Consider the following 44773-nt stretch of genomic DNA (forward strand, 5'->3'; position numbering starts at 1 on the left):
ATCCTCATACCCCCGCCGCTTAAAAAAGCAGCAGGGTAGGCTGAACACCCGGGTCAAATTTGAACCGGCACAACCCTCACAGGTGGGTCAATTTTCGGCCGGCGCCAACACACAGGTCTCACGCTGCGGCGTGGAGAACTCTGCAGCGCTGCCTGATAACTCCCGACCTGAATGACTCGAAGGGCGTGCAGGACGTCCTCCGATCTGCCGAGAGAGAGGAGCACGCGCGGCGTGAGATCGCCAAACGGAGCGAGCTTCGCATGGCAGAACCAGTCAATCGCCTTGTGGCGACCGCCCAAGGTGGCCATGGCAGCGGCCAAGATCGCCTGACCTTCTGCCAGATACAGCCGTGTCCACGGATCTTCTGAAGGTCTGGTCTGACTGTAGGTTTGCACTTGCGACGCAAGCGCTTTCTCGCCCGTGAACCGGCACCAGCCTTCGGACGTCTTCAATTCTTCGGGGGTCATGGCGTGATCGCGACAAAGGCAGCGGTAACAGGGCCCTGAAGCGCGCTTCCGTGGCGTTTGTCGGTGCAATCGAAGGCAGCCACGGCGGTCTTCGGAGATTGAGAAGCCCTGTTCACTCTCTCGTGCGCTCCCCATCGCATTGCATTGGCTTTCCATTTCTCCTCCAACTCGCCCCTTCTCTGCCACTTCGCCTTCAGCAGGTGGGCTGCTCGGAGCGGTCGCTCGATTGGGGTTTTGAGAATCCACGTCACTTTTTGTCTTTTCGCCAAAAAATAGCCTCGTCTTGATCGGCCTCCCAACGCCGATCGAGATCGCTCGCTCCGATGAAAGGGGATCAGCTCGTGTCACCCATATGTTAACGATAGGACGTCGTCTTGACAAGCACCGCCCTGTTTGGAGTGGCCTTGACTAGCACAGGAACGGAGCATCCCGCCCCTATGGAAACGACCTCGCGAACGACGCAACACGATTACCTACAAGTGCTGGGCGAACTGGTACGCGTCGCGCGCGGACAAGCGAATATCTCGCAAGAGCGGTTCGCGAAGCAGGTGGGGCTGGGCCGCGCCTATGTCGGGCATCTCGAACGCGGGAAGAAGAACGTGACGCTTGGCAGTCTGATGGCCATCCTGGAAGGCCTAGAGATAGCACCCGAGGCGTTTTTTCGGAACCTTCATCTTCGACCATCCGTGCAAGGCACCGACGAAATGGTGAAAGCGATCATGCGGCGCCGATTTCCGAAACTCGCTGTAGAAGAACGCGCGAGCTACAGCGAAATGTTTGGGGCTGCCGTTCGGCATGAGCGTCAGCGACGGGGATACTCCCAAGAGGGTTTTGCCAACTTGGTTGGACTGACCAGAACCTACGTTCTGACCTTAGAGCAGGGCAGGCAGAACCCCTCTTTCGTCGTTGTGATGCGCATTCTGGAGGGTCTTGGATTGGAGCCCTCCAAGTTTTTCCGGTATGTTCGATTGCATCCTCGCGCTGCGGCGGATCGAGTGGCCTTTCCGAAGCAGTCGCAGCGGAAATCTGCCTTACGAGCCCGCGCAACATCTCGGCTGCAGATCGAGCATGCCGCCGAACGCACGGGCTTTGGGGGGAGCATCCACGAAAATCAAGCCAAGCGGATCGTACGGACTGCGGGCAGCGCGTGATCTAGGCTGTGGGTGGCGCGTCTCGCAAAGTCGACTGAGCGAGCAACTCGTGAGTAAGCTCATGCCGCGCCCGGGGAACTCGATTCTTCCGCTCCGGTAAACCAAGATCGTCAACCTAAGCCATCCCTTGGGCGCGTGTTGCTTGGCCGTGGCCTAGTGCCTTGGGCACGAAGCCACCCGCCCACCCCTACTTCGCACGCCAGTCGCGCGCGGTCCGCGCGTTCGAACTAACCGACTTGGTTGGTCTGTGCTTGCGGATAGCTGGTGTCGATGTCGCTGGCAGCCAGTGAGTCCTAGAGCCGTTCCGGCAAAACAGCGCAAGATCTGGTAGCCCACTGGGCCGATAAAAGTCAGCCGTGGCCTGGCTCCGTCCAGATGTGCCGATTTTCTCGGTAAATCACAGGCAGCGGGCGCCCTAGATCTGCCAAAACCATCCGATCATTGTCCGACGACGCCATCCCGCTTCGACCGAGAAGGAAGCTTAGAACTTACTACAAGAAAGCCCGCCAACTGCTTGATACCAAGCCATTTTCATCTTGAAAACCATAATCTGGCCAAATCTGAAAAAAACCATAACAGCGTTTTTCGGCCACCAATTGCCTTGTTTCCCACAATAGCAGGCTTTTCAATAACCACGCGGTGTTGGTGGTAGGACGTACTGGATTCGAACCAGTGACCAACGGATTAAAAGTCCGCTGCTCTACCAACTGAGCTAACGTCCCACACTTGTCTGTTCTACTGCGCCCCAAGCGCAGCAAAGCCAAAGATTATAGCGTGCCGTCCTGCGCAATCTGATCGAGCGCCCACCCTGCCGCGCATTGACCGAAGGTCGCAGTCACGCTCACCACCGAGCCGTAGCCGTGGCAGTTGAGGCTGCCATCGCCCTCGTCGATGGCGCATGAGGCATCGGGAGGCGCCACGGCCTCGCGGCTGAAGACGCAGGTCACGCCGATCTTCTTGCCTTCGCGCGGCGCGCCGTGCAACCTGCGCAGGCGGTTGCGCATCTGCGCCAGCAAGGGGTCATGCGTGACCAGAGCAATGTCGTCGATCTCGACCTTGTGCGCCAGCCGCTTGCCGCCCGCCGCGCCCACCGAGATGAAGCGATGCTTGCCGCCACGGGCCCACACCGCCATCGCCAGCTTGGCTCGCACTTCGTCGCAGGCATCGATGACGGCATGCAAGGGACCCTGCGTCTCGACAGCGCGAGACAGCATCGACTCCCAGTTGTCCGGCTCGACGAAGTCGTCGATCGCCAGCACGCGGCAATCGGGATTGATGTGCGCAATGCGGCTGGCCATGGCCTCCACCTTGGCCTGCCCCACGGTGTCATCGAGCGCGTGGATCTGGCGGTTGATGTTCGATTCGGAGATGTGGTCCAGGTCGACCAGCGTCAGCCGGCCCACGCCGCTGCGCGCCAGCGCCTCCACCGCCCACGAGCCGACGCCGCCGATGCCGATGACCATCACATGCGCCTGCCGGATTCGCGCCGCGCCCGGCACGCCATACAGACGCTCCAGCCCGCCAAAGCGCCGGGCCAGATCGGCGGCGGCTTCGGGGGAATCCACAGCAGGCAATGTCGCGTTGTCCAGAACCACGCCTGCTACTTCAAGCGTGCCAGCCGCTCTTTGGCAGCGGACGCTGCTTCCGATTGCGGATAAGCCTTGATCAGGTCTTCCAGCGTCCGGCGCGCGGCCCGGGTGTCCTTCAGTTCGATCTGGCAGTTGGCAATCGACAGCACCGCCTCCGGCGCCTTCGCATGGTCCGGCGCGAGCGAGAGCATCGAGCGGAAATTGGCAATCGCCTCGTTGTAGTTGCGCGTGGCGTACTGCGCGTTGCCGAGCCAGAACAGCGCCGAGGGATTGTAGCCGCTCTGCGGATAGCGCTTGATGAAATCCGCGAAGGCGGCTTGCGCCTGCGGGAACTGGCCCGCACGGAAGATGCCGAGCGCCGCATCGAAATCAGACTTCTCACGCGGATCGGCGTTGAACTCGCGGCCGTCCACGTTCACCGGCGCGGGCTCGCTGCGCTTGATCTTGTCGTCGACCGCCTGCTGGCGTAGTTGCAAGTCGGAGACTGTCTTGGCCAATTGCTCGTTCTGCCCCGTCAGGCGGGCCACGTCATTGCGCAACCCGTCGATCTGGTTCTGCAGTTCGAGCACGGTGCGCGCGTTCTGTTGGCTCGCGGCATCGTATTGCGTGCGCAGCGTCTCGACGCGCTGGCGCAGGTCGAGGATGGCGCGGCGCGCCTCGTCGTCTTCGAACAGCGCCGCATGCGACCCCACCGACGCGCACATGACAAAGGCGGCGCATGCCACGCGCCGCAAACTCAATGCGGGGTTCATCAACGGTACGAGATCTCGGCGCGGCGGTTCTGCGCCCAGACTTGCTCACCCGAGCCCTGGGCCGCCGGCTTCTCCTTGCCGAAGCTGATGGCCTCCATCTGCGAGTCGGCAACGCCCAACAGGCCGAGCGCACGACGCACCGCCTCGGAACGCTTCTGGCCCAGCGCCAGGTTGTACTCGCGGCCGCCGCGCTCGTCGGTGTGGCCTTCGATGAAGATGTGGCGCGACGGATTGGCCTTGAGGAAGCGCGCGTGCCCGTCGATCAGCGACTGGAATTCGGGCTTCACGGTGTAGCTGTCGAAGTCGAAGTACACGATGCGGGCGACGCCCACCGGGCCTTGCGCGTTCAGCGAACCCGTGTCGGCGCTGACCGGCGCCACGGCGCTCTGGCTGCCTTGGCCCGTGCCTCCGCGCGTGTCCGTCACCGGCACATCATTCAGCTTGGTGCTGGACGAGCAACCGGCGATCAGGGCCACCACGGCCAGCGAGTAAATCGTGCGTTTCAACATTTGGAACTCCTCAGTGTTAATCATTGCTTTTGAAACGGACCCCAGTCCGGTTCGCGTATGTCGCCTGCCTGTCCTGCCAATCGAGCCTTGATCTTGCCGTCGAGTGTCGTGGTCATCAGCGCTTCCTTGCCGCCGAGTTGTGTTGCATAGACGATGAGCTTGCTGTTGGGTGCAAAACTGGGCTTCTCGTCGGCCGACGTGTCAGTGATCGCTGACACATTGCCGGACGACAACTCCATCACGTGGAGTTTGAAGGCACCACCCACCCTGGAGATGTAGGCCAACCACCGTCCATCGGCGCTGACAGACGGAGAAATGTTGTAGGTGCCGGAGAAGGTCACTCGCGTCGGGTTGCCGCCGCCTGCGCCCATCTTGTAGATCTGCGGCGCGCCACCGCGGTCGCTCACGAAGTAGATCGTGCCACCGTCGGACGAGTAGACCGGCTCGGTGTCGATGCTGTTGCTTTGCGTCAGGCGCTTGGCTTCGCCGCCGTTGGAGGAGATGGTGTAGAGCTGCGAGCCGCCATCGCGGCTCAGCGTCACGGCCAGCGTGCCGCCATCGGGCGACCAGGCCGGCGCGCTGTTGTTGCCGCGGAAGTTGGCGACCAGGCGGCGCTGGCCGCTCGCCACGTTGTGCACGTAGACCACAGGCTTGCGCGACTCGAAGGACACATACGCCAGTTGCCCGCCGTTGGAAGACCAGCGCGGGGAGATGATCGGCTCGGGGCTGGTGAGCGCGGCCTGCGCGTTCTCGCCGTCCGCATCCGCGACCCACAACGTGTAGCGACCGCCCTTGGTGACGTAGGCGATGCGCGTCGAGAAGATGCCTTTCTCGCCGGTGAGCTTTTCATAGACGAAGTCCGCGATGCGGTGCGCGGCGAGGCGCAGGTCGCCTTGCGGCACCGTGTAGCTCTGGCCGCCGAGATCCTGCCCGCGCACCACGTCCCACAAGCGGAACAACACTGAATAGCGGCCATCGGCCAGGCGCGTGACGCTGCCGGCGACCACCGAGTCCGCGGTGCGCGAGCGCCACAGGTTGAGGTCGGGCCGCGAGGCTTCGTCCATCGCTTGGCCCGAGGCATCGACGCCGCGGAACTGGCCGCTGCGTTCGAGGTCGGCCTGCACGATGGCGGAGATCTTTTGTGGAGACGCGTCCTGCCCCTTGAAGGGCACGATCGCGATCGGCAACTGCGTCAAGCCCACGCCCGTCACTTCGACCCGGAACTGGGCGAGTGCAGGAAGCGCAGGGGAGGCAGCAAGTGCCGCGATGAGGCTGCGGCGGGCGAGGAACGATGAAGAAGGAGTTGGGGAGAAGTCGTGCAACGGCTTGATCATGCGGTTCGGAGATGTTTCCGGTCAGAAAGTTTCTGGGCCGGGCGTAACGAAACGACATGGTACACACTGCGCCGACACCCGCGTCACAAACTGTGTACAGCCTGACCATCGCCAGCAGGCTCGCGCAAGGACACCAAAGCTCCGGTGCAGGATGCACATTTCAACAGCGTGACAGGCCCCCCCGTAGAATGCGCCGCCATGCAGCCTTCTACTGACGACGCGACCGCGCGCCCTCCCCTGACGCGCCGGTTGGCAAGGCTCATGACGTGGTTCGGCCAGTCGCGCCAATGGTGGGCGCTCGGCGTCGTGTCCGCGATGATCGCCGCGCTCACCGAGCCCCTGATACCGGCGCTGCTCAAGCCGCTGCTCGACCGCGGCTTCACCGGCAAGCTTCAGATGTGGCTGGTGCCGACCTTCGTCATCGGCCTGTTCGCGGTGCGCGGGTTGGCCCAGTTCGTCTCGCAATATGCGCTGGCGCGCATTGCCAACGAAGGCATGCAGCGGCTGCGGCGCGTGCTGTTCGACAGCCTGCTGGGCGCGGAGCTGGCGCTGTTCTCGCGCCAGTCCGCGAGCGCCTTGTCCAACACCGTCGTCTATGAAGTGCAGACCGGTGCGATGCTCCTGGTGCAGGCGCTGCTGGGCCTGTCGCGCGACGGCTTCACGGCCGTGGCGCTGCTGTTCTACCTGCTCTACCTGAACTGGAAGCTCACGCTCATCATCGGCGTGCTTCTGCCAGGCGTGGCCTGGATCATGAAGTTCTTTTCCAAGCGGCTCTACCACTTCACCCGGCTCGGCCAGCAGGCCACGGATGAACTGGCCTATGTCGTGGAAGAGAACGTGCTCGCCTATCGCATGGTGAGATTGCACGGTGCCGAAGCCGGCCAGTCGAGCCGTTTCGAAAAGCTCAGCGCCAGCCTCAACCGGTTGGCCGTGAAGTCGACCATCGCCTCCGCCGCGATGACGCCGCTTACGCAGTTGCTCGCCGCCGTGGCCATGTCGATCGTGGTGGTGATCGCGCTGTGGCAGAGCGGAGAACAGGGCCTGACCGTCGGCGGCTTCGTCGCCTACATCACAGCCATGCTGATGCTCATCGCGCCGATCCGTCGCCTGGCCGACATGGCCAACCCGATCACGCGCGGCCTCGCCGCCCTGGAGCGCGGCATGACGCTGATCGACGATGTCGCGCCGGAACAGCAAGGCACCTATGAATCAACACGTGCCACAGGTCACATCGAGTTGCGCGACATCCGCGTCAACTACCGCGGAGAAGACGAAGCGCGCGCGCTCGACGGCGTGAGCCTGACCATCGAGTCCGGCGAGACCATCGCCCTGGTCGGCCCCTCCGGCTCCGGCAAGACCACGCTGGTGAACCTGCTGCCGCGCTTCGTGCTGCCGAGTGCCGGCACCGCGCTGCTCGACGGCCACGAAATCGGCGAATGGAAGGTGCAAAGCCTGCGCGCCCAGTTCGCAATGGTGAGCCAGGACGTGGTCATGCTCAACGACACGCTGGCCGCCAACGTCGCGCTGGGCGCCGAGGTGAATCGCGAACGTGTGCTCGCTTGCGTGGAAGCCGCCAACCTCACCAAGCATGTCGCCAGCCTGCCCGAGGGCATCGACACCGTGCTCGGCCACAACGCCACGCAACTGTCCGGCGGCCAGCGCCAGCGCCTGGCGATTGCGCGCGCGCTCTACAAGGACGCGCCGATCCTGCTGCTCGACGAGGCCACCTCCGCGCTCGACACCGAATCAGAGCGATTGGTGCAGGAAGCCCTGGCCCGCCTGATGCAAGGCCGCACCACGCTGATCGTGGCGCACCGCCTCAGCACCATCCAGCACGCCGATCGCATCGTGGTGATGGACCACGGCCGCATCGCTGAGATTGGCAGCCATGCGCAGTTGATGCAGCTTGACGGGCTGTATGCGCGCCTGCAGACGCATGCGATGCGGACTGCGCCGGCGGGGCAGCCCGCGACGCTCTGACGACACGCGCCCCGTGCGAGCGGGCTACAACAGCACTATGTCGTACTGCCCCTGCCCCATCGCCGGCTCGGACTGCAATGAAATCGGCTTCCCGATGAAATCGCTCAGCCCCGCCAGGTGCTGGCTCTCCTCATCTAGGAACAACTCGATCACCTGCGGCGACGAGACGATCCGGAATTCGCGCGGCGTGAACTGCCGCGCCTCGCGCAGGATCTCGCGCAGCACGTCGTAGGCCACGCTGCGCGCCGTCTTCACGATGCCCTGCCCGCTGCAGGCGACGCAAGGCTCGCACAGCATGTGGGCCAGCGATTCGCGCGTGCGCTTGCGCGTCATCTCCACCAGACCGAGCTGCGAGAAGCCACCGGCCGTCGTCTTGACCCGGTCCCGCGCCAGCTGCTTGCGGAACTCGGCCAGCACCTGCTCGCGGTGGTCGTCGCGAACCATGTCGATGAAGTCGACGATGATGATGCCGCCCAGGTTGCGCAGTCGCAGTTGCCGCGCGATGGCTTGCGCGGCCTCCAGGTTGGTCTTGAAGATGGTGTCGTCAAAGTTGCGCGCACCGACGAAGCCGCCCGTATTCACGTCGATCGTCGTCAGCGCCTCGGTCTGGTCGACCACGAGGTAACCGCCGGACTTGAGATCCACGCGCCGGCCCAGCGCACGCGCGATCTCCTCGTCCACCGAGCACAAATCGAAGATCGGCCGTTCGCCCTTGTAGAGCTGCAACTTCTCCGCCGCCTTGGGCATGAACTCCCGGCCGAACTTCTGCAGCGCCTCGAACTGCTCGCGCGAGTCGATGCGGATGGCCTGCGTTTCCTCGTTGGTCAGGTCGCGCAGCACGCGCTGCAACAGGCTCAGGTCCTGGTGCAGCAGCGACATGGGCGGCAGGCGGGTCGACAGTTCGCGCACGCGTGTCCAGGTCTTGCGCAGGTAGGCGATGTCGTCGGCCAGTTCGGCATCGCTCGCATCCTCGCCGTTGGTGCGCAGGATGAAGCCGCCGGTGTTGGCCGGCACGGTGCCGTTGCCGTCCGCGATGGCCGCCGCCTCGATCAGCGCCTGCATCCGCGTGCGCAGCGCATCGCGCAGGTCCGACGGGATCTTCTGCGACACGCCGATGTGGTTGTCCTGCGGCAGGAAAACCAGCAGCCGGCCGGCGATGCTGATCTGCGTCGAGAGCCGCGCGCCCTTGCTGCCGATCGGGTCCTTGATGACCTGCACCAGCAGCGACTGTCCTTCGAACACCTGCTTCTCGATCGGCACCATCCCGCTGGCATTGCCGCGATGGTCGCGCTCGGGCGGTGTGCTCATCGGGCGCGAACCCGGCGTAAAGGGCGCGACGATATCCGCCACATGCAGGAAGGCGGTGCGCTCCAGGCCGACGTCGATGAAGGCCGATTGCATGCCGGGCAGCACACGCGAAACCTTGCCGAGGTAGACGTTGCCAACCAGTCCGCGCTCCAGCGTTCGCTCGACGTGAAGCTCCTGGACCGAGCCATATTCGACCAGCGCTACGCGGGTCTCCTGCGGAGACCAATTGATCAGGATGTCTTGCATGGGTTGTGGGGTCAGGCCTTGAATCCGGCCTGTTGAAGCAATGCGTTTGTCTCGTACATGGGGAGGCCCATGATGCCCGAATACGACCCCGTCATGTGCTCGATGAATGCAGCCGCGCGCCCCTGGACCGCGTAGGCGCCAGCCTTGCCGAGCGGCTCGCCGCTGGCCACGTAGTCGGCGATGTCCTTGCGGCTGACCTTGCCGAAGGTGACGCGGGACACGCTCAGCGCAGCCACCCTGCGTCGGCCGTTCTGTACGGCCACCGCGGTCAGCACGCGGTGTGTGTGGCCGGAGAGCATTCCGAGCATGCGATGCGCGTCGCTTGCGTCTTCCGGCTTGCCGAGGATGACGCGGCCCAGCGCGACGGTGGTATCGGCGCAGAGGATCGGTGCGGGTGGCAGGCCCAACCGCGCATGGCGTGCGACAGCGGCATCGAGCTTGAGGCCCGTGACCCGCTGCACATAAGCGCTCGGCGACTCTCCGCCACGCACCGCTTCCAGCGCCTCGGCGTCTTCATCGGGCGCCGCCAGCAGCAACTCATGACGAACGCCGAGTTGGCCCAGCAACTGCGCACGGCGCGGGCTCTGGGAAGCGAGGTAGATGAAGGACGGCTTCATTCGCGGTGGTAAGGATGGCCTGCATTGACGGACCACGCGCGATACAACTGCTCGACCAGCAGCACGCGCGCCATGGCATGCGGCAGGGTCAGGTCCGACAGGCGGATGCGTTCATGTGCCGCAGCCTTGAAAGCCGGATCGAGCCCATCCGGGCCACCAATGACCAGCGCCACGTCATCGCCCTCGCCTTGCCAGGCTTGCAAGCGCGCGGCCAGGGCCTTGGTGGTGAGCGAGGTGCCGCGCTCGTCGAGCGCCACGATGCGCATACCCCGCGCGATCGCGCCTTCGATGCGCTCGCGTTCGGCGGCGTAGAGGGTCTCGAGGGTCTTGGAGCCGCGCGGCTCGGTCTTGACGGCGCGCAGTTCCAGCTTAAGTTCGGGCGGGAAGCGCTTGGCGTAGTCGTCCCAGGCGGTCTGCGCCCAGTCGGGCATGCGCTGCCCGACCGCGACCACCAGCAGCTTCATTTGCCGCGAGAGGCAGTGGTCTTGCGTGCTGCCTTCTTGGCTGCGGGTTTCTTGGCGGCGGGCTTGCCGGCGACCACCGTCTTGATCGGGGTCTTGCTGGCGGCGGTCTTCTTGGCCGGCGCCTTCTTCACGGCTGTCGTCTTCTTCGCGGCCGGCTTGCGGCTCGAAGGCTTGTCCGCCTTCGCGGCCTGCTCCGCTTCACGGATCGCGGTCTTGGCGGCACTGGCGCGGCGCAGCGAGGTCGTCGCCTTCTTGGCGGCAGGCGCAGGCGCGGCGCTGCTGGACGCCGTCGAGGGCTTGGCCGCGCCGAACTTCAGGCGCACAGGCTTCTCGCCCCAGATCTCTTCCAGGTGGTAGTACTGGCGGATCGCCGGTTGCATGATGTGCGCCACCGCCGCGCCGCAGTCCACGATGATCCACTCGCCGTTGTCCTCACCCTCGATGCGCGGCTTGCCGAAGCCGGCTTCGCGCACCGCATCGCGCACGCTCGCGGCCAGCGCCTTGGTCTGCCGGTTCGACGTGCCGGAGGCGACGATCACGCGCTCGAACAGCGGTGAAAGATGCTCCGTGTCGAATACCTGGATGTCCTGCGCCTTGACGTCTTCGAGCCCATCGACGATGGCTCTCTGGAGTTTCTGGGTGTCTTTCTTGGCGGCGGCTTCAGTGGTCATCAGGCGGGTGCGTAAAGGTGGTGGCGGTCAATATAGCGCGCAACGGCAGGTGGAACCAGACCGGAGATGTCGGCGCCGCGGGTGACGCGGGCGCGAATATCGGTGGCGCTGATGTCCATCGGGGCCAGATCGATCGGCTCGAATCGAGCGCCGCGGGGAAGCGGCGCCAGACTGCTTCCCGGATCGAATCGGGCTGTGGCGCGTGTGGGGTCTGCCCTGTGCGCTATCGAAACAATAGCGATGGAAAGGATCTCCTCAAAGCCATGCCAACTGCGCAAGGCAGCCGCTTGGTCGGTGCCGATCAGCAACACAGGTTGCATGTCCGGACACTCCTTTTTGAGTTCGAGCAGGGTGTCTAGTGTATAGGTTGGCCCGGACCGCCGGATTTCGCGCGCATCGACGACCACATTTGGCAAGCTTCCGAATGCCAGTTCAGCCATCGCGAGGCGATGTTCCGCACTGCTCAATCCACGCGCCTTGTGCCATGCCTGGCCGGTCGGAAAGATGCGCAATTGCGTGAGATTCAGTTGCGCCAGCGCCGCCTGCGCCAGCGCCACATGCGCGTTGTGCGGTGGATCGAAGGCACCGCCGAACACGCCGATGCGCGGCAGGGCCTGTGTCACACCCACTCGCGACGAACGAGGAAATCGCGCGTCAATGCGGCCTCGGGCGAGCCCGGTTCGTCCTCGCGCCGATAGGCCCAGCTGGCCAGCGGCGGCATCGACATCAGGATCGATTCGGTGCGTCCGCCCGATTGCAGGCCGAAGTGCGTGCCGCGGTCCCACACCAGGTTGAACTCCACATAGCGACCACGCCGGTACAACTGGAACTCGCGCTCGCGCTCGCCGTAGGGCGTGTTGCGGCGACGCTCGACGATGGGCATGTAGGCGGGCAACAAGCCATCGCCGACCGCCTGCAACATTGCGAAGCTCTGCTCGAAGCCAAGCTCCGAGAAGTCATCGAAGAAGATGCCGCCAACGCCACGCGCCTCGTTGCGATGCTTGAGAAAAAAGTAGTCGTCGCACCAGGCCTTGAAGCGCGGGTACTTGTCGTCGCCGAAGGGCGCCAGCGCATCGCGGCAGGTCTGGTGAAAGTGCCGCGCGTCCTCCTCGAAGGCGTAGTACGGCGTGAGGTCCATGCCGCCGCCAAACCAGCAGACGGGCTCGCCGTTGGCCGGCATCGCGACCAGCATGCGGACGTTCATGTGCACAGTCGGCACGTAGGGATTGCGCGGGTGGAACACGAGCGAAACGCCCATCGCCTCGAACGGCGCGCCCGAGAGTTCAGGCCGGTGCTGCGTGGCCGAGGGCGGCAGCTTCGGCCCGCGCACCTGCGAGAAGCCGCAGCCCGCGCGTTCGAACAATTCGCCGCCTTCGAGGATGCAGGTCAGCCCGCTGCCTTGCAATGGCTCGCCGGGCGCCTTCTGCCAGGCATCGCGCACAGCGGTGCGACCATCCGCCTGCTCGACCGCCCCGACGATGCGCTGTTGCAAGCCCCGCAGCCATTCACCGACCGCTTCAGGCGAAACCGCGGTGCTCATCCGCGGTGCGGCAAGGCCCGGAAGCCGATGTCGTGTCGGTATTGCACGCCGTCGAAATGAATGCGCGCCGCGACTTCATAGGCCCGGTGTTGCGCCTGCTTGACGCTGTCGGCCAGCACGGTCACGCAGAGCACGCGGCCGCCGCTGGTGCGGACCTCGCCATTCGACAGCGAAGTGCCGGCATGGAACACCATCGCATCGGGCGCCTCGGCCGGCAGGCCGGTGATCAGGTCGCCCTTGCGCGGGTCCAGCGGATAGCCATGCGCGGCCATCACCACGCCGAGCGCGGTGCGGCGATCCCATTGCAGCTCGACCTGGTCCAGCGTGCCATCGGTGGCATGCCACAGCACTTCGAACAGATCGGACTTGAGCCGCATCATGATCGGCTGCGTTTCCGGATCGCCCATGCGGCAGTTGAATTCGAGCGTCTTGACGTGCCCTTGCGCATCGATCATCAGGCCGGCGTAGAGGAAGCCGGTGAACAGGATGCCATCGCGTTCCATGCCGCGGATGGTCGGCAGGATGACTTCACGCATCGCACGCGCATGCACCGTGGCCGTGACCACCGGCGCGGGCGAGTAGGCGCCCATGCCGCCGGTGTTCGGGCCCTGGTCGTCGTCGAGCAGGCGCTTGTGGTCCTGGCTGGTGGCCAGCGCGGTCACGTTGCGGCCATCGGACATGACGATGAAACTGGCTTCCTCGCCTTGCAGGAATTCCTCGATGACGACGCGTGCGCCGCCCTCGTTGTGCGTCACGCCGAACTTGTTGCCTTCCAGCATGAAGTCGACGGCTTCGTGCGCCTCGGCCAGCGTCATCGCGACGACGACGCCCTTGCCTGCTGCCAAGCCGTCGGCCTTGACAACGATCGGCGCGCCCTTGGCGTCGATGTAGGCATGCGCCTGCGCCGGGTCGGTGAAGGTCTCGAACTCCGCCGTCGGGATCTTGTGGCGCTTCATGAAGGACTTGGAGAAGGCCTTCGAGCTTTCCAACTGCGCCGCGGCCTTGGTCGGGCCGAAGATGCGCAGGCCATGCGCCCGGAACTCGTCGACCACGCCGGCCGCCAGCGGCGTCTCGGGGCCGACCACGGTCAGTGCGATCTTTTCCTTGGCGGCCCACTCGCGCAGCGCGACCGGGTCGGTGATGGGCACGCATTCGAAGCGATGGTCGAGCGCGGTGCCGCCGTTGCCGGGCGCCACATAGAGCTTCGACACGCGCTCCGACTGGCCCAGGCGCCAGGCCAGTGCATGCTCGCGTCCGCCGCTGCCGATGACGAGTACTTTCATTCGGACAACTCTGCGTTGTGATAGACCTCTTGCACATCGTCCAGGTCTTCGAGCACGTCGAGCAGCTTCTGCATCTTCGCGGCATCCTCGCCTGTGACTTCGATGGGGTTCTCGGCCCGCATCGTGACTTCGGCCACCTCAGGCTTGAGACCCGCGGCCTCCAATGCGTTCTTCACCGCTTCGAAATCAGAAACGGCGGTCAGCACCTCGATGGCGCCGTCGTCATCGGTGATGACGTCTTCCGCACCGGCTTCCAGGGCCACTTCCATGATCTTGTCCTCATCGGCGCCGGGCGCGAAGACGAACTGGCCGCAATGCTTGAACTGGAAGGCCACCGAGCCTTCGGTGCCCATGTTGCCGCCGTGCTTGCTGAAGGCATGCCGCACTTCGGCGACGGTGCGCACGCGGTTGTCGGTCATGGTGTCGACGATGATGGCCGCGCCGCCGATGCCGTAGCCTTCATAGCGAATTTCCTCGTAGTTGACGCCTTCGAGGTTGCCGGTGGCCTTGTCGATGTTGCGCTTGACCGTGTCGATCGGCAGGTTGACGGCCTTGGCCTTTTCCACCGCGAGCCGCAGCCGCGGGTTGATGGACAGGTCGCCGCCGCCGAGCCGCGCGGCGACCATGATTTCGCGAATCACCCGGGTCCAGGCCTTGCCGCGCTTTTCGTCTTGCCGGCCTTTCCTGTGCTGGATGTTCGCCCATTTGCTGTGTCCGGCCATAGCTCTATATCTCGCGTTCTCGTGTTTGCAAAGCAGTCCGCGAGTTTACTGTCCGGCGAACGCAACGCCGCCGTTCCGGCGAATGGTGCGCTCAAGCTTTTTGGGATAATCCGCCGATGACGCCGAAGCCACCCGCCCGGCTGCCGTCCTTGGCGCACCAACCTGCATCCGCCGCCCTTTCGTGCCAGGGACCGGTCCAACCTATTGCATCCGAGCCCCGAGCGGCATGAAAAATCAGAACAACAACACGACGTCGGCCGCTTTTCCCGCGACGCGGCACTTGCGCATGAAGGAGGCATCGATGGCTGAAGCCATTCACCAGAAGTCACTGACCCGGCCCGCGCCGAGCCTGCCCGCGCCCGTGAACCTTGCAACTGCCACATGACGACCACCGTTGCGGCGGAAGCGCCGCCCCTTCGCGTCGAGCGGCTGACCCTGGCCCAGGGCCTGGCCCGCGCCGCCGATGGCGACCGTCCCTTCGCCGCGCTGAGCTACGGCGCCGGCAGCGACAGTTCCTGGGTCAGCGGCGTGGCGGCCCGCGTGCTGCTCGACAAGGAACCCGTGGTCGACCTGTGGCATGCCGGCACGCCGGTGCAGTCCGGCACCACCGGCGTGGTGCGCTGGCGAACCGATGGGCACTGGCTGCTCGGCGTGGTCGACCTGGACGAAGATGCGTTCGGCGAAGACCTCACCGCCCTCTCCCGCCGCGCCTACCGCAACCTGTTCGAGGCCATGAAGCTCGCGGGTTGCCCGCATCTGCTGCGCATCTGGAACTACCTGCCGCGCATCAATGCGGACGGCGGCGGCATGGAGCGCTATCGCCAGTTCAATGCCGGCCGCCAGCAAGCCTTCCTGGAAGCCGGCCAGGCGGCCTTCGAGGGTGCGCCCGCCGCATGTGCGCTGGGCGTGCATGAAGGCGCGTTGTGCGTGCGCTTCCTGGCCGGCCGCATCCCGCCGGTGCCCGTGGAAAACCCGCGCCAGGTTTCGGCCTACCACTACCCCGCCGACTACGGTCCGCGCTCGCCGACCTTCTCGCGCGCCGCGCTGGCGGCGCTGGGCGGCGGCCAAGTGGCTTTGTTCATCTCCGGCACGGCCAGCATCGTCGGCCACAAGTCCGTGCATGCCGGCGACGTGCAGGCGCAACTGGCGGAAACGCTGGTCAACCTGCGCAGCGTGATCGAGGCCGCCAACCAGCGCACCAGCGCCCGCTTCTCGCTGGAACGCAGCGATCCGGTCGTGTACGTGCGCCATCCCGCCGACGCACCCGGCATCCGCGCGCAATTGGTGCAGGCGCTCGGTGCACGCTCGCGCTTCATCCGACACGCGGTGTTCCTCGAGGCCGACATCTGCCGTAGCGACCTGCTGGTCGAGATCGAGGCGCACGCGACCGAAGCTGGCGAACTCACCGACTGATGGACCCATTCGAGATGCAGCTTCTTCGCACGCTCAAGAAGGTCTTGCTGGCCGTGCCGCTCTACGCCTTGCTGACGCTGCTCGGCTTCATTTCGCTCGTGTGGAACTTCGTCGCGATGCTGCTGCATCCGGTGCTCCCTTCCAGGGTCGCGCGCCCCCTGGGCCGCGCCACCATTGCGCTGGCCTACCGCTGGTTCTGGGCGATCGCATCGATCACCGGGATGATGCGCATCGACGCGCGCTGCCTGGACGCCCTGCGCAACGAGCGCGGGCTGATCTTCGTCGCCAACCATCCCACCATGTTGGACGCGCTGCTGCTGGTGGCCCACCTGCCGCGCAGCGCCTGCATCATGAAGGCCGACCTGATGAAGAACATCTTCCTCGGGGCCGGCGCGCGCCTCGCGCACTACATCCGCAACGACTCGGCCCGCTCGATGGTGCGTCTCGCGGTCGAGGACCTGCGCGCCGGCGGCCAACTCGTGCTGTTCCCCGAAGGCACGCGCACGGTCGAGCAGCCCGTCAACCACTTCCGCCCCGGCGTCACGCTGATCGCCAAGCTGGCGCAGGCGCCGATCCAGACCGTCTTCATCGACACCGACTCGCCCTACCTGGGCAAGGGCTGGCCGATCTGGAAGGTACCGCCGCTGCCGATCGTCTTCAACCTGCGCCTCGGCCAGCGCTTTGCGCCGCAACAGGACAGCACGGCGCTGCTGATGCAGCTTGAACAGTACTTCCGCCATAACCTCGAACAACGCGCCCTCGACGCCCAGCCCGCATGCCCCAAGACGCCGACTCGCGCACACACCTCGTACTGATCCCGAGCTACAACACCGGCGAGCGCCTCTTTTCGACCGTCAGCGAGGCACGTGCGCAATGGACGCCGGTCTGGGTGGTCATCGACGGGAGCACCGACGGCACGGGTGAGCGACTCGCCCGGCTCGCTGCGAACGATCCCGGCCTCAAGGTCCTGCAACTGCCGGTAAACCAGGGCAAGGGCGCCGCCGTGCTGCATGGCCTGCGCAAGGCCCGCGAGGCCGGCTTCACGCATGCGCTGACGATGGACTCCGACGGGCAGCATCCGGCCGACCTGATCCCGGCCTTCATGCAGGCCTCCATCGCGCGACCCGAGACCATGGTGCTCGGCCGCCCTGTGTTCGACGCCAGCGCACCGCTGCTGCGCGTGCGCGGACGGCGCGTGTCCAACAGCTGGACGCAGTTGGAGACGCTGTTCGCCGGCATCGGCGATTCGCTCTATGGCTTTCGTGTCTACCCCGTTGATTCGCTGATCCACGTGATGGCGCGCCAGCCCTGGATGCGCCGCTTCGACTTCGACACCGAGGCCGTGGTGCGGCTGGCCTGGCGCGGCGTGAAGCCGGTCAACATCGATGCGCCGGTCAAGTACCTCACCGCGGCTGAAGGTGGCGTCTCGCACTTCCGCTATGGGCGCGACAACGTGCTGCTGACCTGGATGCACACGCGGCTGATGGTGGAATTCGTGCTGCGGCTGCCGTGGCTGCTGGTCAAGCGCGTGCTCGGTTTGCCGCCGTTCCAGCGGTAAAGCCGCCGTCTCACGCCTGCGACACTGCGCGCGCAAGCATCCCCAATAAGTTGGATTGCGTCCGCCGATCCCGGCGATCACGATGACAAGGCCGTTTTGGCCTGCTTCGGACCGCGCCATGGACAAGAGACCCACCGTCTTCATCGGCTCTTCGAGCGAAGGCTTGCCCGTCGCCAACGCGCTCGCCAAGCGATTCAGCGACAAGGCCATCGTGGATGTGTGGAATGCGGGCAAGGTCTTCCGAAGCATGGAGAGCTACCTGGATTCGCTGCTCGTCGCCTCCAGCCTCTATGAATTCGCCATCCTGGTGTTCACCTCGGACGACCAGACGACGAGCCGCGACAAGACGCATGCCACGGCCCGGGACAACATCCTGTTCGAGTTCGGCCTGTTCCTCGGCCGCGTGGGCCGACGGCGCACCTACGGCCTGGTGCTGGACAAGCTGCACGTGCCGTCCGACCTGACGGGCATCCACTTCGACAAGTTCAAGCGACGCGCGGACGGCAAGCCCGACGCGGCCTTCACGAAGCTGGCCGACCGCATCGTCGGCGAGATCCTCGACCGGCACACGACGCAAGCCGAGTTCACGCAGTTGCCTTCGACCGCGCTGGCCATCGGCTACTACGAGAACTTCGTCTCCCGGATCTGCGACCAGCTCGACAACTACCAGCCGCTGGTCATCAAGGAGGCGAGCGGGTCGCGCGAGATCGACTATAAGAGCTTTACCCTGAACATCGTGATCCCGGATGACCTGAAGCTGGTGGAACATGCCGCGCTGCGCAGCCTGATCAAGGGACTGACCCAGGTCGTCATCAGCAACAGCGACACGAAGAAGCCCGGCGCGTTGCGCGACTTTCCGTTCTACATTCAGGCGCTGCCCGAGGCCGGCTCGACGCACCTTGAGCTGTTCGACGTGCCAACGACGATGAAGTCCGCGCGGCGCGCGGTGCAGAAGATCTTTCCGACCTCCAATCTCGGCAAGGACAACAGTCAGGCGGTGGCCGAGTTGCGCGAGATCAACAACTTCGAGCGCACCTTGAGGATGCTGGTGAGCGACAACCCGGTGTGGGAGCAGAGCATCAAGTACCGGTATTTGACCGAGTTCGTACCGAAGAACGGCGAATGAAGTGGTTTAAGCCATCCCGCCGTTGATCGAGATCACCTGTCCAGTGATGTAGGCCGCCTCGTGGCTCGCCAGGAAGCCTGCCAGCGCCGCCACTTCCTCCGGCGTACCGGCCCGCTTCACCGGCACCATCTGCTGGATCAACGCCGCATCGAAGGCCGCATCGGCCATCGGCGAGGCGATGACGCCGGGCGCGATCGCATTGACCGTGACGCCGCGCGCCGCGACTTCCAGCGACAGCGCCTTGGTCGCGCTGTTGAGCCCGCCCTTGGCGGCGGCATAGTTGACCTGGCCGCGATTGCCCATCAGCGACGCCACCGAGGACACGTTCAGGATGCGGCCCCAGCGCGTGCGCAGCATCGGCAGCAACAGCGGCTGCGTGACACGGAAGAAGCCGTTGAGCGACACGTCGATGACCTTGTGCCATTGCTCCGCGCGCATGCCTGGCAGCACGGCATCGTCATGCACGCCGGCGTTGTTGACGATGATCTGCACCGGCCCGCCCTGCAACATCAGGGCGCACCCGGCCGCGGTGCCTTCGTCGCTGCGCAGGTCGAACACGTGGCATTCGGCGCTGCCGCCTGCGGCCTTGATCGAGTCGGCCAGCTGCTCGACAGCCTCGGGGCGCGAGCTGGCATGCAGCAGCACGGTGGCGCCGTCGCGCGCGAGGCGCTGGGCGATCGCCGTGCCCAAGGCGCCGCTGGCGCCGGTGATCAGGGCACGTTTTCCGGAGAGGTTGGTCGCAGTCATGTGGGCATGGGGGTGTTGAGAACTACCACCGCGCGGCCGTCCGCGAGCGCGGCGCCGTTCGCGTCGGTGACGCTGAATTCGTAGAGCACCTGGCGGGTATCGCCGGAGAGCCGCCTGGCGCGCACGTGGAGGGCGCCCGGCACATCATCGAGGCGGGCGACGGCAAGGCGCACGTTGCGCACGCTGGCGATGAATCCGGCCGATGGCGTTTCGCCCTCGGGCATCAGCAGGCCGCCATGCAGGGCCATCGCCTGCGCGGCGTACTCGATCGCATTCGGCGCCATCAGGCCACTGGCCGTGCGCAGCGGGTTGTCTGGCAATTGATGCGTGGAGGTCGTGCAGTGGATCGCCTCCGCATCCCAGCTTTCCAGTCGTTCCAGCAGGCACATCGAGCCGCGGTGGGGAATCAGGGCCTCGATGGCTTCACGCTTCATGGTTTGGGGATGGGTCATGCGTCGATACGGTCGGCAACGAGCAGCACGTTGGCGAACGGCGTGCCCTCGCTCATGGGAATGCTTTGCACGCGGAAGCCGAGGCGTTGCAGCACGGCAGTCCAGTCCTGCAAGGTTCGGCCCCAGGTCGGCGAGACCTTGTGGCCGCGGATGCGCGTCACGGTGCGGTCCACCCACTGGCTGATCGCAAAGCCGCGCCGGCTCGCCGCATCGCCTACGCGCAGCAGCAGCCTGCCGCCTGCGGGCAGGGCATCGCGCACGCGGCGCAGCACGCCTTCCTGTGCCTCGTGGTCGACGTAGTGCAGCACATCGAGGATCACGACCAGGTCGCTGGCGGGGAAAGCGGCCGTGCACATGTTGCCGCAGACGAAGCGCGGCGTGGGCTGCAGGTGCCCGATGGACGATTCGGCGCGGGCCACATCGCGCGGCATCAGCTCGATGCCGATGTAGTCCGAGCGCGCCGGCGTGGGCGCCCATCTCGACGGCCACTGGCCCTTGGCCTGCATCGCAGCCATCGAGGACAGCAGGCTGGCGAACAGGCCTTGACCACACCCAATGTCGAGCACCCTGCCCCGGCCGGCGTCGATCAGGCCGCGCTCGATCAGCCCCCGGAAGACCGGATCTCGGCCCAGCTTGCCGCGCGCGAACTCATAAGCGAACTTGCCGGCCTTTCGATAGGGTTCGGTGGCGGCATCATGCAATTGCCGCCAGGCGGCATCGGTGGAGATCACGGTACTCATTCAATGGTCTTTGCGCTGCGCTGGTGCGAGCGCCTTGGAGCGGCCTGGCGCCGCACTCATGCAGCAAGGCCTTCGGGCAAGGTGACGGCGCGCAGCTTTGCCTGCGCGATCTTCTGCAGCAACGGAGGCAGGACTTCCAGCACCACGGGTCTACCGGTTGAAGTGCGCGCGGCATTGCCATCGTGCATCAGCAGGATGTCGCCCGCTGCCAGGTTGCGCGAGAGGCGCACCAGCACCTTGGCCGGGTCGCGCTCGCGTGTGTCGAAGCCGCGCCGTGTCCAGCTCACGAGCGAGAGCCCGAGGCGGCGCAACACCGGCGCCAGGAAGGGATTGCGGAAACCCGCGGGCGCGCGAAAGCAAATGGGTCGTTGACCGGTCACGGCGGCGAGCATGTCCTGCGCGCGTGAAATCTCATGGCTATAGCCGCGCGGCCCGAGCAGCGAGAAATCGTGGCGATGAATGGCCGTGTGATTCTGGATGCTGTGCCCGCGCGCAACGATCTCGCGCGCGAGCGCCGGGTGGGCGGCCACGCGTTCGGCAATGCAGAAGAAGGTTGCGCGTGCGCCCGCAGCGTCCAGCAGGTCCAGCACCTGCGGCGTGACCTCCGGGTCCGGCCCGTCGTCGATGGTCAGCGCCAGTTCGCGGCGCTCGACGGCTGCTCGCGGCAGCTGCGTCACGTTGGGGCCGACCAGGCTGCTGCGCGGCATCAGCACGGCACCGGTGATCAACACATGGTTCAGCATCACCGCACCCAGCGCCCACGGCCAAGCTCCCGGCACCAGGACCGCGGCGCCCAGCGCCAGCAGGTGCACGCCCGCACTGGCCACGAAGATGGGCGGCATGCGCGATGCGTCGGGCATCGCCGAAGCGGAAGAAACGGTGGTCGACATCAGAGCGGTATTTTGCTTGGAACGCCCGCGACGGTCTTCTTCTTGTGCATGAACGCAGCCGACAGCAACAGCGCCAGCAAGGCACCCGGCGCCACCACGCGGCCGATCGCCGACAGCGCCGGAATGTCCGAGATCGCGATCAGGCCGAAGGACACCACCGTCGTCAGGTTGGCCAGCATCAGCGAGGCCAGCGTGTCTTCGTCGGCGCTGCCCGTCTCCTGCAACTGGTCGAAGAACAGTGCGTAGTTGGAGCCCACCGCCACGATCAGCAGCAGCCCCACCAGGTGCAGGATGCCCAGCGCCACATGCAGCGCCGCCATGCCGCCGAGCGTGAGCAGCACGGCAAGCGCCAGCGGCTCGCACACCGCCAGCAGCCTGCGGCCAGAGCGCAGGTAGATGCCGAGCAGCACCACCACCGCCAGCGCGCCGAGCATCACCTGCACGAAGGCTTCATGCAGGTAGTGCGCATAGAGGCTGTTGAGTTCATTGCCGACGTCCACCACCTGCACTTCCGGCAAGGTCGACAGCGCCGCGGCCAGCCGAACCGCATCGAACTTGGGACCGGGATGCAACGCAATCAGCGCGGCCCAGCCACCGCCCGGCCGCTCATACAGCATCGCATTGACGACGGCGCCGAGCGGCCCGTCGATCAGGTCGGCGCGCGTGATCGGCTTCAACGTGCGCGCCTTCTCGACCTCGGCGATGAAGGGCTCCAGCCGCAGGGCCGGCAGCGGCCCGCCTGCGGTGGCTTCGGCCAGGCGGCTGCGCAGCGTTGCCGCGTCCGGCACGCTCGCGATCCGGTCCTGCTGCGCCTGGATGCTCGGCAGCATGCGCGTGACGGTCTCGAAGCCGAGCAGTTCACCGCCCTCGATCAGGGCATCGAGCCGCGCGCTGGCGGCTTCGGTCGCGCGCAACACCGCTTGCTGGTCCGCCGCCTGTACCACGACCAGGGTGCTGGCATCGCTGGCGCCGATGTCGTCGCGCAACTTGGCATCCAGGTCGCTCATCTCCTGCTTGATCGGGCTCATGGACGAGAGCCTGGCGCGCCACAAGTCGGAACCCTGCCATGCCACCAGTCCAGCCGCGACGATGCCCAACGCGAGCAGGACCCCACGCAGCTTCGGCAGCGTGCGCGCGATGGCGCCCGCGGTGCGTGCCATGAGGTGGCGCATGCCCATTCCCGAGGCGCCGTCGGGCGCGAGCATCGGCAGGCCGTGTCGCGTCGCCAGCGCCGCCGCGACCAGACCGGCAATGGAGAACACACCCAACTGCGCCAGCCCCGGGAACCCGGAGAACACCAACGCCGCGAAGCCGCACACCGAGGTCAGCAGCCCGAGCCGCACCGTCGGCCAGTTGAGGTCGCGCCAGCGCTGCCAACCGGTGCCGGGCACGCTCGCGCCGCGCGCCTGGATGAGGTAGTAGATGGCGTAGTCGACGGTCTCGCCGATCAGCGTGCTGCCGAAGCCCATGGTCATGCCGTGCACATGGCCGAACACCAGCGACACCGCGGCCGTGCCGCACACCACGCCGGTCGCCACGGGCAACAAGGCAATGACCAATGCGCGTGGCGAGGCAAAGGCCAGCATCAGCAAGCCGCTCATCACGATGCCGCCGATGATCGCGAGGTGCAGGGCCTCGCGCTTGATCTGGTCGCGGCTGGTCACGGAGTAGACAGGCGCGCCGCTCATCAGCAGCTTGGGCGCACCAGCGCCCAGACCTTGCGTGGCCTTGGCGAACTCCTCCTGTACGCGCGCGATGACTGCCGCCTGCGCATCCAGGTCCCCACCGGAAGCCTTGGTGCCGGCCAGCAGCATGGCGCGCGGCGCATCGCGCGAGGCCCACACGCCATGGTCCGTGCGCGGCGAGGTGGCGGGCAGCAGGCCTTCGGCAATGCGCCGGGTCTCACCGGTCGGATCGCGCTCGAGCAGGGGCTTGACGAGGTTGCCTGCGGGCGTGCCCAGCAGCGACAACGTGTCCTCAATGGCATTGCGCAAGCCTTCGACGGTGAAGCGGTCGGGCGTGACCTCCGGCGAGAGCTGGTAGCGATGGTCGAACACGAAAGTGCCCGATTCCTCCCAATCGCTGTTGTCGCCGTTCTGTACCTGGTCGAACAGGCCGCTCGCGCGCATGGCCTTGCCCAGGGCACGCGACACGTCGGCACGCTGCGCCGCATCCTTGCCGCCCTCGATGCCAATCAGCAGCGTGCGCGAGGCGACGCCGGCCTGGAGCTGCTCGATCAGCACGCGCTGGTGCGGGTCCGGGCTGGCCGGCAGGAAGGCCGACAGATCCGCACTGAAATGCGTGCGCGATATGACCGCGACACCGGCCAGCACCGACGCCAGCCAGATCAACAGCACCAGTACCCTGCGCGAGCGACTGGGTCCGTCCGAGGCCACTGTCACGGCGTGCTGCGCCCGGCCGGCGCCTGCGTGGATCCGGCTGCGCCGCCGCGCTGCGGCACGATGGTCATGACCGACCGGTCGCCGCCACGGAACTCCATCTCGACGCCGAGCACTTCACCGCCCTTGCCGCTGAGGCGCATCGAGGCCACCTGCGCGGACAGGCGCTCGTCGATGGGTTCCAGGTCCAGCGTCCAGTCGGAGCTGCTGCCCTTGAGCGTGCTGCGGAAGTAGCGTTGCAGCACCGCGCCGTTGCCGCTCAGGGTGCCGCGCATGGCTTCGACCATTCCGAGCAATTCCGGCATGCTGTCGAGCGCCATGCTGCGCGTGCGGTTGCCGCGCGTGAGCGTGAGGTTGTTGCCGTCGACCACCATCGACTCGGGCCTTGGCGTGAGCGTGCGCCGCGTCATCTGGTCGGGCGCGACAAAGCTCAGCGTACCGCTGGCGGACAGCGGGCCTTCGAGACCATGCACATAGCGCTGCTCGGTGAAGGTGCCCTCGCCCTGCTTCTTCTTGCCCAGCAGGCCCATGAGTTCGTTCAGGTCGAAGGCCCATGCCGGCGCGGCCGCGCACAGCAGCAGCAACACCAGCGCACGCCAGCGGTTCGACATGCGATCAGCGCCCATCTTCCAGCCAGAAATCATGGAAATTGAACCAGTTGTAGGGGTACTTTCGGCACAGGTCCTCGAGGCGCGTGACATAGCTTTGGACGGCCTCGCGGATGCGGTGTTCCCGCTCGGCCGGGTCGGTGATGCGCACGCTGAAATCGGCCAGCGGTTCGAACTGCACATCGTAGCGGGCGCCGCCGAGGTAGAGCCCGGACATGAAGTACACCTTCCGGCGCAACAGCACGGCCAGTCGGAACGGGCCGTCGTTGAAGATGGCCGGTTCACCGAGGAAAGGGATCGACAGGTTGTTGCCGCGCTGCACGCCCGGGTCGCTCTCCTGCCCCGGCAGCGTGCGGTCGGCCAGCAGGCCGGCCATCCCGCCCGCATCGAGCCAGTCGCGCAGTTCCAGCATCGAATGCGCCCGGCCGAGCGCGATGACGTGCGGTCGCATCTCGGGCAGGCTGACCGCGTTCAGGATGGCGTTGATCTGGCGCGCGTTGTCCGGGAACATCAGCATCGCCGCGCGCAGCCGGGGCGCATCGGGGCTGCGGTGCTTGCAGGCGCCCAGCGCCTCGAAGCTGCCCACATGCGCGCCCAACAGGAAGGCGCCGCGCCCGGCCAGCGCCTCGGCCTCGACCGGGACGTTGCCGGTGATGCTCACGTCGAACAAGTCCCATCGGCCACGCAGGAAATACACGCGGTCGAGCACGGTCGAGGCAAAGGAATACAGCAGCCGGTAGCCATCGCGCCAACCAATGTCCGGGCCAATGGCGCGGCGCAGGTAGCGCTTGATGTTGCGCCGGGCCGCGGGCGAGAACAGGAAGAAGTAGATGGAGATCGGATGCAGCACCAGCCGCGCCACGCCGCGCCCGCAGGTCAGCGCGATCCAGCAGATCACTCGCAGCGCCAGCATGTTGCTGCGCTCGGGCTTGCGCGACCAATCGTCGGCGCGCTGGTTGTTGTCGGAGGGATCGACCACGCTCATGGCGCTGCGCTCATCAATGCCCCCACGCTCGGCACTCCGTGTCCTCGCTGCCCCCCGAGGGGGTACGAGTTTGCTTGTGGGCGGCCCGGCGCTGCACTCAAGCGCCCCACTCACGAAGCCTCGGCACGCGGCAGCCACCGCCCGTTGGCGGCGACGATCTCGCCACAGCGCACCTCGAAGCGCACACCGCGCGCTGCCCCCTCTTCCGGCTGCAACTCGATGGTCATCGCGCTGCCCGGACGCACCGGCGCGAGGAACTTGACCTGCGCCAGCGTCGGATGCGGGCCAAGGCGCGCGAGCAATGCGGGCACGCCGTTGACAGCCTCCAGCACCTCCGACAGCAGCAGTGCACCGGGCAGCAGTGGCTGCCCCGGAAAGTGCCCCGCGAAAACCGGATGGTCGACCGGCACTTCGCGCGTCACCTGCACCGGCGTGCCGTCGCCGGCCAGCTGGGCCAGCGCGAATTCGCGCATCGCACGCACCGTGAGCTTGCCCGTGCCTTCATGCGGCAGCGAAGCCACATGCACCACACGGCGCGGTACGAACACGGGCTCGAGCCTCTGCCGCAGCGCCGCAATGACGGCATGCGCATCCAGCTCCGGCGCCACCACGAAGGCAATCGGCCGCACCACGCCGTCGGTCACGTCGTCCGGCAGCCAGAAGGCGCCGTCCAGCACGCCGGGCACGCTGTTGAGGTGGAAGTTCAGGTGCCCCAGCGAACTGCGCCGACCGGCCACGTGGATGATGTCGTTGGCACGGCCCAGCAGCTTGAAGTGCTGCGAGTCGATCAGTTCCAGCACGTCCGCCATCGGCGTCGGCTGCGGAATGAAGTCGCCCTGGAAGACGAAGCGCTCATCGCCGGCCGCATCGCGTTCGGCATGCACCTCGATGGCGCCCATCGCGTGCCAGACATCGCTTTGCGCGGTGTGGCGGGTGGCCACCTGGCCCGACTCGGTGCTGCCGTAGATCTCGATCAGCACCGCGCCCATCGCCTGCTCGGCCTGGGTGGCCAACTGGGGCGACAGCGGCGCCGTGGCCGACAGGATCAGGTCGACTGCAGGAAGTTCGATGCCGGCGAGCAGCAGGTTCTTGAGATGGAACGGCGTGGTGACCAGGGCACGCGGACGCGGCAGAGCGGCCAGCGATGTGGCCACATCCGCCGGAAAGAACGGCCGGCCGCAATCGAATGCGGCACCTCCCAACATCCCCAGCAACGCCGACGATTCCAGGCCGTAGCTGTGCTGCACCGGCACGGTCGTGACCAGGTTCAAGCCGGTCAGCGAGGGCAGGTTCAGCAACTCGCGCAGGCGGGGCACCGCTGCCGCGACGTCGTACACCAGCGTGTGCCAGCTCTTCGCATGCGGTTGCGGCACGCCGGTCGAACCGGAGGTGAGGAGACTCACGGCATGCATGGCGGACGGCAGTTCCGGCACGGCGGCGGCCGGGTCGATGGCGGTGTGCACAGCCGGATCGATCCACATCACCGAAATACCCTTCACATCGAGCCGACGATCGTCCGCCACGGCAAACACATCGGGCTGGCCCTGGCGCAGGCGATCCACCGTGTCTTGCCGCGCATCGGGCGGCAGCAGGCTTGGCAGTCCGCGCAACAGCGCCGCACCCAGCCCGATCGCGAAGGCGTAGCGATCGACGCACAGATTGACCACCGGACCGCGTTCCGGCAGCAGTGCGGCGAATTGCGCGACATCGGCCAGGTACTGCCGACCGGAAATGGCGTTGCCGCCACGCCAGGCCAGGGGCGCATCCAGGTCGCGCGCACCCAGCAAGGGAAGCAGCGCAGTGCCTTGAGTGTTCAACCGTGCGTTCATCAGGGAGTGTGCCGATCGCTGCCGGGACCGGCAAAAGCGCGCATCGCATCGATGAGGCGCGAACGTTCGAATTCGGGATGGATGCGATAGCGCACGAGATGTTCGCCGAGGAACAACGCCGCCACGCCGATCGGCGACAGCACGTTCGACAGCAGCGACCAAGCGGAGAACGGCATGCTCAGGTACACCACGATGGAAGACACCACCGTGAGCGCGAAGAACGCCGTCCAGACCATCGTGACCTGCCGCGTGTAGCGCGGCATTTCACCGACCAGGGGATGCACCCGTTGCGCGAATTGCCCGATCAAGGACAGGCCGTCGCCGCGCAAGGTGCTGCCGAACCAGCCGCACAGCAAGGCATTGATGCCCACGTGCTGCACCACATAGAGCCGGTTCGTGTCACCCGCCTCGCCACTCGTCACCAGCCAGATCAGGGTCGCACCACCCGCTGCAACCGCGAGCAGGCCCCAGCGTCCGAAGTACGACCCGGCCACGCCGAGCGCCGTGAGCCACAGCGGCACGAGCAGCACCAGCGCGGCCCACGGATCGGTGGCGTGATAGAGCATCAACCAGTGCGACAACGCCGCGTAAGCGGCGCCGCCCAGCAACAGGATGGCCAGGCGCCAGCGCGTCATGCGCAGCGGATCACGCAGCGCTGCGGTTCTGGGCGACGTGGGTCGCGAGACTGCGCAGCGATTCGAAGATCTGTTGGTTGCGTTCATCGTCCGAGCGCAACTGGAAGCCGTACTTGCGCGACACCTCGAGCGCGACCTCGAGAATGTCGATCGAATCGAGGCCCAGGCCATCGCCATAGAGCGGCGCGGTGGGAACGATTTCGTCTGCGGCGATCTCGAGGTTCAACGACTCGACCAGCAACACGGCCAGTTCGTTTTCAAGAGCGGTTTGCGCGAAGGTGTCGCCATCGGCGGGAAGGGAAGACTGTGCGGTCGATGACAAGGCAAACTCCGAAGACGATTGTGGGGAACTATTGCGCTACGCAACCGCGAATTATAGAAGGCTGCCCAGATAGACTGGCGCCTCAACCTGCCCCCGGAGAACCCATGGCCGACCCCCTGCTGATTGCCCGCCACGCCACGACGGAATGCGTGCTCTTCCCCGCGCTGGCCAACCGCCACGGACTGATCACCGGCGCCACCGGCACCGGCAAGACGGTCACCCTGCAAACCATGGCCGAAAAGCTATCGTCCATCGGCGTGCCAGTGTTCCTGGCCGATGTCAAGGGCGACCTGACCGGCATCAGCCAGGCCGGCAACATCGGCGACAAGCTGGCCGGCGTGCTCAAGGAGCGCGGCCTCGACCTGCCCGCGCCGCTGGCCTGCCCCGTCACGCTGTGGGACGTGTTCGGCGAACAGGGGCATCCGGTGCGCGCCACCATTTCCGACATGGGCCCGCTGCTATTGGGCCGCATGCTCGACCTCAATGAAACGCAGTCGGGCGTTTTGAACCTGGTGTTCAAGATCGCCGACGACAACGGCCTGCTGCTGCTCGACCTGAAGGACCTGCGCGCCATGCTGCAGTACGTCGGCGAGAACGCGAGCCAGTTCACCACCCAGTACGGCAACGTGAGTGCGGCCAGCGTCGGCGCGATCCAGCGCGGCCTGCTGGCGATCGAGACCCAGGGCGGTGACAAGTTCTTCGGCGAACCGATGCTCAACATCGCCGATTTCATGCAGACTGTGGGCGGCAAGGGTGTCATCAACATCCTGGCCGCCGACAAGCTCATGAACTCGCCGCGGCTGTACGCGACCTTCCTGCTGTGGCTGCTCTCGGAGCTGTTCGAGCAATTGCCGGAAATCGGCGACCCGGAGCAACCCAAGCTGGCCTTCTTCTTCGACGAGGCCCACCTGCTGTTCAACGAGGCGCCCAAGGCGCTGGTCGAACGCATCGAACTGGTGGTGCGGCTGGTGCGTTCCAAGGGCGTGGGCGTGTATTTCGTGACGCAGAACCCGCTCGACATTCCCGATTCGGTGCTGGCGCAGCTGGGCAATCGCGTGCAGCATGCGCTGCGCGCCTTCACGCCGCGCGACCAGAAGGCCGTCAAGGCCACGGCGACAACGATGCGGCAGAAGCCGGGGCTCGACATCGAGGCGGCCATTACCGAGCTCGCCGTGGGCGAGGCGCTGGTGAGCCTGCTCGACGAGAAGGGTCGGCCCAGCGTGACCGAGCGCGTGTACGTCCTGCCGCCGGGCAGCCAGCTCGGGCCGATCACTGCAGCGCAGCGGCAGGCGCTGTTGGCCAGTTCGCTGGTGGCGGGTGTCTATGAAAAGGCGGTGGACCGCGAATCGGCCTACGAAAAGTTGAAGGGCCGAGCGGCCTCTTCGCCCGATGCCCCCGCCGCCGCCGGTGCGCCCGGCGCCCCGCAAGGCAGCGGCTCCAGCGCGATCATGGACGGCCTGAACAGCCTGCTCTTCGGCACCACCGGCCCGCGCGGCGGCAAGCACGACGGCCTGGTCCAGACCATGGCCAAGTCGGCGGTGCGCACGGTGGGCACCAGTGTGGGCAAGGAAATCCTGCGGGGGGTGCTCGGCGGGATATTCGGGGCGAAGAGCCGTCGGTAGCCAGCCTGTCACCAGCGGAGGACGCGCGGCCCCAGCAAGGCGCCAACGACCATCGGCAGCGCCATGCCGGCCACATACCAGATCGCCAGGAAGGGCGCCGTCAATTCAGGGCAATGCAGCGCATACACGGCAGCGCCGGAAGCCCCCGACATGGCGCCCGCGATGGCCCCGGCCCATGCGGGACGCGTGGGCGCCAGGCTGCGCAACGCCACCAGCGCGGCGACAAACACCGGCACCGAGATCTCCGCGATGCTGAACACGCAGGTGCGCCAGGTGTGGCCCCAGACCATGTCGGAGCGACGGTCCTCCGGCGCCATCAGGTAGCTGACGATGGCCATGGCCCACAGCATCAGCACCGGCGCCGCCATCCCGATCCAGCTGCGCCCCACCTTCGCGCCGGGCCGGGCCAGCCGCTGAAGCACGACGAAGCCCGCCACGCCCAGGGAGATCGGAACCAGCAGCTTCATCCAGAACATCGGCCAGAACATGACCTGCACCAGATCGCGCCGCACGCCATATTCGAGCTGCATCAGGATCAGCGCCAGCGGCACGCCGACAAGCAGGGCCATCACAAGGCGACGCGAGGCCGCGCGCCGCGGCACCGGCAGTGTGTCAGCCGCGAGCAGCGAAACCAGTTCGTCGGTCTTCATGATGCGCTGCTCCGGATGCGGGCCGCCAGCGCCTTCAGCCCGCGATGGATGCCGACCTTCACGGCCGACTCCGACATGCCGGTGGCCGCCGCCGTCTCCGCGACGGACAGCCCTTGCAATTTGACGTGCTCGATCGGCAACCGCTGGCGGTCCGGCAGGGTCTCCAGCAGGCCGGCCAGGTCGCGCCGGGCATCGCTGGCCTCCGTGTCCGAATCGGCAAACACCGCCAGGTCGTCGTCGAGCGGGTCATGCAAGTCCTCCCGGCTCGACTTGGCGCGCAGCAGGTCGATCATCTTGTAGCGCGCGATGGCCTGCACCCAGGCCGTCAAGGGCTGGTCCGGCTGGTACGTGTGGCGCTGGTTGTGCATCGCGAGCAGGCATTCCTGGACTAGGTCTTCCACTTCATCGGGCCAGCCAAACAGGCGCTTGCCCAGAAAAGCACGCAGGTGCGCGCTGAGTTTTTGCAGGAACTGGTGATAGGCCGCGGCGTCGCCATCGAGGCCACGCAAGAACAAGCCGCGCAAAATCGCCTCGGCTTCTTTCGCTTGCACCAGGCTCCCAGCTGTTGTTCGTGCCATCGGGTCGTTTGGTTACAGCCGTGTGGAGAAAAAGATTTCGGCGCATTGTGCCGCCTGCTGTAACCGACGCCACAGACGCCGCGAAATAGAAACGACTGCGCCAAATGGCGTGGTTCCAATCCTCAACTTGTCTATCGGAGCGAAACAATCATGAACCGTACCCTTGCCATCACCGCCTTCACCCTCAGCGCACTCGCCGCCGGCGCCGCCATGGCCCAGGATGCCAAGCCCATGGGCGACAAGATGATGACCGACAAGATGGCCAACGTCGAAAAATGCTATGGCGTCTCCCTGGCCGGCAAGAACGACTGCGCCGCCGGTCCCGGCACCACCTGCGCCGGCACCAACAAGGTCGACTACAACGGCGCCGCCTGGAAGAACGTCCCGGCCGGCACCTGCGCGACCATCAAGACGCCCAAGGGCATGGGCTCGCTGACCCCGATCAAGAGCTGATCCCTCGCGCGGACCCCACCATGGAATCTCCCCTGACCGCCGGCCTGGGCCTCAAGCCCGAGCACTTCGACGCGGCACGCACGTGCACGGCACGAGGCCTGTGGTTCGAGGTGCACCCGGAGAACTACATGGTGGACGGAGGGCCGCGCCTGCGCTGGCTCGAGGCCGTGCGCGCGGCGCACCCCGTCGCGTTGCATGGTGTCTCGCTCTCGCTGGCGGGCGATGCGCCGCCCGATGAAGCGCACCTGGCCCGCTTCGCTGCGCTGGTGCGGCGCATCGAGCCGGTGCTGGTCTCCGAGCACCTGGCCTGGTCGGCCTTCGACGGCAACTACTTCCCCGACCTGCTGCCCTTCCCTCGCAGCCACGAGGCGCTGCATCGCATCGCGGGGAACATCGAGCGGACCCAGGCCGCACTGGGCCGCCGCATCGCCGTCGAGAACCCCTCCCACTACCTGCACATCGAAGGGCACGAATGGGACGAGATCGACTTTCTTCGCGAACTGGTGCGCCGCACGGGTTGCGGCCTGCTGCTCGACGTCAACAACGTGCATGTGTCGGCGCGCAACCTCGGCTTCGACGCGGGCGCGTACCTCGACCGCTTTCCCGGCGAGGCCGTGATGGAAATCCATCTGGCCGGCCACAGTTGCGATCCGCGCCTGGGCGAGGCCTTGCTCATCGATTCGCACGACGCACCCGTCGCGCCGGAAGTGTGGGCGCTCTATCGCCGGCTGATCGGACGCATCGGCGCGCGAGCGACCTTGGTGGAGCGCGATGGCAACGTGCCGGCGTTCGACGAACTGCTGGCCGAGCGAGATGTTGCCGCCGCCGAGCTTTGCGCGGCCGAGATGGCGATTTCGGATGCCAACGGCTTGCCGCGTCGTCCCCGGCCGGTGCGTGCCTCGCCGCGCGGTGCGGAGTCGTTCCGATGAAGCTCGCCGCCTTTCAATCCGGGCTTGCCGCCGCATTGCTCGACCAAGACGCAAAGCTTGCACTGGCATCGCAGCCCGCATTCGCGGTCTACCGCAACACGGTCATGAAGGGCTGCCTCTACGCGCTGGAAGCCAACTACCCGAGCGTGGCGCGGCTCGTCGGCAGCGATTGGTTTCGTGCCGCCGCCGCGATCTACGTGACCACCCGGCCACCGCGCGATGGCCGAATGCTGAACTACGGCGCGGACTTCCCGGACTTCCTCGCCGGCTTCGAACCGGCTGGCGACCTGCCCTATCTGCCGGGCGTGGCCCGGCTCGACCAGGCCTGGACGCAGGCCCATGTGGCCGCCGATGCCGATCCCATCGACGGTGCCTGGCTTGCCGCGCTGAGCCCCGAGGCGCTCGGCAACGTGCGGATCGCGCCCCATCCCGCGGCGCGCTGGCAGTGGTTTGCGGACGCGCCGATCTACACCATCTGGCAGCGCAACCGCAGCGCCAGCGACAACGCTGACGAGATCGCATGGCTCGGTGAAGGCGCATTGCTGACCCGGCCGCAAGACGCCGTGATTTGGCGTGAAGCAAGCCTGGCCGACTGCGCCTTCCTCGACGCCTGCGCCGAAGGCATGCCGCTGGCCGACGCGGCCGTCGCAGCGGTGACAGCCCAGGCCGATGCCGACATCGCGGACCTCCTCTTCGGCCTGCTGCGTGCCGGCGCCCTCATCGTCGCCCCCTCTACGGAGAGCACATCATGAACCATGCTTCCACCACCACGATCGCACCCTCCACCACAGGGCTGCGTGCCACCTGGACCATCGTCGCAAATGGCCTGCAGCGGCTGATTACGCACGACGTGCTGGCCATCGCCAGCCGGCTGGGGATCGCGGCGATCTTCTTCATGTCAGGCCGCACCAAGGTCGATGGCTTCCTGCATATCACCGACGGCGCCTACGAACTGTTCCGCACCGAATACAAGCTACCGCTCGTACCGCCCGAGATCGCGGCGCACCTGGCCGCCTATTCCGAGCACCTGTTCCCGGTGCTGCTGGTGCTGGGCCTGTGCACGCGGCTCTCGGCACTGGCGCTGCTGGGCATGACGCTGGTCATCGAGATCTTCGTCTACCCGGATGCCTGGCCGACGCACCTGTCGTGGGCGGCGATCCTGCTCTATCTCGCGGGTCGCGGCGGCGGCACCTTCTCGCTGGACCGGCTGCTGAAGATCGATTGATACGGCTTTGCATTCAATCGCAGAACAAGGCGGAGCGCCGCAGACAGTGCTTTAGCACGGCAAGGCGATCCAACGCAGTTGTGCGGTTGAAGGCGAAGTCGTATGAGCGCGATACGGCGGATGGCGTACGTACGCCACGCCGCGGCTTGCCAGCCACGGAGGCGGTCGCTACATTGCTGTTTTTGAGGGACCGCAATGTCTGTAGACACCGCTTCGATTTCTTCCTCCGTTCCGCCCATCGCGACGACTTCCCCTCAAGTCCCTGCCGATGCCACCGAACCGACCGTCGTGGTGGAGTCGGTCTCCATCTCCCCGATCCTCCCGGCCGCCGGCGCGGCTGCCGCGACGCCCCGGCACATCCGGCTGACCTCGCATGCCGGCGGCTTCGGCGCCCTGCCCATCCACTGGGGCGCCGCCACCGCCACGGAGCGCGGCCCGGTGGTCGGCACGACGACCAAGCGCGCGCACCGCAACGTGATCGGCACGCACAGCGGCTCCTACAGCGTGTACCGCGCGCTTGCCGTGGCGGCCGGTGCGCTCAATCCGCAGCACAAGGCCGACCTCACCAACACCTCGCCCACCGACGTGATCGGGCCCTATCCGCAGTGGAGCGAGCCCGGCCGGATCGTCTCGCTCGACCCCTGGGGCGCGACCATTGCCAACGTGTTCTCCAACGAACTCGCGGCCGGCTACGACATCCGCCCGACCATCGCCATCACCAAGGCCCACGTGATCCTCCCGGAGGTGATCGAGGCGCTGCAATCGGGCCGCCTCAAGGCCGACGGCAAGTTCCTCACCCCCAACGGCGCGGCGATCGTGACCAAGGCGGCGATCGAGCCGGTCTGGTACCTGCCCGAGGTGGCCAAGCGCTTCGGTTGCTCCGAGGCGGACCTGCGCCGAGTCTTGTTCGAGGAAACCGGCGGCATGTACCCCGAGTTGGTCACGCGTTCCGACCTGGAAGTGTTCCTCCCGCCCATCGGCGGGCAGACGCTCTACATCTTCGGCAACCCGGCCGACCTGGCCAACCCGGAGGTCGAACTCACCGCCCGCATCCATGACGAGTGCAACGGCTCGGACGTGTTCGGCTCCGACATCTGCACCTGCCGCCCCTACCTCACGCACGCCATCGAGGAATGCATCATGGGCGCGCAACGCGGCGGCGTCGGCCTGGTCGCGTACTCGCGCAAGGAAGGCCGGGCGCTCGGCGAAGTCACCAAGTTCCTGGTCTACAACGCACGCAAGCGGCAAGTCGGCGGCGACACGGCCGACCAGTACTTCGCGCGCACCGAATGCGTGGCCGGCGTGCAGGACATGCGCTTCCAGGAGCTGATGCCTGACGTCTTCCACTGGCTCGGCATCAAGAAGATCCACCGCCTCGTCTCGATGAGCAACATGAAGTTCGATGCCATCAGCGGCTCGGGCATCGAAATCGGTGAGCGCGTGAACATCCCGGACGAGTTGATCCCCGCCGACGCACGCGTCGAGATGGATGCCAAGATGGCCGCCGGCTATTTCACGCCCGGCGCGGTGCCCGATGCGGAGGAACTGAAGAAGGCCAAGGGCCGGGGCCTGACGGAATGAGCCAGGGCACCCATCGACAGATCGACCCTGCGAGCGAACTGGTACCCGACACCGTCCATCCCGCAGGCGCTGCCGCCTACCTCCGCTCCACCACCGAGGTGCGTGGCCGCGCGCGTGCGTTGCTGGGCCGTGCGCGACGCGGCGAATCGCAATGGTTCACCATCGGCGACGACACGGCGATGGAGAACACCGCCCGCACCGTCGCCGAGGTCACGCGCGACCGCTACACCTGGGGGCCGATCCCGTACCACAGCCGCTGGCGCCATTTCGAGGCCGGCGGCGTCAACCGGCTGAAGGAACTCGACGCCCTGCTCGGCCCCGACGTGCACGAGCGCGAGCGGGCCCGCGCCCGCATCGACCTGGTGCTGGTCAGCGTGCTGCTGGATGCCGGGGCGGGTCCGACATGGCACTACATCGAATCGTCCAACGGCCAGCGCTTCTCGCGCTCCGAAGGCCTGGGCGTGGCGAGCTTCCATGCCTTCACAAGCGGGCTGTTCTCCTCCGACCCCACGCACCCGTTGCGCGCCGATGCGGCCGGGCTGCGTGGCCTGGTCACCGACCGACTCGGCGATGCCTTCCAGGTCAGTGCGAGCAATCCGCTGGTGGGACTTTCAGGCCGCGCGATGCTGCTGCGTCGCCTTGGCGAAGCGCTGGCCGCGCAGCCCGAAGTGTTCGGCGAGGAAGGTCGCCCCGGCGGCTTGTTCGATGCGCTGCTCGGCCCTTATGGACCGGCGGTCCCCCCCACGGCCGAAGTCACCGCGCATGAGATCCTGACGCTGTTGCTGGACACGCTCTCCGGCATCTGGCCGGCCGCCAACGCGGTCGACAGCATCGCGGCCGATGGCAGCGACATGCCCGGCGGCATCGCGTCGGGCGACCCGGCCTTCGCACTCGGGGATTGCTGGCGCCACAGCGCCGTGACCGGACCGGGCCTAACCAACGGCTGGATGCCCTTCCACAAGCTGTCGCAATGGCTGACCTACTCCCTGCTCGAACCCTTCGAATGGGCCGGCGTGCGCGTGAGCGGGCTCGACCAGCTGACCGGGCTGCCCGAGTACCGCAACGGAGGCCTCTTCATCGACAGCGGCATGATCGTGCCGCGCAGCCCCGCGCTGCTGGAGCGCCATTGGAAGGTGCATGACGAGTTCATCGTCGAATGGCGCGCCCTCACCGTCGCCTTGCTCGACGAGGTGGCCGAACGCGTGCGCCATGTGCTGGACCGGGGCATCAACGAATTGCCGCTGGCCTGCGTGCTCGAGGGCGGCACGTGGGCGGCAGGACGTGCACTGGCACAACGCTTGCGTGATGGTTCGCCTCCCCTGCACATCGAAAGCGATGGAACCGTTTTTTAGTACTGCGCAATCAACTGCTAGTCTTGCGGGTTCCACCAACGAACAACCCTCCCCGATCATGAGCAACGTCCACCTGGTCGACCACCCGCTGGTCCAGCACAAACTCACCCTGATGCGCCGCAAGGATGCATCGACCAACAGCTTCCGCCGCCTGCTGAACGAGATCAGCATGCTGATGGCCTACGAGGTCACGCGCGACATGGCGATGCAGGACATCGAGGTCGAGACGCCGCTGGAGACCACGACGGGCAAGGTCATCGACGGCAAGAAGCTGGTGTTCGTTTCGATCCTGCGCGCCGGCACCGGCATCCTGGACGGCATGCTCAGCGTGGTGCCCGGCGCGCGCGTGGGCCACATCGGCCTGTACCGCGACCCGAAGACGCTGACCGCGGTGGAGTACTACTTCAAGATGCCCAGCGAAATGGAAAGCCGCGACATCGTGGTGGTCGACCCGATGCTGGCCACCGGCAACTCGGCCGTGGCCGCCGTCGACCGGCTGAAGGAACTCAACCCCAAGTCGATCAAGTTCGTCTGCCTGCTCACCTGCCCCGAAGGCGTGAAGACGATGCAAGACAACCATCCCGACGTGCCGATCTACACCGCCGCGATCGACCGCGAGCTCAACAGCCATGGCTACATCCTGCCGGGGCTGGGCGATGCGGGTGACCGGATCTTTGGCACGAAGTGAAGCCCCCCGATGCGCCCGCGGCCTTGCCGCTCAATGAGGCGCGTCCGGCCGCTCCAGGTAGAGCCTCGGCGTTTCACCCGATCGCCACGCTCGCTGGATTGTTGGAGCCTGTTGAATTCTTAACCCGAGGAGTAGACCGTGACCGCACGCCGTGAGTTGATCATCCGTTCCGCCGCCATCGCCGCTGCCGCCAGCGCGGGCATCCTGCCCGGCCTTGCGCTCGCGCAAGGCGCCAAGCTCAAGGTGGCCGGCGTCTACACAGTGCCCTTCGAGCAGCAATGGGTGAGCCGCCTGCACAAGGCGCTGAAGGCGGCCGAGGCGCGGGGCGAGATCGAGTACAAGGCCAGCGAGAACGTCACCAACGCGGACTACGAACGCGTCATGCGCGAGTACGCGACGGGCGGCAACCAGCTCATCGTCGGCGAGGCCTTCGCGGTGGAAGCCGCGGCGCGCAAGGTGGCCAAGGACTTTCCGAAGACCTACTTCCTGCTCGGCTCCTCGGGCAAGCCGCAGGCGCCCAACCTGAGCGTGTTCGACAACTTCATCCAGGAGCCGGCCTACCTCACGGGCATGATCGCCGGCGGCATGACCAAGTCGAACAAGATCGGCATGGTCGGCGGCTTCCCGATCCCGGAAGTGAATCGCCTGATGAATGCCTTCATGGCCGGCGCGAAGGAGACCAACCCGAAGGTCGAATTCAGCGTGAGCTTCATCAACAGCTGGTTCGACCCGCCCAAGGCCAAGGAAGCCGCCTTCGCGATGATCGACAAGGGCGCGGACGTGATGTATGCGGAGCGCTTCGGCGTGAGCGATGCGGCCAAGGAAAAGGGCAAGCTCGCGATCGGCAACGTGATCAACACGCAGGCGCAGTATCCCGACACCGTGGTCGCCTCCGCGCTGTGGAACTTCGAGCCTTCGGCCGATCGCGCGATCAAGCTGGCGAAGGAAGGCAAGTTCGTCGCCGAGGACTACGGGCCGTATTCCATGATGAAGCACAAGGGCTCGGAGCTGGCGCCACTGGGAACCTTCGAAAGCAAGGTGCCGGCCGACATCGTGAGCAAGGTCAAGGCGAAGGAAGCGGACATCCTCGGGGGCAAGTTCACCGTCAAGGTCGACGACAGCCAGCCCAAGTCCACTGCGAAGTAGGCGCTCAAGGGAGGCGGCATGCGTGGTATTGCTTTCGTGCGTCGCATCGGCGCGGCGTTGCTTCTCACGGCGACGCTGGCCGGCTGCGCTGGCATGCCTGGAGCCGCTACGCGGCTCGACGGCACGCCGCGCATCGCCGTTCTGTCCGCCTTCGAGCCCGAGCTGGCGCTGCTGCTGAAGCAGGTCCAGTCGCCCGCGAGGCACAGCGTGAACGGCGTCGAGTTCACCACCGGCACGTTGCAGGGCAAGCCGGTCGTGCTGTTCCTGTCGGGCATCAGCATGGTCAATGCGACGATGAACACGCAGCTCGTGCTGGATCGCTTCAACGTCGAGCGCATCGTGTTCAGTGGCATTGCAGGCGGCGTGAATCCAACGCTGCACATCGGCGACGTGACCGTGCCCGCACAGTGGGGCCAGTACCTCGAGGTGTTGATGGCGCGCGAAACCGCGCCGGGCAAGTTCAGCGCGCCGCCGTGGATGAAGGACGCCACCCTGCCCGCCTTCGGCATGATGCATCCGCGCCCGGTCGAGACGCGCACCGCGGCCAATCCCAAGGTGACACCGAAGTTCTGGTTCGAGACCGACCCGAAGATGCTCGACGTGGCGCGCAGCCTGCGCAACGTCGACCTGGCCAGTTGCAGTGCCGGCAAGTGCCTCGCGCGCAAGCCGGAACTCGTAGTTGGCGGCAATGGCGTCTCCGGCCAGGCCTTCATGGACAACAAGGCCTACCGCGAATACACCTACAAGACCTTCCAGGCCAACGTTCTCGACATGGAGACCGCCGCGGTCGGCATGGTCGCGTACAGCAACGGCGTGCCGTACATCGCGTTTCGCTCGCTGAGTGACCTGGCCGGCGGCGGCGAGGAAGAGAACGAGATGGGCACCTTCATGGGCATCGCGGCGGACAACTCGGCCAAGGTGCTGCTGGCCTTCCTTTCCGCGTGGAAATAGGGCTGTGACGGTCCTGCGTCTCCGGAACATCACGAAGCGCTTCGGCACGCTGGTTGCCAACGATGCCATTTCCCTGACGCTGGACCGTGGCGAGGTGCTGGCGTTGCTCGGCGAGAACGGGGCCGGCAAGTCCACGCTGATGTCGATCCTGTTCGGCCACTACCGGGCGGACGAAGGCGATATCGAGGTGTTTGGAACGCCGCTCGCGCCGGGGAACCCCAAGGCTGCACTGGCTGCGGGCATCGGCATGGTGCACCAGCATTTCACGCTGGCCGACAACCTCAGCGTGCTCGACAACGTGATGATGGGCAGCGAGCCGCTGTGGCAGCCGTTCACGCGCAGGGCCGCCGCGCGCGCCAGGCTGCTCGAAGTGGCGCAGCGCTTCGGCCTGCCGGTCGTGCCGGAGGCCGGCGTCGGATCGCTCTCGGTCGGCGAGCGGCAGCGGGTGGAGATCCTCAAGGCGCTGTACCGCGGCGCACGCATCCTGATCCTCGACGAACCCACCGCCGTGCTCACGCCGCAGGAAAGCGAGGCGCTGTTCGAAACGCTGGCGCAGATGGTGGCGGAGGGACTGTCGATCATCTTCATCAGCCACAAGCTCGGCGAGGTGCTGCGCGTGTCGCACCGCATCGCCGTGCTGCGCGCCGGAAAGCTGGTGGCCGAGATGCCGGCGGCGGGCGCGACGCAGGCGCAGTTGGCCAACGCGATGGTCGGGCATGCAGTCAAGCCGCCAGAGCGCCATCCCGGTGGCCCCGCTGGCAGCGCCGTCTGCGTGTTGCGTGACGTGCGGACCGGTGGCGATTCGCGCGAAGCCTTGCGCGGTGTGTCGCTGACCTTGCATGCGGGGGAGATCGTCGCGGTTGCAGGCGTGTCCGGCAATGGGCAGGTGGCGCTGGCCGAACTGTTGTGCGGCACGCGCGGCGCCACGTTTGGCACGGTCGAATTGCTCGGCACGCCCTTGCGCGCCGCGCCCGCCGTGCTCGTGGAGCAAGGCGTCGCCCGCATCCCGGAAGACCGGCATGCGGTCGGCGTGGTCGGCGACCTGCCGCTGTGGGAGAACGCCGTCTCCGAGCGCCTGCGCGGTCCCGCTTTTCGGCGCGGGCCCTTCGTTCGCCGTGCCGCAGCTCGCGCGCAGGCGCAGCGCGTCATCAAGGCCTTCGACGTGCGCGGCGGCGGGCTCGACGCCACCGCGCGTTCGCTGTCGGGCGGCAATATGCAGAAGTTGATCCTGGGCCGCGCGCTGCTCGCGCCCGACGGGGCGATGGCGACGCCCAAGCTGATAGTGGCGCACCAGCCGACCTGGGGGCTCGACATCGGCGCAGTGGCCTATGTGCAGCAGCAACTCGTCGCGGCGCGCGATGCGGGGGCGGCGGTGCTGGTGATCTCGGACGATCTTGACGAAGTGATGGTGCTGGGTGATCGCATCGCCGTCATGCATGGTGGCGAACTGGGCGAAGCGCGGGCCGCCGACGCATGGACCCGCGAATCGATTGGCCTCGCGATGGCAGGCGTCCACAGCCCCGCGGACGTGCCGGCATGAGGCTGGAGAAGCGCTCCGCCGTCTCGCGCACCGCCATGGTGTTCGCGCCCATCGGCGCGGTGCTGTTCACGCTGGCGATCACCGCGCTGCTGGTGCTGTGGGCGGGACAGCCGGTCACGCAGACCTATGCGCTGTTGCTTCAAGGCGGCTTCGGATCCGTGTTCGCCTGGAGCGAGACGCTGACGCGGGCCATTCCGCTGATGCTCACCGGCCTGTCCGCCGCGGTCGCGTTCCGTGCGCGCCTGTTCAACATCGGCGCCGAGGGGCAGTTGTACGCCGGCGCCCTGGCGGCCATTGCGGTCGGAGGAATGCACGGAGGAACAGGCTTCGAAGTGTCGTCATGGATCCTGTTCCCCTCGATGATGGCTGCCGCCGCAGTGGCCGGTGCGCTGCTGCTGCTCGGCCCCGCGTTGATGAAGGCCAAGCTTGGCGTCGACGAGGTCGTGACCACCCTGCTGCTGAATTTCATCGTGCTGCTTGGCGTCAGCGCCCTCCTCGACGGCCCGATGAAGGACCCCAGCGCCATGGGCTGGCCTCAAAGCGTCGCGCTGCAGGGCGACCTGGAACTCGGCAAGCTGATCGCGCAGACGCGCGTGCACACCGGCCTGCTGTGGGCCATGGCGCTGTCGGTCGCGCTGTGGGCGCTGCTCAAGCACACGGTGCTCGGCTTCGAAATCCGCGCGGTCGGTGCGAATCCACGCGCCGCCGCATTCGCCGGTGTCGGCACCACGCGCACCGTGGTCGCCGTCGCCCTGCTCTCCGGCGCGCTGGCGGGGCTGGCCGGCGCCATCGAAGTGGCCGGCCGCACCAGCTATGTGACGCTCGACATGTCACCCGGCTACGGCTACAGCGGCATCGTGATCGCGATGCTGGCCGGACTGCATCCGCTGGGCGTGATGGCCGCGAGCGTCTTCGTCGCCGGCGTGCTGGTCGGCGCCGACAGCATGAGCCGCGCGGTCAGCGTGCCGACGTACATCGCCGATGTGATCGTGGCGACCTCGCTGATCTCGGTGCTGGTGGCCATGCTGCTGGCGCAATATCGGGTGCGGTGGAAATGATGGCCCCCCACGCTCGGCACTGCGTGTCCTCGCTGCCCCCCGAGGGGGCCGCAATGTCCTCCGGGCGGCCGGGCGGACGAGCGATGAGCCCCCACGCTCGGCACTTCGTGTCCTCGCTGCCCCCCGAGGGGGCCGCAATGTCCTCCGGGCGGCCGGGCGGACATTGGTCATGACCGACCTCCTCGACATCCTCGCCAACCCGGCCTTCTGGGTCGCGGTGTTGCGCATTGCGACACCGCTCATCTTCGGCACGCTGGGTGTGCTGCTCTGCGAGCGCGCGGGCGTGCTCAACCTGGGCATCGAAGGGATCATGGTGGCCGGCGCGTTCACCGGGTGGCTCGCCGTGTATGCGGGGCAGCCACTGTGGGTCGGGGTGGGGGTGGCCGCGATGACGGGTGCGGTGTTCGGGCTGCTGCATGCCTGGCTGACGGTGGGCCTCGCGCTGTCGCAGCACGTGTCGGGGCTGGGCATCACGCTGCTCGCGACATCGCTGAGCTACTACGGCTATCGCGTGAGTTTTCCGAAGGTGAACACGCCACCGACCATCACACCCTTCGCGCCGATGGACTGGCTGCCGATTCCCGTGCTCAACGCGCAGACAGCGCTGACCCTGCTCGCACTGCTGCTGGTGCCGGTGGTCGGCTGGGTGCTGTACCGCACGCCGCTCGGGCTGGCGGTGCGCATGGTCGGCGAGAACCCGCAGGCGGCCGAGGGCCAGGGCGTTTCGGTGGTGGGCACGCGGACCGGCGCCATCGTGGCAGGCTCGGCGCTGATGGGCATCGCGGGATCGTTCCTGACCCTGTCGGCGTTCAACGCCTTCTTCTTCAACATGGTCAACGGCCGCGGCTGGATCTGCGTGGCGCTCGTGGTGTTCGCCTCCTGGCGGCCAGGCAAGGCGTTGCTGGGCGCCCTGCTGTTCGCCTTCTTCGATGCGCTGCAATTGCGCCTCCAGCAGTCCGGCGACGCCGTGCTGCCCTACCAGCTCTACCTGATGCTGCCGTACCTGCTGTCGATCCTGGCTCTGGTGCTGGTCGCACGCAAGGCTGCGTATCCGCAGGCGCTGATGAAGCCCTATCGAAAGGGGGAAAGATAGCCATGCTTGATCTGCTCGTCGTCAATGCCACGCTGCCCGATGGCCGCACGGGCATGTCCATTGCCGTGCAGGACGGCCGCATCGCCGAAGTCACAGCCGGCCTCGCCGCACCCGCGCATGAAACGCTCGATGTCCAGGGTCTGCTGGTCACACCGCATTTCATCGACCCGCACTTCCACATGGACGCCACGCTGAGCTATGGGCTGCCGCGCGTCAACCAGAGCGGCACGCTGCTGGAAGGCATCGCGTTGTGGGGCGAACTCAAGCCGCTGCTGACGGCGGAAGCCTTGATCGAACGCGCGCTCTCGTACTGCGACTGGGCCGTCGCCAAGGGCCTGCTCGCGGTCCGCACGCACGTCGACACCAGCGACCCCAGCCTGCTCGCGGTCGATGCCTTGGTGGAGGTCAAGCGCCGCGTCGCGCCGTACCTGGACCTGCAACTCGTCGCCTTCCCGCAGGACGGCGTGCTGCGCACGAAGGGCAATATCGACAACCTGAAGCGCGCGCTCGACAAGGGCGTCGACGTGGTCGGCGGCATCCCGCACTTCGAGCGCACCATGGCCGACGGCGCCGCCAGCGTGAAGCTGCTGTGCGAACTCGCCGCCGAGCGCGGCAAGCGCGTCGACATGCATTGCGACGAGTCGGACGACCCGCACTCCCGCCACATCGAGACGCTGGCCTTCGAGTCGCAGCGCCTCGGCCTGCAGGGTCGCGTCACCGGCTCGCACTGCACCTCCATGCACAGCATGGACAACTACTACGTCAGCAAGCTGCTGCCGCTGATCGCCGAGGCCGGTGTGAGCGTCATCGCGAACCCGCTCATCAACATCACGCTGCAAGGCCGCCACGACACCTACCCCAAGCGCCGCGGCATGACCCGCGTGCCGGAACTCATGGCCGCCGGCGTCAACGTCGCCTTTGGCCACGACTGCGTGATGGACCCGTGGTACGGCATGGGTTCGGGCGACATGCTGGAGGTCGCGCACATGGGCCTGCACGTGGCGCAGATGACCAGCCAGGCCGGCATCCGGCAGTGCTTCGACGCGGTGACGGTCAACGCGGCCAAGGTGTTCGGCTTGACGAACTACGGCCTCGCGTCCGGCTGCGACGCGAGCTTCGTGCTGCTGCAGGCGCGCGATCCGGTGGAAGCCATCCGCCTGCGCGCGACGCGGCTGAAGGTCTACCGCCAGGGCAAGCTGCTGGCCGAATCGCCCGCGGCCACGGCAACCTTGCACGTCACTGGCCGCCCTCCAAGCACAGCCTTCATGAAGTCGCCCTAGACTTCCCGGCACCATGATCCATATCCGCGAAATCGACCACCTCGTCCTGCGCGTGGTGGACCTCGAGAAGATGATCCGCTTCTACTGCGACGCCCTCGGATGCGTCGTGGAAAAGCGCCAGGACAACATCGGCCTCGTGCAGTTGCGCGCCGGCCGCTCGCTCATCGACCTGGTGCCCGTCCCCGATCGACACTTCAAATTCCCCCGGTTGTCGACACCCAAATTCCTCCGGGCAGGACAGGGGTTGCATTATTGATCGATCACGCCTCGACCGCGATCGCCAGGCGTGC

At 66.5% G+C, this 44773-nt stretch carries 45 protein-coding genes, 1 tRNA gene and 1 pseudogene; 21 read left to right on the forward strand and 26 right to left on the reverse strand.

Features of this window, described 5'->3' with window-relative positions; translation table 11 throughout:
- Positions 1–53 precede the first annotated feature (53 nt).
- Positions 54–467: a hypothetical protein gene (locus WKW79_RS34280; protein ID WP_340339708.1), complete on the reverse strand. Its 414-nt coding sequence runs from the start codon at positions 465–467 to the stop codon at positions 54–56.
- Positions 468–904: 437 nt separating this feature from the next.
- On the opposite strand from WKW79_RS34280, the gene WKW79_RS34285 reads away from it, so the two are divergent.
- Positions 905–1618: a helix-turn-helix domain-containing protein gene (locus tag WKW79_RS34285; RefSeq protein ID WP_340339709.1), complete on the forward strand. Its 714-nt coding sequence runs from the start codon at positions 905–907 to the stop codon at positions 1616–1618.
- Positions 1619–2264: 646 nt separating this feature from the next.
- On the opposite strand, the gene WKW79_RS34290 is transcribed toward WKW79_RS34285, so the two are convergent.
- From WKW79_RS34290 to tolB, 5 genes are all read right to left on the reverse strand, one after another.
- A tRNA-Lys gene (locus WKW79_RS34290) sits at positions 2265–2340 on the reverse strand.
- 45 nt (positions 2341–2385) lie between these two features.
- Complete coding sequence (locus tag WKW79_RS34295; protein ID WP_340339710.1) at positions 2386–3213, reverse strand: tRNA threonylcarbamoyladenosine dehydratase; 828 nt, start codon at positions 3211–3213, stop codon at positions 2386–2388.
- Between the two features lie 5 nt (positions 3214–3218).
- On the reverse strand, positions 3219–3959 hold the full coding sequence (gene ybgF / locus WKW79_RS34300; protein ID WP_340339711.1) for a tol-pal system protein YbgF: 741 nt from the start codon (positions 3957–3959) through the stop codon (positions 3219–3221).
- Positions 3959–4468, reverse strand: a complete 510-nt coding sequence (pal, locus tag WKW79_RS34305; protein ID WP_340339712.1) for a peptidoglycan-associated lipoprotein Pal — start codon at positions 4466–4468, stop codon at positions 3959–3961. Before pal ends, ybgF begins: the two co-directional genes overlap by 1 nt.
- Before the next feature lie 20 nt (positions 4469–4488).
- Complete coding sequence (gene tolB, locus WKW79_RS34310; protein ID WP_340339713.1) at positions 4489–5802, reverse strand: Tol-Pal system beta propeller repeat protein TolB; 1314 nt, start codon at positions 5800–5802, stop codon at positions 4489–4491.
- Positions 5803–6000: 198 nt separating this feature from the next.
- Between tolB and msbA the strand changes: the two genes are divergently transcribed.
- The gene (gene msbA, locus WKW79_RS34315; protein WP_340339714.1) at positions 6001–7782 is read left to right on the forward strand and encodes a lipid A export permease/ATP-binding protein MsbA; all 1782 of its coding nucleotides are present in this window, start codon (positions 6001–6003) and stop codon (positions 7780–7782) included.
- 24 nt (positions 7783–7806) lie between these two features.
- On the opposite strand, the gene rng is transcribed toward msbA, so the two are convergent.
- Genes rng through WKW79_RS34355 form a run of 8 tightly spaced genes read right to left on the reverse strand, consistent with a single transcriptional unit; the run spans position 7807 to position 14633 of the window.
- Positions 7807–9336 (reverse strand): ribonuclease G, encoded by a 1530-nt coding sequence (gene rng / locus WKW79_RS34320; protein WP_340339715.1) that lies wholly within the window; start codon positions 9334–9336, stop codon positions 7807–7809.
- 11 nt (positions 9337–9347) lie between these two features.
- Entirely contained in the window at positions 9348–9953 is a 606-nt protein-coding gene (locus WKW79_RS34325) for a Maf family protein (protein WP_340339716.1), read from the reverse strand.
- Complete coding sequence (gene rlmH / locus WKW79_RS34330) at positions 9950–10417, reverse strand: 23S rRNA (pseudouridine(1915)-N(3))-methyltransferase RlmH (RefSeq protein ID WP_213959318.1); 468 nt, start codon at positions 10415–10417, stop codon at positions 9950–9952. Before rlmH ends, WKW79_RS34325 begins: the two co-directional genes overlap by 4 nt.
- Positions 10414–11088 carry a ribosome silencing factor gene (gene rsfS / locus WKW79_RS34335; RefSeq protein WP_340339717.1) on the reverse strand — a complete coding sequence of 225 codons (675 nt, stop codon included), beginning with the start codon at positions 11086–11088 and terminating at the stop codon, positions 10414–10416. The genes rlmH and rsfS overlap by 4 nt, the downstream gene beginning before the upstream one ends.
- Complete coding sequence (nadD, locus tag WKW79_RS34340; protein WP_422824019.1) at positions 11088–11717, reverse strand: nicotinate (nicotinamide) nucleotide adenylyltransferase; 630 nt, start codon at positions 11715–11717, stop codon at positions 11088–11090. Before nadD ends, rsfS begins: the two co-directional genes overlap by 1 nt.
- Positions 11708–12628, reverse strand: coding sequence for an oxygen-dependent coproporphyrinogen oxidase (gene hemF, locus WKW79_RS34345; protein WP_340339719.1), 921 nt, complete (start codon positions 12626–12628; stop codon positions 11708–11710). Before hemF ends, nadD begins: the two co-directional genes overlap by 10 nt.
- Positions 12625–13911 carry a phosphoribosylamine--glycine ligase gene (gene purD / locus WKW79_RS34350; protein ID WP_340339720.1) on the reverse strand — a complete coding sequence of 429 codons (1287 nt, stop codon included), beginning with the start codon at positions 13909–13911 and terminating at the stop codon, positions 12625–12627. The genes hemF and purD overlap by 4 nt, the downstream gene beginning before the upstream one ends.
- Entirely contained in the window at positions 13908–14633 is a 726-nt protein-coding gene (locus WKW79_RS34355) for a YebC/PmpR family DNA-binding transcriptional regulator (RefSeq protein WP_340339721.1), read from the reverse strand. The genes purD and WKW79_RS34355 overlap by 4 nt, the downstream gene beginning before the upstream one ends.
- A 381-nt stretch (positions 14634–15014) precedes the next feature.
- On the opposite strand from WKW79_RS34355, the gene WKW79_RS34360 reads away from it, so the two are divergent.
- The 4 genes from WKW79_RS34360 (at position 15015) to WKW79_RS34375 (ending at position 18730) form a co-directional block, all read left to right on the forward strand.
- Positions 15015–16046, forward strand: coding sequence for a chorismate transformation FkbO/Hyg5 family protein (locus tag WKW79_RS34360; RefSeq protein ID WP_340339722.1), 1032 nt, complete (start codon positions 15015–15017; stop codon positions 16044–16046).
- Positions 16047–16060: 14 nt separating this feature from the next.
- Positions 16061–16861: a lysophospholipid acyltransferase family protein gene (locus WKW79_RS34365; RefSeq protein WP_340339723.1), complete on the forward strand. Its 801-nt coding sequence runs from the start codon at positions 16061–16063 to the stop codon at positions 16859–16861.
- Positions 16822–17604, forward strand: coding sequence for a glycosyltransferase family 2 protein (locus WKW79_RS34370; RefSeq protein WP_340339724.1), 783 nt, complete (start codon positions 16822–16824; stop codon positions 17602–17604). Before WKW79_RS34365 ends, WKW79_RS34370 begins: the two co-directional genes overlap by 40 nt.
- 118 nt (positions 17605–17722) lie before the next feature.
- Entirely contained in the window at positions 17723–18730 is a 1008-nt protein-coding gene (locus tag WKW79_RS34375) for an STING domain-containing protein (protein ID WP_340339725.1), read from the forward strand.
- A 6-nt stretch (positions 18731–18736) separates the two neighbouring features.
- Here WKW79_RS34375 and fabG read toward each other — a convergent pair whose 3' ends face one another.
- The 10 genes from fabG to WKW79_RS34425 form a co-directional block, all read right to left on the reverse strand.
- Positions 18737–19477 (reverse strand): 3-oxoacyl-ACP reductase FabG, encoded by a 741-nt coding sequence (gene fabG / locus WKW79_RS34380; protein ID WP_340339726.1) that lies wholly within the window; start codon positions 19475–19477, stop codon positions 18737–18739.
- Positions 19474–19929, reverse strand: a complete 456-nt coding sequence (locus WKW79_RS34385; protein ID WP_340339727.1) for a hotdog family protein — start codon at positions 19927–19929, stop codon at positions 19474–19476. The genes fabG and WKW79_RS34385 overlap by 4 nt, the downstream gene beginning before the upstream one ends.
- The gene (locus WKW79_RS34390; RefSeq protein ID WP_340339728.1) at positions 19926–20669 is read right to left on the reverse strand and encodes a methyltransferase domain-containing protein; all 744 of its coding nucleotides are present in this window, start codon (positions 20667–20669) and stop codon (positions 19926–19928) included. Before WKW79_RS34390 ends, WKW79_RS34385 begins: the two co-directional genes overlap by 4 nt.
- Before the next feature lie 56 nt (positions 20670–20725).
- Positions 20726–21559, reverse strand: a complete 834-nt coding sequence (locus tag WKW79_RS34395; RefSeq protein ID WP_422824020.1) for a polysaccharide deacetylase family protein — start codon at positions 21557–21559, stop codon at positions 20726–20728.
- Positions 21559–23961 carry an MMPL family transporter gene (locus WKW79_RS34400; RefSeq protein ID WP_340339729.1) on the reverse strand — a complete coding sequence of 801 codons (2403 nt, stop codon included), beginning with the start codon at positions 23959–23961 and terminating at the stop codon, positions 21559–21561. The genes WKW79_RS34395 and WKW79_RS34400 overlap by 1 nt, the downstream gene beginning before the upstream one ends.
- Positions 23958–24602: a LolA-related protein gene (locus WKW79_RS34405; RefSeq protein ID WP_340339730.1), complete on the reverse strand. Its 645-nt coding sequence runs from the start codon at positions 24600–24602 to the stop codon at positions 23958–23960. Before WKW79_RS34405 ends, WKW79_RS34400 begins: the two co-directional genes overlap by 4 nt.
- Positions 24574–25551 (reverse strand): acyl-CoA synthetase, encoded by a 978-nt coding sequence (locus tag WKW79_RS34410; RefSeq protein WP_340339731.1) that lies wholly within the window; start codon positions 25549–25551, stop codon positions 24574–24576. The genes WKW79_RS34405 and WKW79_RS34410 overlap by 29 nt, the downstream gene beginning before the upstream one ends.
- Positions 25552–25661: 110 nt before the next feature.
- Complete coding sequence (locus WKW79_RS34415; protein WP_340339732.1) at positions 25662–27368, reverse strand: ApeI family dehydratase; 1707 nt, start codon at positions 27366–27368, stop codon at positions 25662–25664.
- Positions 27369–27379: 11 nt separating this feature from the next.
- Positions 27380–28015: a COG4648 family protein gene (locus WKW79_RS34420; RefSeq protein ID WP_340339733.1), complete on the reverse strand. Its 636-nt coding sequence runs from the start codon at positions 28013–28015 to the stop codon at positions 27380–27382.
- A 10-nt stretch (positions 28016–28025) separates the two neighbouring features.
- Positions 28026–28337: a phosphopantetheine-binding protein gene (locus WKW79_RS34425; protein ID WP_340339734.1), complete on the reverse strand. Its 312-nt coding sequence runs from the start codon at positions 28335–28337 to the stop codon at positions 28026–28028.
- 104 nt (positions 28338–28441) lie between these two features.
- On the opposite strand from WKW79_RS34425, the gene WKW79_RS34430 reads away from it, so the two are divergent.
- Positions 28442–29959, forward strand: coding sequence for a helicase HerA-like domain-containing protein (locus WKW79_RS34430; RefSeq protein WP_340339735.1), 1518 nt, complete (start codon positions 28442–28444; stop codon positions 29957–29959).
- A gap of 8 nt (positions 29960–29967) precedes the next feature.
- On the opposite strand, the gene WKW79_RS34435 is transcribed toward WKW79_RS34430, so the two are convergent.
- Entirely contained in the window at positions 29968–30609 is a 642-nt protein-coding gene (locus tag WKW79_RS34435; RefSeq protein ID WP_340339736.1) for a DUF1109 domain-containing protein, read from the reverse strand.
- Positions 30606–31187, reverse strand: coding sequence for a sigma-70 family RNA polymerase sigma factor (locus WKW79_RS34440; protein WP_422824021.1), 582 nt, complete (start codon positions 31185–31187; stop codon positions 30606–30608). The genes WKW79_RS34435 and WKW79_RS34440 overlap by 4 nt, the downstream gene beginning before the upstream one ends.
- A 147-nt stretch (positions 31188–31334) precedes the next feature.
- Here WKW79_RS34440 and WKW79_RS34445 point away from each other — a divergent pair, with 147 nt between their 5' ends.
- From WKW79_RS34445 to WKW79_RS34510, 14 genes and pseudogenes are all read left to right on the forward strand, one after another.
- Complete coding sequence (locus tag WKW79_RS34445; protein WP_340339750.1) at positions 31335–31640, forward strand: BufA1 family periplasmic bufferin-type metallophore; 306 nt, start codon at positions 31335–31337, stop codon at positions 31638–31640.
- A gap of 20 nt (positions 31641–31660) precedes the next feature.
- On the forward strand, positions 31661–32569 hold the full coding sequence (bufB, locus tag WKW79_RS34450; protein ID WP_340339738.1) for an MNIO family bufferin maturase: 909 nt from the start codon (positions 31661–31663) through the stop codon (positions 32567–32569).
- A complete protein-coding gene (locus WKW79_RS34455; RefSeq protein ID WP_340339739.1) occupies positions 32566–33321 on the forward strand; it encodes an HvfC/BufC family peptide modification chaperone in 756 nt (251 codons plus the stop codon). The genes bufB and WKW79_RS34455 overlap by 4 nt, the downstream gene beginning before the upstream one ends.
- Positions 33318–33794, forward strand: a complete 477-nt coding sequence (locus WKW79_RS34460; RefSeq protein ID WP_340339740.1) for a DoxX family protein — start codon at positions 33318–33320, stop codon at positions 33792–33794. Before WKW79_RS34455 ends, WKW79_RS34460 begins: the two co-directional genes overlap by 4 nt.
- Before the next feature lie 195 nt (positions 33795–33989).
- Positions 33990–35375, forward strand: a complete 1386-nt coding sequence (locus tag WKW79_RS34465) for a GTP cyclohydrolase II (protein ID WP_340339741.1) — start codon at positions 33990–33992, stop codon at positions 35373–35375.
- A complete protein-coding gene (locus WKW79_RS34470; RefSeq protein WP_340339742.1) occupies positions 35372–36727 on the forward strand; it encodes a URC4/urg3 family protein in 1356 nt (451 codons plus the stop codon). Before WKW79_RS34465 ends, WKW79_RS34470 begins: the two co-directional genes overlap by 4 nt.
- Positions 36728–36785: 58 nt before the next feature.
- Positions 36786–37415 (forward strand): uracil phosphoribosyltransferase, encoded by a 630-nt coding sequence (gene upp / locus WKW79_RS34475; protein ID WP_340339743.1) that lies wholly within the window; start codon positions 36786–36788, stop codon positions 37413–37415.
- Positions 37416–37553: 138 nt separating this feature from the next.
- Positions 37554–38561, forward strand: coding sequence for a BMP family protein (locus WKW79_RS34480; protein ID WP_340339744.1), 1008 nt, complete (start codon positions 37554–37556; stop codon positions 38559–38561).
- A gap of 18 nt (positions 38562–38579) precedes the next feature.
- A complete protein-coding gene (locus tag WKW79_RS34485) occupies positions 38580–39512 on the forward strand; it encodes a 5'-methylthioadenosine/S-adenosylhomocysteine nucleosidase (RefSeq protein ID WP_422824022.1) in 933 nt (310 codons plus the stop codon).
- 4 nt (positions 39513–39516) lie between these two features.
- Entirely contained in the window at positions 39517–41052 is a 1536-nt protein-coding gene (locus WKW79_RS34490; RefSeq protein WP_340339745.1) for an ABC transporter ATP-binding protein, read from the forward strand.
- A complete protein-coding gene (locus WKW79_RS34495; RefSeq protein ID WP_340339746.1) occupies positions 41049–42110 on the forward strand; it encodes an ABC transporter permease in 1062 nt (353 codons plus the stop codon). The genes WKW79_RS34490 and WKW79_RS34495 overlap by 4 nt, the downstream gene beginning before the upstream one ends.
- Positions 42111–42279: 169 nt before the next feature.
- Complete coding sequence (locus tag WKW79_RS34500) at positions 42280–43203, forward strand: ABC transporter permease (protein ID WP_340339747.1); 924 nt, start codon at positions 42280–42282, stop codon at positions 43201–43203.
- A 2-nt stretch (positions 43204–43205) separates the two neighbouring features.
- Entirely contained in the window at positions 43206–44483 is a 1278-nt protein-coding gene (locus WKW79_RS34505; protein WP_340339748.1) for an amidohydrolase family protein, read from the forward strand.
- Positions 44484–44496: 13 nt separating this feature from the next.
- A pseudogene (locus WKW79_RS34510) lies at positions 44497–44664 on the forward strand (VOC family protein); the annotation flags it as partial.
- Positions 44665–44773: the final 109 nt, after the last annotated feature.

The sequence above is a fragment of the Variovorax robiniae genome (genome assembly GCF_037889955.1).
Classification (GTDB): domain Bacteria; phylum Pseudomonadota; class Gammaproteobacteria; order Burkholderiales; family Burkholderiaceae_C; genus Variovorax; species Variovorax robiniae.

Bases quoted from the DNA above. Each gene is read 5' to 3' on its own strand.
- WKW79_RS34280 (WP_340339708.1), bottom strand. From the start codon at position 467: ATGACCCCCGAAGAATTGAAGACGTCCGAAGGCTGGTGCCGGTTCACG.
- WKW79_RS34285 (WP_340339709.1), top strand. From the start codon at position 905: ATGGAAACGACCTCGCGAACGACGCAACACGATTACCTACAAGTGCTG.
- ybgF (WP_340339711.1), bottom strand. From the start codon at position 3,959: ATGAACCCCGCATTGAGTTTGCGGCGCGTGGCATGCGCCGCCTTTGTC.
- pal (WP_340339712.1), bottom strand. From the start codon at position 4,468: ATGTTGAAACGCACGATTTACTCGCTGGCCGTGGTGGCCCTGATCGCC.
- tolB (WP_340339713.1), bottom strand. From the start codon at position 5,802: ATGATCAAGCCGTTGCACGACTTCTCCCCAACTCCTTCTTCATCGTTC.
- msbA (WP_340339714.1), top strand. From the start codon at position 6,001: ATGCAGCCTTCTACTGACGACGCGACCGCGCGCCCTCCCCTGACGCGC.
- rng (WP_340339715.1), bottom strand. From the start codon at position 9,336: ATGCAAGACATCCTGATCAATTGGTCTCCGCAGGAGACCCGCGTAGCG.
- WKW79_RS34325 (WP_340339716.1), bottom strand. From the start codon at position 9,953: ATGAAGCCGTCCTTCATCTACCTCGCTTCCCAGAGCCCGCGCCGTGCG.
- rlmH (WP_213959318.1), bottom strand. From the start codon at position 10,417: ATGAAGCTGCTGGTGGTCGCGGTCGGGCAGCGCATGCCCGACTGGGCG.
- rsfS (WP_340339717.1), bottom strand. From the start codon at position 11,088: ATGACCACTGAAGCCGCCGCCAAGAAAGACACCCAGAAACTCCAGAGA.
- hemF (WP_340339719.1), bottom strand. From the start codon at position 12,628: ATGAGCACCGCGGTTTCGCCTGAAGCGGTCGGTGAATGGCTGCGGGGC.
- purD (WP_340339720.1), bottom strand. From the start codon at position 13,911: ATGAAAGTACTCGTCATCGGCAGCGGCGGACGCGAGCATGCACTGGCC.
- WKW79_RS34355 (WP_340339721.1), bottom strand. From the start codon at position 14,633: ATGGCCGGACACAGCAAATGGGCGAACATCCAGCACAGGAAAGGCCGG.
- WKW79_RS34360 (WP_340339722.1), top strand. From the start codon at position 15,015: ATGACGACCACCGTTGCGGCGGAAGCGCCGCCCCTTCGCGTCGAGCGG.
- WKW79_RS34365 (WP_340339723.1), top strand. From the start codon at position 16,061: ATGCAGCTTCTTCGCACGCTCAAGAAGGTCTTGCTGGCCGTGCCGCTC.
- WKW79_RS34370 (WP_340339724.1), top strand. From the start codon at position 16,822: ATGCCCCAAGACGCCGACTCGCGCACACACCTCGTACTGATCCCGAGC.
- WKW79_RS34375 (WP_340339725.1), top strand. From the start codon at position 17,723: ATGGACAAGAGACCCACCGTCTTCATCGGCTCTTCGAGCGAAGGCTTG.
- fabG (WP_340339726.1), bottom strand. From the start codon at position 19,477: ATGACTGCGACCAACCTCTCCGGAAAACGTGCCCTGATCACCGGCGCC.
- WKW79_RS34385 (WP_340339727.1), bottom strand. From the start codon at position 19,929: ATGACCCATCCCCAAACCATGAAGCGTGAAGCCATCGAGGCCCTGATT.
- WKW79_RS34390 (WP_340339728.1), bottom strand. From the start codon at position 20,669: ATGAGTACCGTGATCTCCACCGATGCCGCCTGGCGGCAATTGCATGAT.
- WKW79_RS34395 (WP_422824020.1), bottom strand. From the start codon at position 21,559: ATGTCGACCACCGTTTCTTCCGCTTCGGCGATGCCCGACGCATCGCGC.
- WKW79_RS34405 (WP_340339730.1), bottom strand. From the start codon at position 24,602: ATGATTTCTGGCTGGAAGATGGGCGCTGATCGCATGTCGAACCGCTGG.
- WKW79_RS34410 (WP_340339731.1), bottom strand. From the start codon at position 25,551: ATGAGCGTGGTCGATCCCTCCGACAACAACCAGCGCGCCGACGATTGG.
- WKW79_RS34420 (WP_340339733.1), bottom strand. From the start codon at position 28,015: ATGACGCGCTGGCGCCTGGCCATCCTGTTGCTGGGCGGCGCCGCTTAC.
- WKW79_RS34430 (WP_340339735.1), top strand. From the start codon at position 28,442: ATGGCCGACCCCCTGCTGATTGCCCGCCACGCCACGACGGAATGCGTG.
- WKW79_RS34435 (WP_340339736.1), bottom strand. From the start codon at position 30,609: ATGAAGACCGACGAACTGGTTTCGCTGCTCGCGGCTGACACACTGCCG.
- WKW79_RS34440 (WP_422824021.1), bottom strand. From the start codon at position 31,187: ATGGCACGAACAACAGCTGGGAGCCTGGTGCAAGCGAAAGAAGCCGAG.
- bufB (WP_340339738.1), top strand. From the start codon at position 31,661: ATGGAATCTCCCCTGACCGCCGGCCTGGGCCTCAAGCCCGAGCACTTC.
- WKW79_RS34455 (WP_340339739.1), top strand. From the start codon at position 32,566: ATGAAGCTCGCCGCCTTTCAATCCGGGCTTGCCGCCGCATTGCTCGAC.
- WKW79_RS34460 (WP_340339740.1), top strand. From the start codon at position 33,318: ATGAACCATGCTTCCACCACCACGATCGCACCCTCCACCACAGGGCTG.
- WKW79_RS34465 (WP_340339741.1), top strand. From the start codon at position 33,990: ATGTCTGTAGACACCGCTTCGATTTCTTCCTCCGTTCCGCCCATCGCG.
- WKW79_RS34470 (WP_340339742.1), top strand. From the start codon at position 35,372: ATGAGCCAGGGCACCCATCGACAGATCGACCCTGCGAGCGAACTGGTA.
- upp (WP_340339743.1), top strand. From the start codon at position 36,786: ATGAGCAACGTCCACCTGGTCGACCACCCGCTGGTCCAGCACAAACTC.
- WKW79_RS34485 (WP_422824022.1), top strand. From the start codon at position 38,580: ATGCGTGGTATTGCTTTCGTGCGTCGCATCGGCGCGGCGTTGCTTCTC.
- WKW79_RS34495 (WP_340339746.1), top strand. From the start codon at position 41,049: ATGAGGCTGGAGAAGCGCTCCGCCGTCTCGCGCACCGCCATGGTGTTC.
- WKW79_RS34500 (WP_340339747.1), top strand. From the start codon at position 42,280: ATGACCGACCTCCTCGACATCCTCGCCAACCCGGCCTTCTGGGTCGCG.
- WKW79_RS34505 (WP_340339748.1), top strand. From the start codon at position 43,206: ATGCTTGATCTGCTCGTCGTCAATGCCACGCTGCCCGATGGCCGCACG.